Here is a 57,453-nt window from a genome sequence, read left to right on the forward strand (position 1 = left end):
GCTGGCCCCGCCGATGTTGATGGCCACGTCGTTGCCCAGCACCTGGCAGCACAGCATGGTCAGCGCCTCGCACTGCGTGGGGTTGACCTTGCCGGGCATGATGGACGAACCCGGCTCGTTCTCGGGAATGCTGATCTCGCCCAGGCCGCTGCGCGGCCCGCTGGCCAGCCAGCGCACATCGTTGGCGATCTTCATCAGGCCGGCGGCCAGCGTCTTGAGCGCACCATGGCCATGCACCAGGGCGTCGCAGCTGGCCAGGGCCTCGAACTTGTTCGGCGCGGTGACGAACGGCAGGCCGGTCAGGTCGGCCAGTTCCTGCGCCACGGCCTGCGCGTAGCCCGGCGGGGCGTTGAGCCCCGTGCCCACGGCCGTGCCCCCCAAGGCCAGTTCGCACAGGTGCGGCAGCGCGGCGCGCACATGCTGCTCGGCGTGCTGCAGCTGCGCCACCCAGCCCGAGACCTCCTGCCCCAGCGTGAGTGGCGTGGCGTCCTGCAGGTGCGTGCGGCCGATCTTCACCACGTCCGCGAACTCCTCGGCCTTGCCCGCCAACGTAGCACGCAGCGCATGCAGCGCGGGCAGCAGCCGGTGCAGAAGCACATCCACGGCCGCCACGTGCATGGCGGTGGGAAACACGTCGTTGCTCGACTGGCTCAGGTTCACCTCGTCGTTCGGGTGCACCAGGCGCGCGGCCCCGCGCTCGCCGCCCAGCAGCTCGCTGGCGCGGTTGGCCAGCACCTCGTTCATGTTCATGTTGGTCTGCGTGCCCGATCCGGTCTGCCAGACCACGAGCGGGAACTCCTCGGCCAGCCCCCCTGCGATCACCTCGTCGGCCGCGGCCACGATGGCCGTGGTCTTGGCTGCCTCCAGCAAGCCCAGGCGGTGGTTCACATAGGCGCTGGCGCGCTTGACCTGTGCCAGCGCGCGCAGCAGCTCGGGCGCCATGCGCTCGCCCGAGATGGCGAAATGCAGCAGTGAACGTTGTGTCTGCGCCCCCCACAACCGCTGGGCGGGCACGTCGATGGGGCCGAAACTGTCGCGCTCGGTGCGCACGGCGGTGGGTGATGCGTTCAAGGCGGCCATACCAACTCCTTGCGGTGGAACAAGCGCAGGATACCCCCGAAACCCCTGCCGACAGATCCGCGCAAGCCCAGGAGGGATAATTGCAGGCTTCGCGAAACCCGTTCCCCTCCCCCACGCCATGACGACCATCCGCCAAGAAGACCTGATCGAGTCCATCGCCGCCGCGCTGCAGTACATCAGCTACTACCACCCGGCCGACTACATTGAGCACCTGGCCCGCGCCTATGAGCGCGAGCAAAGCCCCGCCGCCAAGGACGCCATGGCGCAGATCCTGACCAACAGCAAGATGAGCGCCTACGGCCACCGCCCCATCTGCCAGGACACGGGCATCGTCAACGTCTTCCTCAAGGTGGGCATGAACGTGCGCTGGGAAGGCTTCACCGGCAGCCTGGAGGACGCAGTCAATGAAGGCGTTCGCCGTGGCTACAACCACCCCGACAACATGCTGCGCGCCTCCGTGGTGGCCGACCCCCTGTTCGCGCGCAAGAACACCAAGGACAACACGCCCGCCGTCATCTTCTCCGAGATCGTGGCCGGCGACAAACTGGACATCACCGTCGCGGCCAAGGGCGGCGGCTCGGAGAACAAGTCCAAGATGGTCATGATGAACCCCAGCGACAACCTGGTGGACTGGGTGCTCAAGACCGTGCCCACCATGGGCGCCGGCTGGTGCCCGCCGGGCATGCTGGGCATCGGCATCGGTGGCACCGCCGAGAAGGCCGTGCTGCTGGCCAAGGAAAGCCTGATGGACGACCTCGACATGTACGAGCTGCAGGCCAAGGCCGCTAAGGGCGAGAAGCTCACCCAGGTGGAAGAGCTGCGCCTGGAGCTGTTCGAGAAGGTCAACGCCTTGGGCATCGGCGCGCAGGGCCTGGGGGGCCTCACCACCGTGCTCGACATCAAGATCAAGATGTACCCCACGCACGCGGCCAGCAAGCCCGTGGCCATGATCCCCAACTGTGCCGCCACGCGCCACGCGCATTTTGTGATGGACGGCTCCGGCCCGGTCTACATGGACCCGCCGAGCCTGGACCTCTGGCCCAAGGTGGACTGGGCGCCCGACACCGAGACCAGCAAGCGCGTCGACCTCAACACGCTCACCAAGGAAGAGGTCGCCAGCTGGAAGCCGGGCCAGACCCTGCTGCTCAACGGCAAGATGCTCACCGGCCGCGACGCCGCGCACAAGCGCATCCAGGACATGCTGGCCAAGGGCGAGAAACTGCCCGTGGACTTCACCAACCGCGTGATCTACTACGTCGGCCCCGTCGATCCAGTGCGCGATGAAGTCGTCGGCCCCGCCGGCCCGACCACCGCCACGCGCATGGACAGCTTCACCAACATGATGCTGAGCGAAACCGGTCTGATCGCCATGGTGGGCAAGGCCGAGCGCGGACCCGGGGCCATCGAGGCCATCAAGAACCACAAGAGCGCCTACCTCATGGCCGTGGGCGGCGCGGCCTACCTCGTGTCCAAGGCCATCAAGGCCGCCCGCGTCGTCGGCTTCGAGGACCTGGGCATGGAAGCCATTTACGAATTCGACGTGGTGGACATGCCCGTCACCGTGGCCGTGGACGCCGGCGGCACCAGCGCCCACATCACCGGCCCGGCCGAATGGAGCAAGCGTATCGCCACCGGCGAGTTCAAGGGCATCGGCGTCGCCGCCGCCTGAGCACGGCCCCAGCGCCTGCCCGCCACCCGCGCGGCAGGCGCGGCCCGCATGCCCCTTCCATGACAGCAGCGCAGCAGCCCATCGGCGTCTTCGACAGCGGTGTCGGGGGCCTGAGCGTGCTGCAGGCGCTGCGCGCCGAGCTGCCGCACGAGCGCTTCGTCTACCTCGCCGACAGCGGCAACGCCCCCTACGGCGAGCGCGGCGATGCCTTCGTGCAGGCCCGCACCCACGCCATCACCGACTACTTGCTCCGCGAGCACCACATCAAGGCGCTGGTGGTGGCCTGCAACACAGCCACCGCCGCCGCCATCCATGAGGTGCGCGCGCGCCACCCGCAGCTGCCGCTGGTGGGCGTGGAACCGGCCCTCAAGCCCGCCGTGGCCGCCAGCCGGACCGGGCGCATCGGCGTCATCGGCACGCGCGGCACGCTGACCAGCGCCAAGTTCGCACGGCTGCTGGCCACGCTCGACGGCCAGGCGCAATTCGTCGTCCAACCTTGCGATGGCCTCGCCCACGCCATCGAGCGCAGCACCGCGCAGGCCCTGCCCACGGCACCGGACGCTACTGAAACAAGAGCGCTTTGCGCCCGTTACACGGGCCTCATGGGCCCGTTTGGCATCCAAAACGGACAGATCGACACCCTGGTGCTGGGCTGCACGCACTACGTGTTCGTGCAGGACGAACTGCGCGGCTTGCTCGGCCCCGAGGTCCGGCTGATTGACACCGGCGAACCCGTGGCGCGCCAGACCCGGCGCCTGCTGCAGGCCGCCAGCGCGCTGGCGCCCGAAACCGGTCCGCCAACCACGGCCATCACCCTACTGACCACGGGCGCGCTAGCCCCGCTGCAGAACGCCGCCACGCGCTGGCTGCAGTTGCCGGCGCAGTGCTGCGCCACCATCGATCTGCCCGTCGGACCTGCCTGAACCCATGGCTGCAACGCCCGTCCAGCAAGCGTCGAACGCTCCCAAAAATATAGCTATTAGCGCTTGCCTGACGCGGCTTCCAGGCCTTCAAGCTGGCTCGGCGCTCCAAAGCCGCTCTCCACCCAGCTCCACATGGGTGAGGTACAGCCGCACATCCAGCTCGTACTGGTGGTAGTGCGGCTCCATGTGCTCGCAGAGCTGGTAGAAGGCCTTGTCGTGCTGCTTCTCGCGCAAGTGCGCCAGTTCGTGCACCACGATCATGCGCAGGAACTCGTCGGGCACCTGCTTGAACATCGCCGCGACGCGGATCTCGTGCTTGGCGGTCAACCGGCTGCCCTGCACGCGAGAGATGGCTGTGTGCAGGCCGAGCGCGTGGCGCACCACATGGATCTTGCTGTCGAACACCACCTTGTTCACCGCGTCCGCGTTGCGCAGGTGGCGGTTCTTGATGTCCTGGGTGTAGTGGTAGAGCGCCTTGTCGGTGCGCACGCCATGGACGCGCGGGTATTTGCGCAGCAGCAGCGGCGCGAGCGCGCGGCGGTCGTCGCGCAGCAGGCCGAGCACCTGCTCCTGCAGGGAGGCCGGATAGGCGCCCAGGTAGGTCAGTTCTGAAGGCATGGCTGTGGATGCCCGGCGCGCCGCCGGGCCTTGGGCGCAGGCTTAGTGCAAGTGGCGCGGACGGCGACCGCCACCGCCACCATGGCCGCCGCCGGAACCGCCCGGGCCGCGCGGCGGTTTGCCGATTTCCAGCGAATTCACCAGCGCGTCGAAGCGCTGGCCAAACAGCTTGTCGATCTCGGCCACCACGCCACCGAGTTCGGAGCCGTCGAAATGGCGCTCCATCATGTTCACCACGTCCTGCACCAGCAGATCGCGCTGCACCTGCATGATGGCGGCCGGCGTCGGGCCCACGAACAGCATGACGAAATCGTCGCGCGATTCCGTGTCCTCGTCGGCCTCGTCCTCGTCAAACTCCGCATCGTAGAACGTGACCTCGATGGCGGCGCCCTGCTCGGCCAGATCGTTCAGGCTCATGCACATCTCATCGAGCGACTGGCGGAAATCCTCGTCGCCCCGCACCGTCCAGCACATCTGCAGCATGCGGCCCTTGGCGTCGAACTGGATGCCAGGCTCCTCTTCGTAGGCGCTGGCGGCGCCATCGGCCAGCGAACGGGCGCCAGCGTACTTCCAGAGGGGCTTGAGTGCTTCCTGCAACTGGTCATATCCGGCGTCGGCCCGCAACGGCACCTGGCCATGGACATGGATTTCAAAGGGAGCGTTGTAGTTTGACATGATTGAATCGTAATGGTGGTGCCCCGAGCCGGGGTCGAACCGGCACGCCCCTTTGCAGGAAGCGGCGGATTTTAAGTCCGCAGTGTCTACCAATTTCACCATCGGGGCTGCGGCCGCGCGGTGGCTGCTTGTTGATGGCAGCGTACCCCTGGCCACGCGCATGCGCAAGGCTTGCACATGCCGCGATTCCCCCTTGAACCGCAGAAATGGAAAAGGGAAGCCGAAGCTTCCCTTTCAAAACTGGAGCGGGAAAAGAGTCTCGAACTCTCGACCTCAACCTTGGCAAGGTTGCGCTCTACCAACTGAGCTATTCCCGCATTTAACCTGTTCACACCGCTGCTATTGCAGCAATGCTGGCTGGCAAGCCTTGCATTATAGTGCATTTTCAGCACTTTTTCCAGCATCCCCGGCTTTTGGCCAGCCGGCATGTTCTGGAGGCGCGGTCCGGAGTCGAACCGGACTAACCGGATTTGCAATCCGGGGCATAACCGCTTTGCTACCGCGCCAGAAAACCCCACCACTTCGACAAAAAAGGGAAGCGATTGCTTCCCTTTTCATGGAAATTGGAGCGGGAAAAGAGTCTCGAACTCTCGACCTCAACCTTGGCAAGGTTGCGCTCTACCAACTGAGCTATTCCCGCATTTACCACAGCCAATCATTCTACAACGTTTGTCTGCGATGACTGCATTGTAGCGCAATTTTCCGGCCGCGGCAGAAAAACCACTCAATGTTTCACGGATTCCGGCGCCACCACGGTGGCTGTCTTCTCCACAGCTGCCGCAGCCACGGCCGCCGCCACCTCTTCGTCGGTCAGCGGCACGGGCTTGTGCTCCAGGGCGATGTCGAGCACCTTGTCGATCCATTTGACCGGCACGATCTCCAGGCCGCTCTTGACGTTGTCGGGGATCTCTTGCAGATCCTTGACGTTCTCCTCGGGAATCAGCACCGTGCGGATGCCACCGCGCAGCGCCGCCAGAAGCTTCTCCTTGAGCCCCCCGATGGCCGTGACCTCGCCACGCAGCGTGATCTCGCCGGTCATGGCGACATCGCCACGCACCGGGATACCGGTGAGCGCCGACACGAAGGCCGTGACCATCGCCGCGCCCGCGCTCGGACCGTCCTTGGGGGTGGCGCCATCGGGCACGTGGATGTGCACATCCTTTTTCTCGAACACCTCGTCCTTGATGCCGAGCATGCGAGCGCGGCTGCGCACCACGGTGCGCGCGGCCTCGACGGACTCCTTCATCACATCACCCAGCGAACCGGTGCGCGTGATGACACCCTTGCCCGGCATGGTGACGGCCTCGATGGTCAGCAGATCGCCGCCCACCTCGGTCCAGGCCAGGCCCACGACCTGCCCCACCTGGTTTTGCTGCTCGGCGCGGCCATAGGTGTACTTGCGCACGCCCAGGTAATCGGGCAGGTTGTCGGCCGTGACGACCACCTGCGGTTCGAGCTTCTTGAGCAACAGAGCCTTGACCACCTTGCGGCAGATCTTGGAAAGCTCGCGCTCCAGCGAGCGCACGCCGGCCTCGCGCGTGTAATAGCGCACCATGTCGCGCACGGCGGCCTCGGTGATCTGCAGTTCCTCTTCCTTCACGCCATTGTTCTTGAGCTGCTTGGGCAGCAGGTACTTCATGGCGATGTTGGTTTTCTCGTCCTCGGTGTAGCCCGACAGGCGGATGACCTCCATGCGGTCGAGCAGCGCCGACGGGATGTTCATCGAGTTCGAGGTGGCCACGAACATCACATCGGACAGGTCGAAGTCGACCTCGACGTAGTGGTCGCCGAAGGTATGGTTCTGCTCGGGGTCCAGCACCTCCAACAGCGCGCTCGACGGGTCGCCCCGGAAATCGGTGCCCAGCTTGTCGATCTCGTCGAGCAGGAACAGCGGATTGCGCGTGCCGATCTTGCCCAGGCTCTGCAGCACCTTGCCCGGCATGGCGCCGATGTAGGTGCGGCGGTGGCCGCGGATCTCGGCCTCGTCGCGCATGCCACCCAGCGCCATGCGCACATACTTGCGCCCCGTGGCCTTGGCGATGGACTGGCCCAGCGAGGTCTTGCCCACGCCCGGCGGACCCACCAGACACAGGATGGGCGCCTTCACCTTGTCCACGCGCTGCTGCACGGCGAGGTATTCGAGGATGCGGTCCTTGACCTTGTCCAGGCCGTAGTGGTCTTCGTTGAGCACCACCTCGGCGTTGCCCAGGTCGTGCTTGATCTTGGTCTTCTTGCTCCAGGGCAACGACACCAGCACGTCGATGTAGTTGCGCACCACCGTGGCTTCGGCCGACATGGGCGACATGAGCTTGAGCTTCTTGAGCTCGGCCTCGGCCTTCTTGCGTGCCTCGGCGGGCATCTTGGCGGCCTTGATCTTCTTCTCGATCTCTTCGAGGTCTGCGCCCTCCTCGCCCTCGCCGAGCTCCTTCTGGATGGCCTTGACCTGTTCGTTGAGATAGAAGTCGCGCTGGTTCTTCTCCATCTGGCGCTTCACGCGGCCGCGGATCTTCTTGTCGACGTTGAGGATGTCCACCTCGCGGTCGAGTTGCTCGAACAGGTTCTCCAGGCGCTCCTTCACGTCGGACAGGTCGAGCACGGCCTGCTTGTTTTCGAGTTTGAGCGGCAGGTGCGCGGCGATGGTGTCGGCCAGGCGGCCCGGGTCGTCGATGCTGGAGATTGAGGTCAGGATCTCGGGCGGAATCTTCTTGTTCAGCTTGACGTACTGGTCGAACTGCTGCATCACGGCACGGCGCAGCGCCTCGATCTCGCTCGGGCGGTGCTCGTCGGCACCCGCCTCGACCGGCGTCACGGTCGCCGAAAAATGCGTCTCAGCGTCCTCGATGGGCCCCACCAGCGCGCGCTGCTGGCCCTCGACCAGCACCTTCACGGTGCCGTCGGGCAGCTTGAGCATCTGCAGGATGGTGGAAATGCAGCCCACGTCGAACATGTCGTCGACGGAGGGTTCGTCCTTGGCCGCGGCCTTCTGGGCCACCAGCATGATGCGGCGGTCGGCCTCCATGGCCAGTTCCAGCGCCTTGATGCTCTTGGGACGGCCCACGAACAGCGGAATCACCATGTGGGGGAAAACGACCACATCGCGCAAGGGCAGCAGCGGCAGCGTGACGGGCGTGGGAGGCAAGGGGGTATGTCCGGACATGGGAATCCTCGTGAAACTACTGGGCATATGGTCCGCAGGCCGTGATTTTCAACCCGGAGCTTCAGCCCGGGCGCCCCGCGCCGTGCGATCGCACGGACGCAGGGGGTCGAACGGCAGCGGCCACCATAGCGCCGGTGACAGGTTTTCAGGCCTTTTTCGCTGCTTCGCGGTACACCAGCAAAGGCGGCTTGCTCTCGTCGATGGTGGATTCATCCACCACCACCTTCTCCACGTTGATTGCGTTGGGCAGGTCGAACATGGTGCCGATCAGGGCCTGCTCCAGGATGGAGCGCAGGCCCCGGGCGCCCGTCTTGCGCGCCAGCGCCTTGCGGGCAATGGCTTTCAGCGCGGCCGGACGGATCTCCAACTCGGCGCCTTCCATGGCCAGAAGCTTGCTGTACTGCTTGACCAACGCGTTCTTGGGCTCGGTCAGGATCTGCACCAGCGCGTCCTCGTTCAGCTCGGCCAGCGCCGTGACCACGGGCATGCGACCCACCAGTTCGGGGATGAGGCCGAACTTGATCAAATCCTCGGGTTCGATTTCCTGGAACACCTCGGTCAGCGAACGCTGCTTCTTGCTCTTGACGGCGGCGCCAAAACCGATGCCCGAGGCCTCGGTGCGGTTCTCGATGACCTTCTCCAGCCCGGCGAACGCACCGCCGCAGATGAACAGGATGTTGGTCGTGTCGATCTGCAGGAAGTCCTGGTTCGGGTGCTTGCGCCCGCCCTGCGGCGGCACGCTGGCCATGGTGCCCTCGATGAGCTTGAGCAGCGCCTGCTGCACGCCCTCGCCCGACACGTCGCGCGTGATGCTGGGGTTGTCGGACTTGCGCGAGATTTTGTCGATCTCGTCGATGTAGACGATGCCGCGCTGGGCGCGCTCAACCTCGTAGTTGCAGCTCTGCAGCAGCTTCTGGACGATGTTCTCCACGTCTTCGCCCACGTACCCGGCCTCGGTCAGCGTGGTGGCATCGGCCATGACAAAGGGTACGTCGAGCATGCGCGCCAGCGTTTGCGCCAGCAGGGTCTTGCCCGAACCCGTGGGGCCAATGAGCAGGATGTTGCTCTTGGACAGCTCCACCTCGTCCTTGTGCGCCTTGTCCTTGTGGCGCAGGCGCTTGTAGTGGTTGTACACCGCCACCGCCAGGGTGCGCTTGGCGATCTCCTGGCCGATGACGTAGTTGTCCAGGTTGGCCTTGATCTCGGCCGGCGTGGGCAGGTCGCTGCGCGCCTCGCGGCCGGCCTCACCCGAGGGAAGTTCATCCCGGATGACTTCGTTGCACAGGTCGATGCACTCGTCGCAGATAAAGACCGACGGACCGGCGATCAGCTTCTTCACCTCGTGCTGGCTCTTGCCGCAAAACGAGCAGTAAAGGGTTTTTTCGCTGGAAGAGCCTTTTTTCTCGGCCATGGGGGGCTGTGCCTTGTTGGAAAGTTGACGGGATGATACCCAAACGAAAGTCGCGCGAAAGGGCGTTCATCCAGTGGAAAAACACCCCGTTTCCAGGCGCCGCGCCCTCAGGGGCGCTTGGCGATCACCTGGTCGATGATGCCGTAGTCCTTGGCCTCGTCGGCGGTCATGAAGTAATCGCGCTCGGTATCGGCCTTCACCTTCTCGATGGGCTGGCCCGTGCGCTCAGCCAGGATGCGGTTCATCTGGTCCTTCGTGCGCAGGATATCGCGGGCATGAATTTCGATGTCCGTGGCCTGGCCACGCGCGCCGCCCAGCACCTGGTGGATCATGATCTTGGAGTTGGGCAGCGAGAAACGCTTGCCCTTGGCGCCGGCAGCCAGCAGGAAGGCGCCCATGCTGGCGGCGAAACCGCAGCACAGCGTGGAGACATCGGGCTTGATGAACTGCATGGTGTCGTAGATCGCCATGCCGGCCGTAACGCTGCCGCCGGGAGAATTGATGTAGAACGAGATGTCCTTGTCCGGGTTCTCGCTTTCCAGGAACAGCAACTGCGCCACCACCAGGTTGGCCGTCTGGTCGTTGACCTCGCCCACCAGGAAGATCACGCGCTCCTTGAGCAGGCGTGAATAGATGTCGTAGGACCGCTCGCCGCGGCCCGACTGCTCGATGACCATGGGGATCATGCCCAGGGCCTGTGTTTCCAGTGCGCTCATGTGAGTTTCTCCATTCAGGCGGGTACTGTACCCAGAAATGAATTGGGGCTTGTGAACACAGTCACAAGCCCCCAAGGGTGCCATGCGCATGCGCGGGCCGCTCCGTGGAGCCTCCCGCGCGGGCGGAAGATCAGCCCTGGCCGCCCATCAGCTCATCGAAGGACACGGCCTTCTCGGTCACCTTGGCCTTGGACAGCACGAATTCGGCCACATTGCTCTCGATCACCACGGCCTCGACTTCGCCCAGGCGCTGGCGGTCGCTGAAGTACCAGCGGACCACGTCCTCGGGCTTCTCGTAGCTGGCAGCCAGCTCGTCGATATGGGCCTTGAGCTGCTCGGGCTTGGCCTGCAGGTTGTTGGCGCGCACCAGCTCGGCCACCACCAGGCCCAGGCGCACGCGGCGCTCGGCTTGGGGGCGGAAGATGTCGTCGGGGATCTCGGCCTTGTCGGCATCCTTGACGCCGCGCTGCTTCAGGTCGGCGCGCGCGCCTTCCTTCAGGCGCTCGATCTCGGCCTGGACGCTGGCATTGGGCAGGTCGAGTTCGGCGTGGGCCAGCAGGGCTTCCATCACGGCGGCCTTGTTGCGGGCCAGCAGGCGGAACTTGACTTCGCGCTCCAGGTTCTTCTTGATGTCAGCGCGCAGGCCGGCCACGGTGGCGTCAGCGATGCCCAGCGACTTGGCCAGGGCGTCGTTCACTTCGGGCAGGTTGGCGGCCTCGATCTTCTTCAGGGTGACCATGAAGTCGGCGGTCTTGCCGGCCACGTCCTTGCCATGGTAGTCCTCGGGGAAAGCCAGCGGGAAGGTCTTGCTCTCGCCCACCTTCATACCGCGCACGGCGTCCTCGAACTCCTTGAGCATCTGGCCTTCGCCGACCAGGAACTGGAAGTCCTCGGCCTTGCCACCGGCGAAGGTCTCGCCGTCGAGCTTGCCCTCGAAGTCCACGGTCACGCGGTCGCCGTCCTGGGCGGCGGCGTCCATGGCGCGCTGGGCGAAGGTGCGGCGCTGCTTGCGCAGGATGTCCAGGGTCTTGTCGATGGCGCCGTCATTCACCTCGGCGGACAGCTTCTCGACTTCGGCGCTGGCCAGGTCACCGATCTTGACTTCGGGGAACACTTCGAACACGGCGTCGAAGGTCACTTCGCCCTCGGGGGCGCCTTCCTTCTCGGTGATGCGGGGCTGGCCGGCCACGCGCAGGTTGGCTTCGTTGGCGGCCACGGCAAAGGCCTCGCCCACCTTGTCGTTCAGCACTTCGTACTGCACGGAATAGCCATAGCGCTGCGACACCACGTTCATGGGCACCTTGCCGGGACGGAAGCCGTCCATCTTGACGGTGCGGGCCAGGCGCTTGAGGCGCGTTTCCACCTCGCTCTGGATGGCGGACAGGGGCAGGCTCAGCGTGATCTTGCGTTCGAGCTTTTCAAGGGTTTCAACGGTAACAGCCATGGCTACTCCTAAATTTCTGGTTAAACGCGCCAACTGCGAGGCAGCGGCACCGTGTCCGGACAAGTTTCAAAGGGGTGGTGCGCGGGGGGGGACTCGAACCCCCACACCATTGCTGGCGTCAGGACCTAAACCTGGTGCGTCTACCAATTTCGCCACCCGCGCGGTCTTCAAACAGACAGGCGGCAAGTACAACCTGCCGCCTGCATGAAACTGGTTAACTCTTGATTTTAACCTGATGCGCAGGCATCAGTCGCCAGCGCTCACCTCGGGCTCGGGCCGGCGCACGCGGAACCAGGCCGCGTACATGGCCGGCAGGGCCAGCAGCGTGAGCACGGTGGCCACGATCAGCCCCCCCATGATGGCCACGGCCATGGGGCCCCAGAACACGCTGCGCGACAGCGGAATCATGGCCAGCACGGCGGCGGCCGCCGTCAGCACGATGGGGCGCGCCCGGCGCACCGCCGACTCGACGATGGCATCCCACGCCGGCACGCCGCGCGCGCGGTCCTGCTCGATCTGGTCGATCAGGATCACCGAGTTGCGCTGGATCATGCCCATGAGCGCGATCACGCCCAACAGCGCCACGAAGCCGAACGGCCGCCCCAGCAGGATCAGCGCACCGGCCACGCCGGCGATGCCCAGCGGCCCGGTCAGGAACACCAGCATGGCGCGGCTGAAGCTGTGCAGTTGCAGCATGAGCAGCGTGAAGGTGATGAACAGCATGATGGGCACGCCCGCCGCGATGGACGACGAACCCTTGGAGCTTTCCGCCACCGCGCCCGCCACGGTGATGCGGTAGGCGTTCTGCCCCGCGTCGTGCCAGGCGGCCTCGATCTTGCGCAGCTCGGGCAGAAGCTGCTGCGTAACCGTGGCGCCCTGCAGGCCCTCGACCACGTCGCCCTGCACCGTGATGGCGTACTCGCGCCCCTCGCGCCACATCACGCCGGGCTCCCAGGTGAACTGGGGCTTGGCGATCTGCGTCAGCGGGATCGAGCGCCCCGTGGCCGTGGGCAGGTAGGCGTTGGCGATGTCGGTGATGGCGCGGCGCTCGTCCTCGGGCTGGCGCAGCACGATGTCGATGAGCTTGTCGCCCTCGCGGAACTGCCCCACCTGCGTGCCCGACTGCATGACCTTGGACGCCTGCGCGATGGACTGGCTGGTCACGCCCAGCGCGCGCGCCTTGTCCTGGTCCACCTCCAGGCGCAGCACCTTGACGGACTCGTTCCAGTTGTCGTTCACGCCGCGCATGTTGGGCGAGGCGCGCAGCACCGCCTTCACCTCGTCGGCATGCGCGCGCAGCACCGCCGGATCGGGCCCCACCACGCGGAACTGCACCGGGTAGGGCACCGGCGGCCCGTTGGGCAGCAGCTTGACGCGGCCGCGCACCTCGGGGAATTCCTGCGCCAGCAGGGCCGGCAGCGCGCGCATCAGCGCCTCGCGCTTCTTCAGGTCCTGGGCCAGCACGATGAACTGCGACACGTTGCTCTGTGGGAACACCTGGTCCAGCGGCAGGTAGAAGCGCGGCACGCCCGAGCCCACCCAGCCGCTCACCGTGGCCACGCCGGGTTGCTCCATCAGGCGCTGCTCCACGCGCAGCGTGACTTCCTCGTTGCCCGCGTATGAAGTGCCCTCGGGGAACCACAGATCCACCAGGATCTCGGGACGGTTGGAATCCGGGAAGAACTGCTGCTGCACCACGCCCATGCCGGCGATGCCCAGGGCAAAGGTCAGCAGCGTGGCGCCGATGGTCGCCCAGCGGTGCTCCACGCACCAGTGCACCAGGCGGCGGAAGGCGGTGTAGAACGGGCTGTCGAACACCTCGTGCGGGTCATCGGTCACGCCGGCCGCCGCCACATGGGGCGGGCGCTTGAGCAGCAGCGTGCCCAGGTAGGGCACGAAATACACCGAGGCCAGCCAGCTCAGCACCAGCGCGATCACCGTCACGGCGAAGATGGCGAAGGTGTATTCGCCCACGGCCGACTTGGCGATGCCGATGGGCAGGAAGCCCGCCGCCGTGATGAGCGTGCCGGTCAGCATGGGCATGGCCGTCAGCTCGTAGGCGAAGGTAGCGGCGCGCATCTTGTCGTAGCCCTCTTCGAGCTTGAGCACCATCATCTCGACGGCGATGATGGCGTCGTCCACCAGCAGGCCCAGCGCGATGATGAGCGAGCCCAGCGACACCTTGTGCAACCCGATGCCCCAGTACCACATGGCCAGGAAGGTGACCGCCAGCACCAGCGGAATGGTGATGGCCACCACCAGCCCGGGGCGCGGGTCGATGTACCAGCGGCGCCACCAGCGCTGCTCGCCCGCGCGCTTGTGCAGCCCTAAGCTGATGAAGCTCACCGCCAGCACGATGGCCACGGCCTCGATCAGCACGCGCACGAACTCATTCACCGAGCTGGCGACCGACTTGGGCTGGTCCTGCACGTTCACCAGCTTCACGCCGGCGGGCAGGGTCTTGCCGATCGACTCGGTGGCCGCGTGCAGCGCCTTGCCCAGGCGGATGATGTCGCCGCCCTTGGTCATGGACACGCCCAGCGCGATCACCTCCTGCCCCTCGTGGCGCACCTTCACGGCCGTGGGCTCCACGTAGCCGCGCCGGATCTCGGCGATGTCGCCCAGGCGCAGCATGTTGCCCGAGGCGCCCCGGATGGGCATGGCGCGCAGCTCGTCGATGGCCTGGAACTGCCCCGCCACGCGCACCTGCACCTGGTCCTGCGGCGTCTGCACCACGCCCGCGCTCTCCACCGCGTTCTGCTGGCCCAGCTGCGCCAGCACCTGGTTCATGTCCAGGCCCAGCTGCGCCAGGCGCTTCTGCGAGATCTCGATGTAGAGCTTCTCGTCCTGCACGCCGAACAGCTCCACCTTGGCCACGTCGGGCACGCGCAGCAGCTGCTGGCGCACATCGTCGGCGAACTGCTTGACCTCCGCGTAGCTGAAGCCCTCGGACTCCAGTGCGTAGATCACGCCGTACACATCGCCGAAGTCGTCGTTGAAGAACGGCCCCTGCACACCCTGCGGCAGGGTGTAGCGCATGTCGCCCACCTTCTTGCGCACGGTGTACCAGATGTTGGCCACCTCGGCGGCGCGCGTGCTGTCCTTGATCTCCAGGATGATCTGCGACTCGCCGGGCTTGGAATAGCTGCGGATCTTGTCGGCGTTGGGCACCTCCTGCAGGGTGCGCTCGATCTTGTCGGTCACCTGCTCGGCCACCTGCTGCGCCGTGGCGCCGGGCCAGTAGGTGCGCACCACCATGGCGCGGAAGGTGAACGGCGGGTCCTCGTCCTGGCCGAGCTGGAAGTAGGCGGCGAAGCCCAGCACCATCAGCACCACCATCAGGTAGCGCGTGAGCGGCGCATGCTCGATGGCCCAGCGGGAGAGGTTGAAGCTCTCTTTCGACTGCACTGGCGTCATGGCGTGCTCACTGGGCGTTGGAAGCGGTGGGAACGGCGGCCGCGGCCGCGCCGTTCGCTACTGTTTTAGTAGCTGATGGCGTTTTTCCCACCTGGGCTGGAGCCGATTTTTGCTGATAGACCGCCACCTTCTGCCCCGGCGTGAGCACATGCACGCCCGTGCTCACCACCTGCATGCCCGGCGCCAGCCCGCCCACGATCACGGCCTCGTTGCCGTCGGCCGTGGCGACCTGCACCGGCTGCGAGCGCACGGTGCCCTTGTCGGCCTCGTACACCCACACGGCCGTGGCCTGGCCCTCCTGGCGCAGCGCCGTGGTCGGCAGCTTGAGGGCCGCCACGCCCGCGTGGCCCAGCGCCTCGGGCGCGACATAGGCGGTGGAGCCCAGCGGCGGCGCGCTGGCAGCGTCGATGCCCACCTTCACCGTGAAGGTGCGCGTCACCGGGTCGGCGCTGGCCGCCACCTCGCGCACGCGGCCCTGCAGCGGCTCGCCGCCAGCCCAGGAACGCACGGCCACGGCCTGGCCTTCCTTGAGGCGCGCCACCTTGTCCTCGGGCACGGCAAACACCACGTCACGCGGGCCGTCCAGGGCGATGCGCACCACCGGCGCGCCGGAAGCCACCACCTGGCCGGGCTCGGCGTCGATGCCGGTCACCACGCCCGCCCCATCGGCCACCAGCCGGGTGTAGCCGGCCTGGTTGCCCTGCGCCGAGGCCTGGGCGCGCGCCTGCTCCAGCGTGGCCCGCGCGGCCTTGAGCGAGGCCTCGCGGCGCTCCAGCTCGGCGCCGCTGATGAAGTTCTGCTCTTTCAGCGCGGCAAAGCGCTTGAATTCCGCCGCCGCCAGGTCGTGCTGCGTCTGCGCGGCCGACACCTGGGCGCGCGCCGCCGCCGCAGCGAGTTGGTAGTCCTGCGGGTCGAGCTGTGCCAGCAACTGGCCCGCCTGCACCCGCTCGCCCAGCGCGGCCGGGCGCTGCACGATCTTGCCGCCCACGCGGAAGCCCAGACGCGACTCGACGCGCGCTCGCACCTCGCCCGCGTATTCCTGCGCGGCCAGCAAAGGCTCGGCGCCCACCGTCAGCAACTTGACCGCGCGCACCGGCTCGGGCGGGGGCGCGGGCGGCGTGCAGGCGGCCAACAGGCCGGCGCCGGCCAGCAGCGCCACGGTGCGCAGCGCGGCTGCGGAAGCGAAAAAAAGCCCCTGCCGGGGCCGCGATGCGAACAGTGTGCGCATGGGATACATCCAAGTTACTGACTGACTGGTTAGTAATCTATGTGAACACTTGTCCCTTGTCAAGCGACAATGCGGGCCGTGAACACGCCCGCCCCCCTGCCCCCGCCCGTCACCCACTACGAGAATTTTCCGGTGGCGTCGCTGCTGTGCCCGCCCCGGCTGCGCGCGCCCATCGCCGCCATCTACGCCTTCGCGCGCACCGCCGACGACATCGCCGACGAAGGCCCCGCCAGCCCGGCCGAGCGCCTGCAGGACCTTGCCGCCTACCGCGCCGACCTGCACGCCATCGCCGCCGGCAAAGCGCCGTCACCGCGCTGGGCCGGCGTGTTCGCGCCGCTGGCCGGCATGCTGCATGGCCACGGCCTGCCCGTGCCGCTGCTCAACGACCTGCTCAGCGCCTTTGTCCAGGACATCGAGAAAACCCGCGACGCCGCCGGCTACACCAGCCGCGCCGAACTGCTGGACTACTGCCGCCGCTCGGCCAACCCCGTGGGCCGGCTGCTGCTGCACCTGTATGGCGTGGCGGGTGAACAGGCCCTGCGCGAGAGCGACGCGATCTGCAGCGCGCTGCAACTCATCAACTTCTGGCAGGACCTGAGCGTGGACATCCCGCGCGGGCGCTTCTACCTGCCCGACGACGCCTGCGCCACCCACGGTGTGACACGCGCCATGCTGCAGGCGCTGCAGCCCACGCCCCGGACCACCGCGCTCATCACCGAACACGCCCGCTGGGCGCGCGCCCTGATGCTGGAGGGCGCGCCGCTGGTGCACCGTCTGCCGGGGCGCATCGGCTGGGAGCTGCGGCTGGTGGTGCAAGGGGGTCTGCGCATCCTCGACAAGGTGGATGCGCTCCAGGGGTACAGCCTGTGCCGGCGGCCGCGCATCCGCGCATGGGATGTGCCGGTGATGCTGGGGCGGGCGTTGGTGATGTGAGGATCTTTCGGGTTTTGGGATGATTTTTGGCTCTGGCGCATACTGGGATTGCGTGAGCAGCTATATTTTTTGAAGGTGTGCTTTGGGTGGGGGCGGAGGCCGGGGTGTGCGCCCGGCGGCGCAGTAACTTTCTCTTGTCTCGCCAAGAGAAAGTCACCAAAGAGAAAGCGACCCTGCTGTCTGCGTCCCTTCGCTTCGCTACGGGCAACCTGCGGTGCTCGTTCGCGGGGTGCGCCCTGGAACTCGCTACGCGCTACGCGCTGCACTCGAACAACCACGGCGAGTCAGTTCACGAAACGGATGTGTCCTGCGGCACACCCGCCACCCCGCGCCCTGCGCTCCTCGGCGCATACAGAAGGGGAAGGGAAAGTCCAAACAGCCGCACGAGCCATCGCTTTCTCGGCCTGGCCTGCGGAGCGCGAGGCGCTTGCGCCCGCGAATGCAGAGCCGAGCGCAGCGATGGCCCGTGTGTCTTCAACCCCCTTGCTGGCTGCGCCTGCGGCGGGGTGCTTGCGGGGTGGCATGCGCGTCGGAGCGCGCATGGTTCGTCCACTGGCTCGCCGCGTTTGTTCGAACGGAGCTGCGCAGCAGCGCAGTGAGTTATGCGGCGCACCCCGCAAGCGCCCCGCCGCAGGTTTGCCCCTTCGCAACGCGAAGGGGTCGCAGACTGAGGGTCGCCTTTCTTTTGGGTCCTTTTCTTTGGCGAAGCAAAGAAAAGGACCTCGCCCGCCGGGGCGAGACCCGGCCTCCGCCCTCAGCAAAGCCCCGGACTACCCGGCAGCACCAACAGAAAGATTCATCCCCCACAAGCACAACTGAAGCAACACCCACAAAATTCAATCAAATCAGGCTCCAACCATTACCCATCAAGCGCAACACGCTCCTCTTTCAATAGCAAACACAGCGCACGTTCCACACCATCGCCCCGCCCCCTCAGGGATAGCGAGCTTGCCCTCCCCCACGCACACCCCTACCGTCAACACCACCGCTCCACGGCACCCCCAACGGGGTGCCTTTTTTGTTGCCATGATTTCGCGCCCGGACCCCGCGCACCCTTTTCCACCATGACCGTCAGCGTTTTCGACCTCTTCAAGATCGGCATCGGCCCGTCCAGCTCCCACACCGTGGGGCCCATGATCGCCGCGCGCCATTTCGCCCGCCAGGTGCAGCAGGCACACGGGCTGGCGGCCGTGCAGGGCGTGCGCGTGGAGCTGTTCGGCTCGCTCGCGGCCACGGGCATCGGCCACGGCACCGACCGCGCCGTGCTGCTGGGCCTGGCCGGGCACGAGCCCGACCGCATCGACCCCGACCAGATCGCCCCCGCCATCGAGGCCATACGCAGCCGCCAGCAATTGGCGCTGCTGGGTGAACACCCCGTGCGCTTCGTGGAAAAAGAACACCTGCTGTACCGCCGCAAGAGCCTGCCGCGCCACCCCAACGGCATGCGCTTCGCGGCGCTCGACGCGCAAGGCGGTGAATTGACCAGCGCCGAGTACTTCTCGGTGGGCGGCGGCTTCGTGGTGGATGCCGCCGGCGAGCGCGTGTTCAGCGGCGCGGCCGCCACCAGCACCGACGCGCCGCCGCCCTACCCGTTCACCAGCGGCGCCGAGCTGCTGGCCCAGTGCCGGGCCAGCGGCCTGGGCATCGCCCAGCTCATGCGCGCCAACGAGCAGCAGTGGCGCAGCCCCGAGGAAGTGCAGGCGCAATTGCTGGCCATCTGGCAGACCATGGCCGGCGCCGTGCGGCGCGGCTGCGGGGGCGAAGGCACCCTGCCCGGCCCGCTGCATATCCGGCGCCGCGCGGCCGAGCTGCAGCGCAGCCTCAGCAGCAACCCCGAGGCCGCGCTGCGCGACCCGCTCTCCATGCTCGACTGGGTGAACCTCTACGCCATGGCGGTGAACGAGGAAAACGCCGCTGGCGGCCGCGTGGTGACGGCGCCCACCAACGGCGCGGCCGGCGTGATTCCGGCGGTGCTGCACTACTACGTGAAGTTCGTGCCCGGCGCCAGCGAGGCGGGCATCCTCGACTTCCTGCTCACGGCGGGCGCCATCGGCGCCATCTACAAGCTCAACGCCTCGCTCTCGGGCGCCGAGGTGGGCTGCCAGGGCGAAGTGGGCGTGGCCTGCTCCATGGCGGCGGGCGCGCTGGCCGCCGTGCTGGGCGGCACGCCCGCGCAGGTGGAGAACGCCGCCGAGATCGGCATGGAGCACAACCTGGGCATGACCTGCGACCCCGTGGGCGGCCAGGTGCAGATTCCGTGCATCGAGCGCAACGCCATGGGTGCCATCAAGGCCATCAACGCCGCGCGCCTGGCGCTGCGCGGCGACGGCACGCACGTGGTGTCGCTCGACCAGGTGATCAAAACCATGGTGCAGACCGGCAAGGACATGATGTCCAAATACAAGGAAACCTCGCGCGGCGGCCTGGCGGTGAACGTGGTGGAGTGCTGAGGCAAAACACCCCCCTGAGTCGCCTTTGGCGCCTTCCCCCCGCTCTCGCTGCGCTACGCGCTGCGGGCGACGCCACCGGTGCGGCGGGGCGGCCCTTGCACGGTGGCCGCTGGCCTAGGCCGCGCCAGTTTCATGCGTCGCAGGAGCGGCGTTCGTGGAATGGATGACTGAACTCCAAAAAAAACGGACGCCAAGGGCACAAAGTCCCCGGCGCCCGCTGCTCACTGCGGGCCTGTGCGGCTTACCAGCGGTCTGAGCGCATGCGCAGCTCCCAGCTGCCGCGCCGCAACTCGTACACGCCCACGGCGGCGTAGCGCTGTTCGCCCTTGTCGTCCCAGGTCATGGTGCCCGTCACGGGGGCGTAGCCGTTGATGGCGTGCATGGCGGCGGTCACGTCCTTGGGCTTGACCGAGCGCGCCTTCTGCATGGCCGCCGAGAGCACATACATGCTGTCGTAGCTGTAGTGGCCGCCGTAGGCCGGGGGCTTCTTGAAGGCCTCCAGGTATTTTTCCAGGAACTGGCGCCCGGCCACGAACTCCTTGGCCTCCAGCACGGGCGAGGTGGCGTAGATGCCCTCGATCATGCCGCTGACCTTGATCATGTCGGTGGTCTTGACCGTGTCGCCGCCCAGCAGGCGCACGCGCGTGTAGTTGATCTTGCGCAGCGCCTCGATCAGCGCGATGACCTGGAAATCGTTCAGCGTGGACACCATCACCTCGACACCCGCCTCCTTGAGCTTGGCCGCCAGGGCGTCGAAGGCCACGGTCTTGTCGTCGAACGACTCGCGCAGCACCACCTCCCGCTTCTCGGCCTTGAGCTGCGCCGCCGCGCCCTCAGTCAGGCCCTTGCCGTAAGGCGTGCCATCGTCCAGCGCGGCATAGCGCGAGGAGCCGAACTGCGAGGCCGCGAACGAACCGATGGCGCGCGCCTGCAGGCTGTCGTTGGCCACCATGCGGAAGGTGGTGGACAGACCGAGCTGCGTGAACTTGGGGTTGGTGGAAATGGCGATCTGCGGGATCTCCTGTGCACCATAAATGGGCGCGGTCTCGATGCTCACGCCCGAATTGAGGTGCCCGATCACCGCCACCACGCCCGCATCCACGAGCTGCTGCGCCACGGCCTTGCCGGTGGCTGCGTCGGCCTTGTCGTCCACGGCCATCACTTCCAGCGTGACGCGCTTGCCGTCGATCGAATAATTGGCCTTGTTCAGCTCGGCCATCGCCAGGTTCACGCCATTGAGCAAATCCTGCCCCAGGGCGCTGAGCGGCCCGCTCAGCGGCTGCGCCACCCCGATCTTGATGGTGTCGGGAATCTTGCTGCAACCCGTCAGCAGCCCGCCCGCCGCCAGGGGAGCGAGCGCAAGCCCGGCGGAAAACTGGCGCCGGTTCAAAGGTTTCGTCATGCTGGGAACTCCGTCCGTGTAAAGAATGTGACAGCGGGTATATAAGACCCCGCCCCAAACCCCTACCGGGTAAGCCCTGCCCATTAGCAACTTTCAGGTATCGCAAGGCACTGCGATGGTGCACTAATACACCGCCACGGCGCGACCATGATGGCATGAATATTGCTTCACAACATGCCATGAATGAGGCTTTGCGCATCGTGGTGGTGGCCCCCGACCTCGCCATCACCGACCCCGACGACGAACACGCCGTGCAGCAGGCCGCGCGCTCGCGCATGCTGCGCATCGGCCTGCTGGAGGCCAACTTCAACCTCGTGGCCACGCTGCCGGCCGACGTTTTCCTGGCCGACCGGCTGGCGCAGCTGCAGCCCGACCTGATCATCGTGGACACCGAAAGCGAGGCGCGCGACGCGCTGGAGCATGTGGTGCTGGCCACGCGCGACGCGCGCCGCCCCATCGTCATGTTCACCAACGACGACGACACCACCCATGTGAAGGACGCCGTGGCCGCCGGCGTGTGCGCCTACATCGTGGCGGGGCTGGCGCCCCAGCGCATCCGGCCCATCCTCGACGTGGCCATGGCCCGCTTCGCGCACGAACAGGCCCTGCGCGCCGAACTGGCCGACGCCCGGACCGAGCTGCAGGACCGCAAGACCATCGACCGCGCCAAGGGCCTGCTCATGCAGCGCCAAGGCCTGAGCGAACAAGCCGCCTACGAGAAGCTGCGCAAGACCGCCATGGACAAGGGCTTGAAGCTGGGCGAGGTGGCGCGGCGCATGCTGGACATGGCGGACCTGCTGGGATAGCGCAGCTCAGCCCCGCTGCGGCCCCGGCGTGCGCGCCACGTTCATCACCCAGCACACCATCGCGAAATACCCTGCCAGCGTGAGCAGCTCGACCAGCCCGGCCTCGCCCCACTGCGCCTGCGCCTGGGCATAGGTGGCCTCGCCGATTCGGTGCGCGGCCAGCAGCTCGCGCGCCACCCGTGCCGCCAGCGCCAGCGCCGGGTCCAGATCCGGTGGCAGCGCGGAGCGCGTGGCCAGGGCCTCCAGCGCGGCCACGGGCACCCCGGCGCGCACGGCCAGGGGGTGGTGCATCTCCCACTCGAAGACGTTCTCCGTCTCCCGCGCGACGACGCAGATCGTCCACTCGCGCAGCGCGGCGTCCAGCGTGCCCTCGTAGCGCAGTGTCTCACCCAGCTTCGCCGCCGCGCGCAGCAGCGGCGGGCGGTGCAGCAACGGGCGGAAAGGCCCGTACACCCCGCCACGCGGGCCGTTGATCAATTCATCGGCGGCGGCCTGCTGGTCCGCATCCAGCACGGGCGGCGGCGCCAGGCGTTCGGCCTGCCCCGCCTCGGGGAAGGCCAATGCGCGGGCCGATGAGAAATCCAAAGGCATGGAAGGGTTCACGGCGCGCTCCATCACGGTTGCCCTCCAATGGCAGCCGCCTGCCGCGCCAGGCATTGCGCAGCCTCGTCCGCCATGCGCTCGACGATCACGGCGGCCGGCTCGATGGCGTGGATGACGCCCGCCGCCTCGCCAAACCAGACCCCCGTGTACTCCGCGTCGCCGGCGGCGAAGGCCTGGCGGTAGCGCGGCCCCTCCACCGCCACGGCGCGCTCCAGGTCGGCCTCGTGGCCATGCCAGCGGTCGGTGAAGGCGTTGCGCCGGATGCGCGCCGTGAAGCCCCGGGGCCAGGCGATCTGGCGCGCGATGTCGGCCACGGTGGTGCGCAGCGTGCCGTCGCCATCGGTCTCCAGGATGGCCTGGTGGTGGCCCGGCTGCACCAGCGCCTCGGTGGAGGCCCACAACCGCGTGCCCAGCAGCACGCCATCGGCGCCCAGCGCCAGCGAAGCAGCCAGCCCCCGCCCATCGCCAATGCCGCCGGCGGCCAGCAGCAGCGTGCCCGGCGCGTGCGTGGCCAGGTAGTCGGCCGCCTCGGGCACGAAGCTCAGCGTGCCGCGCGCGGCGCCGTGCCCGCCGGCCTCGGCCCCCTGCGCCACCACGATGTCGGCCTGCACCTCCACCGCGTCCATCACATGGCCCAAGTCCTGGCACTGGCAAATCACGCGGGCCCCGGCGGCGCGGATCTCGTCCACGAACGGCCGTGGGTCGCCGAACGACAGCATCACCGCCGCCGGGCGGTGCCGGAGCACATCGGTCAGCAGCGACGGCGACTTGCGCAGCGACCAGGTGATGAAGCCTACGCCCACGCGCGCCCCGGCGGCGGCCTCGAACTGCGCCTCCAGCCAGGCCGGGTCGCCATAGCCGCCACCGATCAACCCCAGGCCGCCAGCGCGGCTCACGGCCGCCGCGAGGGCACCGCCCCCCGCGAAGGCCATGGGTGCGGACACCACCGGGTGTCGCAAATCCAGCATCCGGGTCAGCCGGGTCGTGAGCGTTGCCATGGGTTTTCTCCTGTTGTTCCGTGCATTGGACCGGCATTCATGGTTCTTTTCAAATGAATTTTTCTGAACTACATTTCTTTAAATGAGAAGTATCGACCTCGATTCGCTGGAGATCTTCCGCGCCGTGGTGCGCGAGGGCGGCATCGTGCGCGCCGCCGCGCGCCTGCACCGCGTGCAGAGCAACATCACCACGCGCATCAAGCAGCTGGAGCAGCGGCTGGGCGTGCCCCTCTTCCAGCGGCAGGGGCGGGCGCTAGCGCTCACCGCGCCGGGCCAGGCCCTGCTGGTGCATGCCGAACAACTGCTGCGCATGGCCGACGAGGCCGAGGCCGCCGTGCGCGCCATGCCGGTGCGCGGCCCGTTGCGCCTGGGGTCGATGGAGAGCACGGCGGGCAGCCGCCTGCCCCAGCTGCTGGCCCGCTTCCACCAGCGCCAGCCCGACATCGGCATCGAGCTACAAACCGGCACCACCGCCCTGCTGCTGCGCAAGCTGGCCGACCATGCGCTGGACGCCGCCTTCGTGGGCGAGCCCTTCGCCATGGGCGAGCTGCAGTCGCGCATCGTTTTCGAGGAAGAACTGGTGCTCGTCACCGCCAAGCAGCACGCGCCCGTGCGGCGCGCCACCGACCTCGACGCCAGCACCATCCTGGCCTTCGCGCAGGGCTGCTCGTACCGCAAGCGCCTGGAGGAATGGTTCGCGCTCGACGGCACCCGGCCCGAGCGCGTGATGGAGCTGGCCAGCTACCAGGCCATCATCGCCTGCGCGGCCGCTGGCACCGGCTGCGGCATCGTGCCCGCCTCGCTGCTGGGCGCCCTGCACGCCGCGAAAGACATCCGCCAGCACCCGCTGCCCGAGCCGCTGCGCCAGAACCGCACGCACCTCGTCTGGAGCGGCGACCCCAGCCCGGCGCTGCGGCAATTCCTCGACGCGATCTGACGGCGACGAGGCCTGGCCGTTGGCGGGCGCCCTTCACGCGCCGCCGGGCCCAGTGCCCTCCATGGCCCGCTGCACCCAATCGGCCATCGCGGCGGAGGCCTCGCGCTGCTCCGCCCGCAAGCCCGCCACCGTGCCCCGCCGGTCCTCCAGGGCCTCGTCCTGGCTGGCCTTGCACTTGGCCTCCAGCCGGTCGATGGGGATCTCGATGCCCACGATGGCCCGCAACTGCTTGTCGATGTAGTCCGCCGGGGCATCGCCCACCTGCCAGGGCCGTGGGCGCCCGGCCTCGTGGGCCTGGGTCAGGCGGTTGAGCAGGCCCAGCAGCCAGGCCGGGTCGTCCACCACCCGCGCCGTGCCATGCGCGTTCACGGCCAGGTAGTTCCAGGTGGGCACCACCTTGCCGTGCTCCGCCTTGCCCGGGTACCAGCCCGGCGTGATGTAGGCCTGCGGCCCGCGAAACATCACCACCGACGGCACGCCCGCGCCCAATGCGCGCCACACAGGATTGGCGCGCGACACATGGCACATCAGCGTGCCGTGCTCGCCCCGGCTGCGGTCCAGCACGAAGGGCACATGGTTGGCGATGAGCCCGCCCTCCGCCTGGCACACCCAGGCCCCCAGCGCATGCGCCTCGATCAGCGCAAAGACCTCTTCGCGGTCCGTCCACTGGTGTTGTTTTCTAACGTACATGAACACCCCTCACATTGCCAAAAATGCATGCCGCACCAACAGCCCGGCCAGCACAAACATCGTGGCCCCAATCAGCGCGTCGAGCACCTGCCACGCCCGGGGCCGCGCGAACCACGGCGCCAGCCAGCGCGCCCCGAAACCCAGCAGGCCAAACCACAGCAGGCTGGCACAACTCGCCCCCGCCACGAACCAGCCGCGCAGCGCCTGCGGCTGCTGAGCACCAATGCTGCCCATGAGCAGCACGGTATCCAGATAGACATGCGGGTTGAGCAGCGTGAACGCCGCCGCCTGCGCCAGGGCCGCGCCCCGGCCCAGCCCCGCGCCACTGGCCACTGCCTGCAACGCCCCCGCATGCCGCGCCCGGCGCAGCGCGCGCCAGCCGTACACGGCCAGGAACGCGGCCCCGGCCAGCGCCAGCGCGCGCGCCATGCCGGGCCGCTCGCCCAGCGCCTGCGCCATGCCCAGCACGCCCGCCGTGATGAACACCGCATCCGCCAGCGCGCAGAACAGCACCACGCTGCCCACATGCTCGCGGCGCAGGCCCTGGCGCAGCACGAAGGCGTTCTGCGCCCCAATGGCCACGATGAGCCCCAAACACAAAACCAGGCCCTGTATGAACACAGGGGGAGCGAGGGCAGCGGTATCAAGCCAGTTCATGCCGCGCAGCTTGCCAGCCGCAATCAATAAAGACAAACTGTCTTTGCTTCATCCGCATTAACAAAACTAAATACATGCTGGACTATTCCGCGCTCTCTGCCTTGGCTGCTGTCATCCGCGAAGGGAGTTTCGAGCGCGCCGCGCGCACGCTCAATGTGACGCCCTCGGCCATCTCGCAGCGTATCCGCCTGCTGGAAGAGCGCGTGGGCTGCGCCCTGGTGGTGCGCGGCCAGCCCTGCCGCGCCACCGACACGGGCCGGCGCCTCTGCCAGCACACCGACCGCGTGCGCCTGTTGGAGCAGGAACTGCAAGGCGCCCTGCCCGCGCTGGCCCCGGAAGGCATCGCCCGCGTGCCGCTGCCCGTGGCGGTGAACGCCGACAGCCTGGCCACCTGGTTCGCCCCCGCCGTCGCCACCTTCGCGGCCCAGGCGCCCGTGCTGATGGAAGTGGCCGTGGACGACGAAACCCACACCGCCGAATGGCTGCGCAGCGGTGCCGTGCTCGCCGCCGTCACCGCCACCGCCCGCCCCGCCACCGGCTGCAACAGCCAGCCCCTGGGCGCCATGCGCTACCGCGCCGCCGCCAGCCCCGCCTTCATGGCGCGCCATTTTGGGGAGGGCGTGACCGCCGGCACCCTGGCCCGCGCGCCCAGCCTGGTGTTCAGCCCCAAGGACGAACTCCAGGCCCGCTGGGCCCGGCGCCTGTGCCACCGGCATGTGGAACTGCCCCGGCACACGCTACCTTCGCCCCAAGCCTTTGCCACCGCCGCGCTGGCGGGCATGGGCTGGGGCATGCAGCTGGAGGTGCTGGTGGCGCAGCATTTGAAGGACGGCACGCTGGTCGAACTGGTGCCGGATACGCCGCTGGATGTGCCGCTGTATTGGCAGCAGGCGCGGGCGGCTTCGGGGGTGCTGGAGGGGTTAAGCCGGGTGGTAGCGGAGGCGGCGCGCGGGGTGCTACGGACGGTTTAAAAACCACCAAAAGGGAATGCCGAAATCAGGCTGGTTGCTGTCTTCGGTCCGAGTCCTGTGATCGGTGGTCAGGTGTCGCATAACGGACGTTCAACACCACGAAGGGGCTTTGGGCTTGCCCCGTTCAGCCTGAGCCCTGCAGGTTCAACCCAGCCCATCACCTCAAGCTCACACCGAGTTGGTGTCACGAATTCCAAGCGCAGGGCGGAATGCCGGATTCATCACGTACACGGCATCACTTTTAGCACGAGCTGCACGAACCTGTAGAACCTTCAAATCGTAGTTCACGTTGAAGATGTAGTGAATGTGCTCTGCAGAATCCTGAATACCAAGAATTCCATAATACAAAAGAAAATCAATCACGCGCTGCACATCACTAGATTCAATGCCAGCGCTTGCAATCAATTCCGTTAGAACGGCTTCTGTTAACTGAGGCGGTGCATCTATGAAGTGATAGAGCAAGTCGCGAGAATCAGGAAATACATCTGTCAATTCATGATCGAGCTCGACTAGTAGATCCTGGGAGTAGGCACGAATTCCTTTTTCAAGATCGCTCTCTTGAATTTTCTGATGAGCAAGATTCGCCGCAAAACCTTTTGCATGAGCAAACATTTTGATCACATTTCGCGGACGCATTAGCGAGCGCTCAATAATGTAGGCTGAAGTTTCCTCACCTTTGTAGTGTGAAATACAAAGTTGAGGCCAGATCTGATCAAACCCCACATTCACTGAACTAGCAGGCAGCCCGGACATCAAACGCAGTCGCAGCAACTCACGCAACATATCCGGGTCAGTCCAATCCAAAGCCACCCTCATCTCTTTGCCGTAGTCAGCGCTCTGACGCATCAGATGCTCATACACATCGTTACGAATGAAGGCGATGCAATGGACAATATGACCATCCTTGCGCATGTCGCGCTCAACCTTTCGCCCTGCATCAATAAGGCAGCGTAAGACCATCGCGTCGACAGCATCAACGCCTTGAGTGCTCCAACCTTTATCTAGGTTGTCAAACAGAACCCAAACGCTTTGCTTATGCTCAAGATATGCGGATACTTGCCGCCGCAGATGCCGCACGTCATGAGAGTAAACAAGCTGCGTGACCTGATCTGTCGACAGCTTCGTCCCATCAGTGTCCCCGAATCTTTGTGCATAATCCTGGGCAATACGCTGCGAAAGAGCCAAAAGTCTCTCTGAAAAGTCGCCCTCAACGGAGTAGCCTTCAGTTTTATAAGTCTGCTCAAGCTCTAGATACAAATCGCGAATTTCATGATCGAATTTGTGTGCACTGTGATCCTTCTCGAGGAGCTTGTAAGTAATCTCTAGCAGGATTAAATATTCCCAGAAAGCAGTCACCAAGTGATGGCTGGCGCCCTGCGTCAGATGGGCAAGAATATCCTCTTTCAACTTGAGCAGCTGGTAGCCCTCAGGCTTTAGGTCAAGAACGACGTTTCGTTTGTCAGAGCGAGTCTTATCGCGGACTTGAATAAATAAAGCTGTCTTGCCAGCACCTTTTCGACCCACTACGAGGTTTACCTCTCCTCGCACTGCCTTACTATATTGATCGGTGCGTAAGAAGTAGCTACCCAAGGTCGTCATCTCATTTTCGGCCGTTGGATCTCCGATCTGCAACGACTGGAGTGGCGTTAGATCTTTGAGCGGTGTCGGATCTGCCTGCTGCAGATGCTCCGTAATTTCGAGGGAAAAGGCCGCTATGTGATCGATTATGTCTTCAGATCGGCCGAAGCGCTTGACTACATCACGAACATCCAAAGGTATATCTGCAGAGCCATGCGCCAGAATAAGGGTCGGCTTACCCATCCCATGGGCCAGACCAGCAACAAACAGTGTCCGAGTGTCGTGAATGAAGTTTGTTTCCTGACTCCCATCCAAGAAGTAGAGCAATATGCCAGCTGAACTTGCAACTTGCCTTATTGCATCTGCAGCGGATAGACGAGCATCTTCAGCTGGATTGAAGCTTCTGTACTTGTATCTTGCCTTCTTAAGGCGTGATGTCATCACTGTGGTGACGCCCCCTTTTGTAGGCGGCTCTACGACATATACCGGCGCAAGCCTGTCAAGCGCCGTCGAAAACGCCAGTGGCTTTGGGTCGACATATGCAGTAAGTGATCCAGCAAGCCCGTCCGAGTCGTCATATATATCGTAGCCAAGGGTGTCGAATATTCCAACTTCCCTAGCGACTCGTTTGTCACCTTCGGTATGCGAGTGCCTTATGAGGAAACAACGGCGGGATCTCCCAATCGCGAAACCAATTTCATATACCACATTTGGATTCAGGTAGGTAATGTCCGCGACAACAAATTTCGATGACTCTATCCCTTCCAAGATTGGAGAGATGAGTGGGTTTCCCGCAACGTCGTTAAACTCCCAGGGTGTGTAGCGCAGGCGCTTGCCTGACATACGATTTGCTTTGGCTACGCCTTCAGCAATGATTCCGGCCAACGACGAATCTCTAGACGGATACGCAACGAATGCTTTGTCAACTCCCCCTATAGTAGCTTCCATCGTCATCCTTAAAGTTCTCATGAATTTGGGAGATATTAAGCGACTACGTGGTGCGTAGCCATGGTCAGTTCTAAGGAGCGGTAGTTGACACCTATGACAACACTGTGGCAAACCCGCTCTGTCTAATCCGACGTCCGACCAGCAGCTACTGCAAAGCGATCCCTTGATCAGTGCGGCCACGCTGCTTCTCAGTGCGAGGCCGGTGCCCAGCCGATCAACGCACTACCTCACTCCCGCGCTCCCATGGTGCGCCGCACAACCCCGGTGCGCCTTTGCACGCATCGCTTCAAGCCCAATCGGCCCCCAACGCCCTGAAATAGAGCGCCTCCAGCTCCCCCTTTCATAGCACCCCTAGCTCCGCAAAGCTGGCACAAGCCTTGCATTGATGGTTTCACCCCCCTCGGGGGTCACCACGGCGGCGCCACCCAACGGCGGGGGGTTGCCACCAGAAACCGGACAAAGGCGTCCCCACCCTGCGCATGCGCTGCCCCTAGCGGCACGTGCGCAGCGTGAGGACGCCTTTTTTACTTTCACGATGCAAGGGGAGCCCCATGACCGATCTTCTGAAAACCAGCCTCAACCGCCGTACCGTGCTGCAGGCCGCCACCGTGGGCGCGGTGGGCGTGAGCCCCGCGCTGCGGGCGCTCGTGCATGCCCAGGGCTCGGACGCGCCCGAGAAGAAGGAGGTGAAGATCGGCTTCATTCCGCTGACCGACTGCGCCAGCGTGGTGATGGCCTCGGTGCTGGGCTTCGACAAGAAGTACGGCGTGACCATCGTCCCCACCAAGGAGGCGAGCTGGGCCGGCGTGCGCGACAAGCTGGTGAACGGCGAGCTGGACTTCGCCCACGTGCTCTACGGCCTGGTGTACGGCGTGCACCTGGGCACGGCAGGCCCCAAGAAGGACATGGCGGTGCTGATGAGCATCAACAACAACGGCCAGGCGATCACGCTATCGAAGGCGCTGGCCGACAAGGGCGCGGTGGACGGCCCCTCGCTCGCGGCGCTGATGGCCAAGGAGAAGCGCGAATACACCTTCGCGGGCACCTTCCCCACGGGCACGCACGCGATGTGGATGCACTACTGGCTGGCGGCGGCGGGCATCAACCCGCTGTCGGGCGCCAAGCTGATCACCGTGCCGCCGCCACAGATGGTGGCCAACATGCGCGTGGGCAACATGGACGGCTTCTGCGTGGGCGAGCCCTGGAACCACCGCGCCATCATGGACGGCATCGGCGTCACGGCCAACACCACGCAGGACATCTGGAAGGACCACCCCGAGAAGGTGCTGGGCACCACGGCCGAGTTCGTGAAGAAGTACCCCAACACCACGCGCGCCGTGATGATGGCGGTGCTGGAAGCCAGCCAGTGGATCGACGCGAGCCTGTCGAACAAGATGAAGATGGCCGAGACGATTGCCGGCAAGGCCTATGTGAACACCAGCGTGGACGCGATCAACCAGCGCATCCTGGGCCGCTACCAGAACGGCATGGGCAAGACCTGGGACGACGCCAACCACATGAAGTTCTTCAACGATGGCGTGGTGAACTTCCCCTACCTGTCGGACGGCATGTGGTTCCTCACGCAGCACAAGCGCTGGGGCCTGCTCAAGAGCCACCCCGACTACCTGGCCGTGGCCAAGCAGGTGAACCAGGTGGAGCTGTACAAGTCGGTGGCCAGCGCCATGAAGATCAGCGTGCCCAAGGATGTGATGCGCACGAGCAAGCTGATCGACGGCGTGGTGTGGGACGGCAAGGACCCCGCCAAGTACGCCGATGGTTTCAAGATCAAAGCCTGAGCAACCGGAGGTCACCATGGTCAGTGCCGTTTTTCATGCACCGCTGGACCCCACGCCAGCCGACGCGCCAGACGCTCACAAAAGCATAGCTGGTAGCGCCCTATCCACGGTCTCAACGGCCAAAAACACTGCAAAAGCACCCGAGGTTCCCGCCCCGCGCGATAGTGGCGCGCTGTCGCGCGCCTTCTGGCAGAACGTGCTGCCGCCCGTGCTGGGCCTGGGGCTGCTGGTGGGGCTGTGGGCGCTGGTGTCGGCCAGCACGGGCCGCAGCATTCCCAGCCCCTACGAGACCTGGCTGCAGGCGGTGGAGGTGTTCAGCAACCCCTTCTACCGCAACGGCCCCAACGACCAGGGCGTGGGCTGGAACGTGCTGGCCTCGCTGCAGCGCGTGGCCATCGGCTTCGGGCTGGCGGCGCTGGTGGGCATTCCGGCGGGGTTTGCCATCGGACGTTTCGCCTTCCTTTCGCGCATGTTCAACCCGCTCATCAGCCTGCTGCGCCCGGTGTCGCCGCTGGCCTGGCTGCCCATCGGGCTGCTGGTGTTCAAGGGTGCCAACCCGGCGGCGATCTGGACCATCTTCATCTGCTCGATCTGGCCCATGGTCATCAACACCGCCGTGGGCGTGCAGCGCGTGCCGCAGGACTACCTGAACGTGGCCCGCGTGCTGAACCTGAGCGAGTGGAAGGTGCTCACCAAGATCCTGTTCCCCTCGGTGCTGCCCTACATGCTGACCGGCGTGCGCCTGGCCGTGGGCACGGCGTGGCTGGTGATCGTGGCGGCCGAGATGCTGACGGGCGGCGTGGGCATCGGCTTCTGGGTGTGGGACGAGTGGAACAACCTCAACGTCAAGAACATCATCATCGCCATCTTCGTGATTGGCATCGTCGGGCTGCTGCTCGAAGCGGCCCTGGTCAAGCTGGCCACGGCCTTCACGTTCGAAGAGGTGAGGACTTGACCCACCCCTGAGCCGCGCCTGCGGCGCGTCACCCCCTCCAGGGGGCGCCACCAGTGGCCCGGCAAAGCCGGTTCCACGGTGGCCTCGGAAAAACCAGGAGAACCTCATGCATACATCCCTCACCACCAAGTTCATCGAAGTCCAGGGCGTCGAGCAGACTTTCAAGACGGCCAAGGGCCTGTTCCCGGCGCTCAAGGGCATCAACCTCACCATCGCCAAGGGCGAGTTCGTGGCGCTCATCGGGCACTCGGGCTGCGGCAAGTCCACGCTCTTGAACCTGATCGCCGGGCTGACCACGCCCACCAATGGTGCGCTGCTGTGCGCCAACAAGGAGATCAAGGGCCCGGGGCCCGAGCGCTCGGTGGTGTTCCAGAACCACTCGCTGCTGCCCTGGCTCACCTGCTTCGACAACGTGTACCTGGCCGTGGAGCGCGTGTTCGGCGCCCGCGAGAGCAAGGCGCAACTGAAGGCCCGCACCGACGCCGCGCTGGCCCTGGTGGGCCTGACGCACGCGGGCCAGAAGCGCCCCGGCGAGATCTCGGGCGGCATGAAGCAGCGCGTGGGCATCGCCCGGGCGCTGTCGATGGAACCCCAGGTGCTGCTGATGGACGAGCCCTTCGGCGCGCTCGACGCGCTCACCCGCGCCAAGCTGCAGGACGAGCTGCTGGAGATCGTGGCGCGCACGCAAAGCACCGTGGTGATGGTGACGCACGACGTGGACGAGGCCGTGCTGCTGTCCGACAAGATCGTGATGATGACCAACGGCCCGGCCGCCACCATCGGCGAAGTGCTGCATGTGGATTTGCCCCGCCCACGCTCGCGCGTGGAACTGGCCGAGGACGCGCGCTACGTGAACTACCGCAAGGCGGTGATCGACTTCCTGTACACCCGACAGGGCCACGTCGAGAAAGCGGCCTGACCCGGTGCCCGCATCAAAGGCCTTGGCTGCACGCAGCCAGGGCCTTTTGCATTTCAGGCGCCACACCGCCCCCACTGCCCATGAAACCGTCACGGCCCAGGCCAGGGCCGCCGCGCAAGGGCCGCCCCGCCGCGCTGAGCAAAGTCCCCCTTCCCGAATTGCGCAGCAATTCGAGAGAAGGGGGAAGCGGCGCAGCCGCTCAGGGGGTTGTTCCCTGCCTCATCTGCCACCACCAGTGATGTAGTGCTCCAGCTGCTCGATGATGAATTTCTGCTCGGAGATGATGTCCTTCACCAGGTCGCCGATGGAGATCATGCCCACGAGCTTGCCGTTGTCGAGCACCGGCAGGTGGCGCAGGCGCCTTCCGGTCATGAGCTGCATGCATTCCTCGCTGCTTTGCGGGGGATGGACGCACAGCACGGAGGACGTCATCACGTCGCGCACCAGCGTCTCCATCGAGGTGCGCCCCATGAGCGCGATCTTGCGGGCGTAGTCGCGCTCGGTGATGATGCCCACGATGGCATCGCCCTCCTTCACGAGCAGCGCCCCGATACTCTTGTCGGCCATGAGGCGCAAGGCCTCGTAGACCGTCGCCGTCGGCGCGATGGAATGCACCGTGCTGTCGGCCTTGGATTTGAGGATTTCTGCGACTGTGGTCATGGAACACCTCCCTGTGATTACGCAACTGCGGTAAGCCATTTCAGCCCATCCGGGGCTGCCGCGCAACTGGGCGTAGTCCGAATGCACACGGCGAAGGCGGGCTTGGGTGCGCGCGCGCCGAAATCAAGTCTCTGATTGTTCCTAATACTGGAACAGTCAATTCGCGACTGAGTAGTTTTTAAATGACTCCGGGGTGCGTACAGTTCAACCCATCGATGAGACGAACACACCAAGGCGACTCACCGAAACCGCCCCGCAGGACTCGATGGCTCCTGCGGCCAGCGGCCCCTCAGAGTACGTTTCGAAAGGACACCATCATGAAGACCGCACGCATTCTCTCCATCGCCGCCGTTGCCGCTTTCGCCTCGATCGGCGCCCAGGCCGCCGAACTCAATGGCGACCTGTACGGCACCGACTTCGAATCGCGCGTCCAATCCGTCCTCAGCCGCACCGATGTGCGCGCCGAAGGCCAGAAGGCTCTGCCCGAGTTCGCCAAGGGCCCGATCGCCGACCGCGCCGCGCTGGCCAAGAGCACCCAGGCTCGCCCCACCGTCCGCGCAGAAGCCGTGACCGCTGCCCGCGCCCACCTGATCGCCACCGGCGAACGCAGCTAAGCCCTGCCGGGCGACGCCCTCGCGGCGCTCTCCCCTCCAGCCCGCGCCGTGCGAACGGCGCGGGCTTTTTTCATGGTGCGCGACCATGGCGCGGGTTCATGCCGCAACGCACCAGCCGCTGGCACGGCGCCCCCCCACCATGGTGCATGCCCTGGCACTGGCGCACCAAGGCATTCCATGGCGCACGGAGATCACCCGCGCCATGCCCTGGCACGGTGATTGCATTACCCCTTGCGCGGCCACTGCAGGCCGCACGCGGGGCGGTGCAACGGCGCACGGCCCCCACCAGACGAAGGCGTCTGCATGCAGCTCCCGCTGCGTGCTGGCGCCTTTTTTGTTTTTGGCGAACTGCCTTGGGGGGCACGATGAAAAAATCCAGGCTGGTGATGGTGGGCAACGGCATGGCCGGTGTGCGCACACTCGAAGAATTGCTCAAGATCGCGCCCGATCTGTACGACATCACGGTCTTCGGTGCCGAGCCGCACCCGAACTACAACCGCATCCTGCTCTCGCCCGTGCTCGCGGGCGAACAGACGGTGGACGAGATCATCCTCAACGACTGGTCCTGGTACCAGGACAACGGCATCCGGCTGCACACGGGCTTCACGGTGACCGACGTGGACCGCGTGCACCGCGTGGTCCATGCCACGAACGCGGCGGGCGAGCAGATCAGCGCCGAATACGACCGGCTCATCATGGCCACGGGTTCCAACCCGTTCATCCTGCCCTTGCCGGGCAAGGACCTCGACGGCGTGCTGGCCTACCGCGACATCGCCGACACCCAGGCCATGATCGACGCCGCCGCCACGTACAAGAGCGCCGTGGTCATCGGCGGCGGCCTGCTGGGCCTGGAGGCCGCCAATGGCCTGATGAAGCGCGGCATGCAGGTCACCGTGGTGCACGCGGCCGAGTGGCTGATGGAGCGCCAGCTCGACAGCGTGGCCGGCAAGATGCTGCAGAAGTCGCTGCAGGAGCGCGGCATGCAGTTCCTGATGCAGGGGCAGACCGCCGCGTTGCTCGGTAACGACAGCGGCCGCGTGCGCGCCGTGCAGTTCAAGGACGGCACCGAGGTGCCCGCCGACCTGGTGGTGATGGCCGTGGGCATCCGCCCCAACACCGCGCTGGCCGAGAAGATGCGCCTGCACGTGAACCGGGGCATCGTCGTCAGCGACACGCTGCAGACCACCACCGACGCGCGCATCTACGCCGTGGGCGAGTGCGCCGCGCACCGGGGCATTGCCTACGGCCTGGTGGCGCCGCTGTTCGAGCAGGGCAAGGTGCTGGCCAACCATCTGGCGGAGTTCGGCATCGGCCGCTACCAGGGTTCGCTCACCTCCACCAAGCTCAAGGTGACGGGCATCGATTTGTTCAGCGCGGGTGACTTCCAGGGCGGCGACGGCACCGAGGAGATCGTGATGAGCGACCCGAGCGGCGGTGTCTACAAGAAGCTGGTGCTCAAGGATGACAAGCTGGTGGGCGCCTGCCTGTACGGCGACACGGTGGACGGCAGCTGGTATTTCAAGCTGCTGCGCGACGCGCGCCCCGTGGCCGACATCCGCGACAAGCTGATGTTCGGCGAGTCGAACATGGGCGACGCCGGCCACCAGGGCCAGAACAAGGCCGCCGCCATGGCGGACAGCGACGAGGTGTGCGGCTGCAATGGCGTGACCAAGGGCCAGATCTGCAAGGCCATCAAGGAGAAGGGCCTGTTCACGCTCGACGAGGTGCGCAAGCACACCAAGGCCAGTGCCAGCTGCGGCTCGTGCACCGGCCTGGTGGAGCAGATCCTCATGGCCACCGCCGGTGGCGACTATTCCGCCACGCCCAAGACCAAGCCCCTGTGCGGCTGCACCGAGCACGGCCACCAGGCGGTGCGCGATGCGATCCGCGCCAACAAGCTGCTGACCACTGGCGCGGTGTTCCGTTTCATGGACTGGAAGACGCCCAACGGCTGTCCCACCTGCCGCCCGGCCGTCAACTACTACCTGCTCAGCACCTGGCCCAAGGAGGCGCAGGACGACCCGCAGAGCCGCGCCATCAACGAGCGCAGCCACGCCAACATCCAGAAGGACGGCACGTATTCCGTGGTGCCGCGCATGTGGGGCGGCGAGACCTCGGCCGACGAGCTGCGCCGCATCGCCGACGTGGTGGACAAGTACCAGATCCCCACCGTGAAGGTGACGGGCGGCCAGCGCATCGACCTGCTGGGCGTGAAGAAGGAAGACCTGCAGGCCGTGTGGCGCGACATCGGCATGCCCAGCGGCCACGCCTACGCCAAGGCGCTGCGCACGGTGAAGACCTGCGTGGGCAGCGAGTGGTGCCGCATGGGCACGCAGGACAGCACCAAGATGGGCAAGGACCTGGAGCGTGCCATGTGGCGCATGAACGCTCCGCACAAGGTGAAGTTCGCCGTCAGCGGCTGCCCGCGCAACTGCGCAGAGAGCGGCATCAAGGACGTCGGCATCATCGGCGTGGACAGCGGCTGGGAGATGTACGTCGCCGGCAACGGCGGCATCAAGACCGAGGTGGCGCAGTTCTTCACCAAGCTCAAGACCGCCGAGGAGGTGCTGGAGTACACGGGCGCCTTCATGCAGCTCTACCGCGAGGAAGGCTGGTACCTGGAGCGCACCGTGCACTACGTGGCGCGCGTGGGCCTGGACCATGTGAAGAAGAAGATCCTCGACGACCACGAGGGCCGCAAGGCGCTGTGGGCACGCCTGCAGTGGGCGCTCGAAGGCGAGCCCGACCCGTGGTTCGAGTTCGACAAGGCGCGCGTGGACCAGCGCCAGTTCATCCCGATCCAGGTCGAGGGAGCGCCGGCATGAAACGCCGTGGCCTGATCGTGCTCGCCGCCGCCTCCGGCCTGGGCGTGGGCGCGCGGGCCCAGGTGAGCGACCTCAACGACGCCATCAACAAAGCCGGCCGCCAGCGCATGCTCTCGCAGCGCATGGCCAAGGCCTGGCTGGCCCTGGTGCACCGCGCGGAGAGCAGCGCGGCCCAGCCCATCCTGGACCGCTCGATGGCCCTGTTCGACCGCCAGCTCGTCGAGCTCAAGGCCTACGCCCCCAGCGCCGACATCCGCAAGACCTACGGCGAACTCGAAAGCGCCTGGAGCGAATACAAGGGCCTGCTCGTGGGCACCCGCCCCAACCGCGACAGCGCCGCCCGGCTGCTGCGCACCGACGCGCGCGTGCTGGCCCTGGCCCACCAGGGCACGGTGCAGTACGAGGCCGCGTCGGGCAAGCCGGTGGGCAAGCTGGTCAACGTGGCGGGCCGCCAGCGCATGCTTTCGCAGCGCATGGCCAAGTTCTTCTACGCCGCCACGCTGAAGGTGGACACCGCGCAGGCCAGCGCCGAGATCGCCCGCGCGCGCGAGGAGTTCCTGGCCGCCATGGACCTGCTGCGCAACGCCCCGGAGGCCACCCACGGCATCCGCCTGCAGCTGGAGCTGGCCGACCACCAATGGCTGTTCTTCGACATGGCCCTCAAGGAGGTCCACGCCGCCAGCCCCAAGGCGCTGTCCGACATGTTCATCACGAGCGAGAACCTGCTCGCCGTCATGGACCGCATCACCGGCCTCTATGCCGAACTGAAAACCTGAAACGACGAGGAGCACCCACATGAATACATGGAAACCGATCTGCCGCGTGGACGACATCCCCGTGCTGGGCGCGCGCCGCGTGCAGCGCGCCCAGGGCCTGGAGGTGGCCGTGTTCCGCACCGAGGCCAATGAGTTCTTCGCCCTGCTCGACCGCTGCCCGCACAAGGGCGGCCCGCTGTCGCAAGGCATCGTGTTCGGCAACAACGTGGCTTGCCCGCTGCACAACTGGACCATCGGCCTGGCCGACGGCCAGGCCCAGGCGCCCGACGAGGGCTGCACGCCGAAATTCCGGGTGAAGGTGGAAGACGGCCAGGTCTTCCTCGACGCCGACGAGCTGGCGAGCCACGCCACCACCGAGACACGCCCGCTGGCGGGCCCCTGCCAGCGCGCCGCCGCCACGGCCTGACCCGCCCCCGGGGCCGGCGCGCGCCGGCCCCACGCTGACCGATCCCAGAAGAAAGAAAACCATGGCCTATCTCGTTCCTTCCGAATTCGTCACCAAGATGGTGGACGCCGGCGAATCCAAGATCTACATGTCCACGCGCGACGCGCTGATCCGCGCCTACATGGCGGGCGCCATCCTGTCGTTGGCGGCTGTGTTCGCCGTGACCGCCTCGGTCATGACCGGATCGGCGCTGGTGGGCGCCATCCTGTTTCCGGTGGGTTTTTGCATGCTCTACCTGCTGGGCTTCGACCTGTTGACGGGCGTGTTCGTGCTCACGCCGCTGGCCTGGCTGGACAAGCGCCCGGGCGTCACCGTCAAGGCCATCCTGAAGAACTGGGGCGTGGTGTTCACGGGCAATTTCCTGGGCGCGCTCACGGTGGCGTTCATGATGGCCTTCATCTTCACCTACGGCTTCTCGGTGCCGCCCAACGAGGTGGGCCAGAAGATCGGCCACATCGGCGAGGCGCGCACGCTGGGCTACGCCCAATATGGCCTGATGGGCTGGCTCACCATCTTCATCCGCGGCATGCTGTGCAACTGGATGGTGTCCACGGGCGTGGTCGGCGCCATGATCTCCACCACCGTCAGCGGCAAGGTGATCGCGATGTGGATGCCCATCATGCTGTTCTTCGCCATGACCTTCGAGCACTCGGTGGTGAACATGTTCCTGTTCCCCTCGGGCCTGATGATGGGCGGCAATTTCTCCATCCTGGACTACTTCCTCTGGAACGAGATCCCCGTGGTGCTGGGCAACCTGGTGGGCGGGCTGGCCTTCACGGGCCTCACGCTCTACGCCACCCACATCAAGACCGCTCCCAAGCGCACGCTGGTCTGATTTTCTGGACGAGCGGACCATGGAAGGCGCACTGCGGGTCCGCATCGGGCAGCACACCGATCCCGGCCCGAAAGAGGTCAACCAGGACTTCCATGGCGCCCGCGTCCCCGAGGGGCCGGCGCTGGCCGCCAAGGGCGTGGCGGTGGCGCTGGCCGACGGCATCAGCAGCAGCGATGTGAGCCACATCGCCAGCGCGGCGGCGGTGCGCGCCCTGATGGACGATTACTACTGCACCTCCGACGCCTGGAGCGTGCAGCGCTCGGTGCAGTGCGTGCTGGCGGCCACCAACTCGTGGCTGCACGCGCAGACGCAGCGCGGCCCGCACCGTTTCGACCACGACCGGGGCCATGTGTGCACGCTCAGCGCGTTGGTCGTCAAGTCGTCCACGGCGCACCTGTTCCATGTGGGCGACGCGCGCATCCACCGCGTGCAGGGCAAGGCGCTGGAGCAGCTCACCGAAGACCACCGCCTGCACCTGCCCGGCGGCCAAAGCCACCTGGCGCGCGCGCTGGGCCTGCAGCCCCAGCTCGACATCGACTACCAGGCCCTGCCCGTCGAGCCCGGCGACACCTTCGTGCTCACGACCGACGGCGTGCACGAGCACGCCAGCGCGGCCTTCATGGCGCAGGCCATCGCGGCCCATGGCGACGACCTGGACCAGGCGGCGCGCGCCATCGTCGCCGAGGCGCTGCGCCGTGGCAGCCGCGACAACCTGACGGCGCAGATCCTGCGCATCGACGCGCTGCCCGCCCAGGACAGCGGCGAGCTGCAGCGCCAGCGCGCCGCACTGCGCCTGCCCCCTTTGCTGGAGCCGCGCGACCGGCTCGACGGCTACGAGATCGTGCGCGAGCTGCACGCCAGCCACCGCAGCCACATCTATCTGGCCATCGACCCCGACAGCGGCGCCAAGGTGGTGCTCAAGATGCCCTCCATCGACCTGCGCGGCGACCCGGCCTACCTCGACCGCTTCCTGCTCGAAGAGTGGATCGCGCGGCGCGTGCGCAGCCCCCATGTGCTGCGGCCCAGCACCCATCCTCGACCGCGCCAGCACCTCTACGTGGCGATGGAGTACGTGCCGGGCCAGACGCTGGCGCAGTGGATGATCGACCACCCCCGGCCCGCCCTGCCCGTGGTGCGCGACATCGTCGCGCAGATCGCGCGCGGCTTGCAGGCCTTCCACCGCATGGAGATGCTGCACCAGGACCTGCGGCCCGAGAACATCCTGATCGACGACGCCACGGGCACGGTGAAGATCATCGATTTCGGCGCGGTGCGCGTGGCGGGCCTGGCCGAGAACGCGCCGCCGGGCGCGGCCGGCGACATCCTGGGCACGGTGCAGTACACCGCGCCCGAATGCTTCCTGGGCGAGGCCGCCACGCCGCGCTCGGACCTGTTCTCGCTCGGCGTCATCACCTACCAGATGCTCACCGGCCGCCTGCCCTACGGCACGCAGGTGGCGGGCCTGCGCACGCGCGCCGCGCTGGTGCGGCTGCGCTACGCCAGCGCGCTGGACGCGCAGCGCCCCATCCCCACCTGGATCGACGCCGTGCTGGAGCGCGCCGTGCACCCCGATCCGCTCAAGCGCCAGGAGGCGCTGTCCGAATTCGTGCACGACCTGCGCCAGCCCGGCCCCGCCTACCTTGCCCGTACCCGCGCGCCGCTGTCCCAGCGCAATCCCTTGATGTTCTGGCGCGGCATCGCGCTGGTGCTCGCCATCACCGTCGTGGCGCTGCTCGGCGTGATCCACGCCCAGCGCTGAAGCCTCCACACAGGCACAAGGCTTGCATACCGCACCGCATGCCCCCCGCAACCGGAAACCACGCCATGCTCCACCCGACACCTTTTCCGCACGACGTTCCCGTCCGGGAAACCCGCTCCACCTGCCCCTATTGCGGCGTGGGTTGCGGCGTGGTCATCGAAACCGTGGGCGACGCGATCACCGGCGTGCGCGGCGATCCGGACCACCCCGCCAACTTCGGGCGCCTGTGCACCAAGGGCGCCAACCTGCACCACACGGCCAGCCATGCCGTGACCCTGCAGACGCGCCTGTTGCAGCCCCTGCAGCGCGCCGCGCGCAACGCGGCGCCACGGCCCATCGGCTGGGACGCCGCGCTGGACCTGGCCACCGAGCGCTTCGCCGACACCATCGCCGCGCACGGGCCGGACGCCGTGGGCTTCTACATCTCGGGCCAGCTGCTCACCGAGGACTACTACGCCTTCAACAAGCTCGCCAAGGGCCTGATCGGCACCAACAACATCGACACCAACTCGCGCCTGTGCATGAGCAGCGCCGTGGCCGGCTACAAGCAGACGCTGGGTGCCGACGCGCCGCCCGCCTGCTACGACGACTTGGCGCACGCGCAGTGCCTGTTCATCATCGGCAGCAACACAGCCTGGGCGCACCCGGTGCTGTTCCGCCGCATCGAGGACGCCAAGCGCGCCAACCCGCAACTGAAGATCATCGTGGCCGACCCGCGCCGCACCGACACCGCCGAGATCGCCGACCTGTACCTGCCCCTGCAGCCCGGCACCGACGTGCGCCTGCTTGGCGGCATGCTGCACCTGATGCAGCGCGAGGGCTGGCTCGATGCGGCCTACATCGCCGCGCACACCAGCGGCTTCGAGGCGCTGCAGCCGCACATCGCCGAATGCACGCCCGAGCGCGTGGCGCTCGAATGCGGCATCGCCGTGGACGACCTGCGCACCGCCACGCGCTGGTTCGCCGGGCTCGACGGCGGCGCGGGCCGCCCGCGCGCGCCCACGCTGAGCCTGTACTGCCAGGGCCTGAACCAGAGCAGCAGCGGCACGGCCAAGAATGCCGCGCTGGTGCACCTGCACCTGGCCACGGGCCAGATCGGCAAGCCCGGCGCGGGGCCGCTCTCCCTTACCGGCCAGTCCAACGCCATGGGCGGGCGCGAGGTCGGCGGCATGGCCAACCTGCTGTCGGCCCACCGCGACCTGGCCAACCCCGCGCACCGCGCCGAGGTGGCCGCGCTGTGGGGATTGAGCGACGTGCCCGCTCGGCCCGGCCGCACGGCCGTGGAGATGTTCCAGGCCGCCGCCGACGGCGAGATCAAGGCGCTGTGGATCGCCTGCACCAATCCGGCGCAGAGCCTGCCCGACCAGGCCACCGTGCGCCGCGCCCTGCAGCGCGCCGAGTTCGTGGTGGTGCAGGAGGCCTTCGCCACCACTGCCACCTGTGAGTACGCCGACCTGCTGCTGCCCGCCAGCACCTGGGGCGAGAAGACCGGCACCGTGACCAACAGCGAGCGCCGCATCTCGCGCGTGCGCAGCGCCGTGCCCGCGCCCGGCGAGGCGCGGCACGACTGGCAGATCGCGGTGCAGTTCGCGCACCGGCTCGAAGCACGGCTGCGCCCGGGCCGGCCCACGCTGTTCTCCTACCCCACCGCGCAGGCCGACGCGGGCGCAGAGGCCCTCTGGAACGAGCACCGCGAAAGCACGCGCGGGCGCGACCTGGACATCACCGGCCTGAGCTACGCGCTGATCGACCAGCAGGGGCCGCAGCAGTGGCCCTGGCCGGAGGCGGCCAGCACTGGCAAGGCACGGCTCTACGAGGACGGCCAGTTCCCCACCCCCGATGGCCGCGCGCGCTTCGTGCCCCTGGAGTGCAAGGGCGTGGCCGAGCCGCGCAGCACGCGCCGCCCCTTCAGCCTGACCACGGGCCGCCTGCGCGACCAGTGGCACGGCATGAGCCGCACCGGCACGCTGGGCCATCTCTTCGGCCACGCGCCCGAGCCCGCACTGCAGATGCACGCGCAGGACATGGCCAGGCAAGGCCTGCGGGATGGCGATCTGGCCTACGTGACCAGCGCGCGCGGCACCATCGTGGTGCCCGTGCAGGCCAGCGCGGAAATGGCGCCCGAGCAGGTGTTCCTGGCCATGCACTGGGGCGGCGAATACCTGGGCGGGCACTCGTCCACGGGCCAGCGGCTGGCGGGGGTGAACGCGCTCACCACGCCCGCGTACTGCCCCACCTCGAAGCAGCCCGAACTCAAGCACGCGGCCGTGAAGGTGCTCAAGGCCGAACTGCCCTGGCGCCTCGTGGCGCGCGCCTGGCTGCCCGCCGGCCAGGCCCTGGCCGCGCGCCAGGCCCTGGCCGCGCTGATGGACGCGTTTCCGTTCGCGCTGTGCGTGCCCTTTGCCGACCCCGCGCCGCCCGGCGCGGCGGCCGCGCCACGTGCCGGCGTGCTGCTGCGCGCGGGCGCCCACGACGCGCCCCCCGAGGCGCTGCTCGAACGCATCGAGGCCTTGCTGGGCCTGGACAGCCAGGACGCCCTGCGCTACCAGGACCGCCGCCATGGCCAACGCCGCAGCGTGCGGCTGGAGCGCGGCACAGGCCCGGCCACGCTGGCCGGCATGCTGCTGGCCGGCGACACCCAGGCAGACGCCTGGATCGCCGCCCTGCTGCTGCAGGGTCTGCCCGCCGAAGCCTATGGCCGCCAGCTGCTGGCCCCCGGCGCGCAGGCCCCAGCGGCCCTGCGCGGCGCCAGCCCGGCGCAGGGCCGGCAGGTGTGCGGCTGCTTCGGCGTGAGCGAGGCCGCCATCGCCGCCGCGCTGGAAGACTGCGAGGGCAGCGACAGCGAGCGCCTGGCCGCCTTGCAGGGCCGGTTACGCTGCGGCACCAACTGCGGCTCATGCCTGCCCGAGCTCAAGCGCATGGTGCGCACCCTGCCGGCGGGCGCGTGAAACGGCTGCGACCGTGCACTGAACCCGACCTGCGCGCTCGCCCTCTGCGCGGGCCTGCCCGGCCCGGCCGCCTTGCTGCATGACAATGCCCTTTCCGCAGCAACCAATCTCCAGACCCATGGGCATCAGCCAATACCTCAAAGTGATCGGACGCGGCAAAGTAGGCGCGCGCGATCTGCCGCGCGACCAGGCCGCCGACCTGATGGGCCAGGTGCTCGACGGCGTGGCGGGCGACCTCGAAGTGGGCGCCTTCTGCATCGCCATGCGCGTCAAGGGCGAAACGCCCGAAGAAATGGCGGGCTTCCTCGACGCGGTGCACGAGCGCCTGGAGATGCTGCCCGCCAGCGGCCACCCGCTGGTGGTGCTGCCCAGCTACAACGGCGCCCGCAAGCTCCCCGTGCTCACCCCTCTGCTGGCCCTGCTGCTGGCGCGCGAGGGCGTGCCCGTGCTGGTGCACGGCACGGCCACGGAAGACCGCCGCGTCTCCAGCCAGGACGTGCTGGCCGCGCTCGGCATCGAGGCGCTGCAGGAACTCGACGAGATCGACAACGGCCAGGTGGCCTTCGCCCCCACGGCGCTGCTACTGCCCGGCCTGGAGCGCCTGCTGGAAGTGCGCCGCGCGCTCGGCCTGCGCAACAGCGCGCACAGCCTCGTCAAGCTCATGGACCCACTCTCGCCCGTGGCGGGCGACAGCCTCATCGTGGGCAGCTACACGCACCCGGAATACGCCGAATCCATGGCCGCCACCATCGCCCTCACCGGGGCCGACGCCCTGCTGCTGCGCGGCACCGAGGGCGAACCCGTGGCCGACCCGCGCCGCACGCCGCAGATGGACGGCTTCCTCTCCGGACGCCCGCTGCGCCTGCAGGAGGCCCAGGGCGGCTCGCTGGCCGTGCTGCCCACGCTGCCCAAGACCACCGATGTGGCCAGCACCGCGCAATACACCCGCGCCGTGCTCGACGGCGAACTGCCCGTGCCCGAGCCCATCGCGCGGCAGGTGGAACACATCTTGCATTTGGTGAGGAAAATCGCTTCCTGACCCTGCCATGACCACCACCCCGCGCCCCACCGAATGCAACGGCCTGCAAGGCACCTGCACCCTGGTGGGGGCAGGGCCCGGCGACCCAGAACTGCTCACGCTGCGGGCCGTGCGGGCCATCGAGGCGGCCACGGTGCTGCTGGTGGACGACCTGGTGAGCGAGGCCATCGTGGCACTGGCCCCGCGCCGCGCGCGCGTGGTGCGCGTGGGCAAGCGCGGCGGCTGCCAAAGCACGCCGCAGGCCTTCATCGAGAAACTCATGCTCATGGCCGTGCAGGAGGGCGAGACCGTGGTGCGCCTCAAGGGCGGCGACCCATTCATCTTCGGGCGCGGCGGCGAAGAGGCCGAACACCTGCGCGCCGCCGGTATCGCGGTGGAGGTGGTCAACGGCATCACGGCCGGCCTGGCGGGCCCCACGGCGCTGGGCATTCCGCTCACGCACCGCGACCACGCGCACGGCGTGCTGCTCGTCACCGGTCACACCAAGCCGGGCGACCCCGGCCCCGACTGGCGGCAACTGGCCGCCACCGCCCATGCCGCCCGGCTCACGCTGGTGATCTACATGGGCATGGCCGGCGCGGCACAGATCCAGCGCGAACTGCTCACAGGCCTGCACGCCAGCACGCCGGTGGCCATCATCCAGCATGCCAGCGGGTCCGGGCAGCGCCACGCCATCACCACGCTGGACCAACTGGCCGACACCATCCAGTGCGAGGGGTTGGGCAGCCCGTCGGTCATCGTGGTGGGCGACGTGGTGCAAGGCGCGTCCGCCATGGCGGACAACGTGCCCGCCGCCCTGCGCCACGCCGGCTGAAGGACACACCAGGACCCTGCCATTGGTCCGGGTATTGCTACACACACGGTGTGAATGCAACCCGAGCAAGGAAATCCATGGCTGCCCACCCCGTTCCCGCCCACTCCGGCATTCCAGGCGCGTCCGCCCACCCCACGAGGGCGCCCGCGGCCGTGCTTCCAGCGGCCACCACGCACAAGACCGGTGCCGGCCAGGCCGAGGAAATGTCCATCGTCAACATCGCGGCACGCCAGCGCATGCTCTCGCAGCGCATGGTGCTGCAGACCGTGCTGGCCGCGCGCGGCAGCGCCCTGCACCTGCAGGCGGCGCGCGCCTCGCTGGCCCTGTTCAGCGCCAGCCAGACCCGTCTGCTGGACACGCCGCGCCACCTTGATGAAGCAGGCGCCAGCCTTATCCGCCGCACCTACGAGGCACCCGGCGGCGTGGGCGCCACCATCGACGCCTTCGCGCGGCAGGTGGGCACGGCGCTGGACCTGGCCGAACGCCAGAGCCCGCGCACCGAAGAGGCCCTGGCCCGGCTGGTGGACGGCACCGACGCGGTGCTCGACGCCCTCAACCGCGCCACCACGGCCTTCGACCAGCTGGCACGCACGCAGTCCGACGCGATGATGAAGGAGCTGGCGGGCATCGTCGCCTCGATCCAGACCGTGGCCCGAGAAGCCAAGGTGGTGAGCTTCAACGCCCAGGTGATGGCCGCCCGCGCCGGCACCCACGGCCGCGAGTTCGCCGTGGTGGCCAATGTGCTCTCGGGCATCACGAACGAGATCGACGGGCTGTCGTTGCAGGCCGTGGCGCTGGCGGGGCGGCACCGTTGAGTAGGAACCTACAGGAGCGGCGTACCGTTCGGTGACCCCTAGTCGGGCAACACCAGTTTCAGCACGCTGTTTTCGCTTCCCACATACAGGCTGCGACGGTCGGGCCCCGGGGCCAAAAACTTCACGAGATTCAACCCTGCAGGCAGCGGTCCGAGGACCACACCACCGGGCGTTGGCTCGTCCTGGCCCGCCATCAGCTCCAGCCCCTTGGCCTGCGTCCATCGGTGCACGCCACAGGCACTGGAGAGAAACACCTCTCCAGGCCGATCGGGCAGTACGCAGATCTGCTTGAAAGGTTCGTCATAAACCCGCGACATGGTGTTCGTCGAGGGTAGCGCAAACGCCTGTCTTCCAGTGGCGTCGATTCGCAGCAGTTCGGGATGAAAACGCACGAAGTTACCAGTATCGTCCAACACTACGCGGTTGCACAGCACCCATGAAACCTGCGCGCTGCCGCCCTCGAAAGCCATATCGGCAATGTCCATATACCAAGGCCGCTGCGATAGCGGGGGATAGGTCTGGGGCGTGTATACGGCCTGCGGATCTCCCGCGACAATCCGCACCTGCCCAGCAGCATCGATGGTTCCAACGATGGAATTCCCGTTGAACGGGCCGAAACCAATGAATGGCAACGGCCAGTAGCGTTTGGCAAACCACAGCAAGCCTGTCGTATCGGTGCGCAGCACGTTCACACCCAAATTTCCCAGCCCAGAGGAAGCGAAGTAGTTGGAACTTATCCATGGTTGCCAGGACGATTTGCCATCCTGCGTCGCTCGAACCAAAGCGTTGCCTGCTGGCTCGAACGCGACCAGATTCCCATAGGCGATGGCCAAGCGGCTCCCGCGCGGCTCTAACGCCCAGGTACTCACCTGGCCCGATGCACTGATCGACCTGAGGGCGGAGGAAGTCGTGGGTCGCGGATTGGCTCGCTGATACTCCAATACGATCAACCCCCCGGCGCCATCCGCCAAAGCCTCGCACCCACGCACGAAGCTGAACCGTGCCTGGTTCTGGTCATTTGCCTCGCCCCGGTTTGCAGACAGTCCCAGCCACCGGTAAACAACCGTGGTGGGAAGTTCGAGACTGCACTGCACGATTTCCAATCCATCCTCGGCCTCGACGGATTCCCCGCCCGCTCCGCAGGCCACGAACAAGGTGGTCGCGTTCACCTTCGACCGGTCCACCGCAGCCGCAAAAAACGGCCCCGGTAGCTTCCACCCCACGGCCAGCCAACGCCCCGACAAATCAACCTGAGCAAGGCTGCGGTTTCCCCCGTCCACGGACACCGCCCAGTACACATCCTGGGTCCCGTGGACCTTCATCAGCGGCATGACCTGCTCAAAGGGCCACTGATTGGAAAGGGGCTGCCACGTGTAGGCATCGCCGTCCCGCACCAGGTCCGCCCATTCCGTCAAGGCTGCGGGGTACAGCGCTCTGGTGTAACGCCGCACGCCACCCGTGGGAGATTCCATCAGTCGGCTTCCATTGGGAATCTGCAGCAGTGTTTTCACAGCCCCATCAAGCCCCAAGGTACGCAACACCACCCGGCTCGTGCTAGGGTCGATATCAACGAAATACACCAGCCCATCCTTGGCCAGCAGTGGTTCCATGAACTGCGAGATGTAAGCGCTTGTCCCGACCCCGTCACGCAGCGCCGTGCTGGACGCACCTCCCGCCAGAGGAATGGGCGTGTCCCCCTGCAAATAGGCGACTTGCAAGCCATTTTCCGCAGGAGCAAGAGACGTCACAAGGTAGCGATCCAAGGCGTCAAATAACCCGCCAATGAATCCTTGCCCAGGAATTGCGGAAAACGATGAGACCCCCTGCTTGCTTCTACGCCCCAGGCGATAGTCGTGTTGATACCTGCCGACAAACTGCAGGTCACCCAGGCTGTTGAATGCCAACCCGTACAGAGCCATGGGCAGCCGCGTGATTACGCCTTGTTGCAAGGCGAACCCGGCGCCACCCAAAGCGCCAGCCACCATCTCCAGAGCCCCAGCTTTGGCAGGCGGCTCCACTATGGGCGCCTCATCTCCGCCTCCACAACCGGCAACACCTGTCGCAGCCATCACCAAGCCCCACTGACCAAACTGACGGCGCGTGATCGATGACACGCCGCTATCGAAAGCAGACTTCATTTCGAGGTTCTCCTTGAGCGAGCGTGCATTATTGGTGCGCCGCACACATGAAAGAGAGCATGGGAGCCAAGCGTTACCAAGAGAAACATGCTCAGCAACCTAAGGTATCCCTGCGGTCACCCCTCATCGGGCGCCGCGCCTGTGTGCACGCCCTGCACGCCTACAGCCATCATTGAGCACGCCGGCACACACGGCCGCGAGTTCGCCGCGGTGGCCAACGTGCTCTTGGGCATCACGAACAAGATCGACGGCCTGTCGCTGCAGGCGGTGGCGCTGGCGGGGCGGCACCGCTGGGCGGGAAAACAAGGGACGGGCTGGCCTTGCCCGCAGAAATCGAGTGCAGGCGACAGGTTTGCGCACCGTTTCCGCAGCGCACGGTGCGCACTGTCAGAGCTTGGCGAGTTCGTCTTCCAGCACCTTTAGTTGCCTGCGCAACTCCTCGGTGCGCACATTGCATGCCGCTTTGCTGCTGGCATCGGACGCGGCCCGGTCCTGCGCGAACATGGAGCCAGACGGCAGGGTGCTGCGCCGCAGTGGCCCTGCGTTGGTGATCACCTCCTCGGGTTGCGCCACGCATTCCTGCTGGTTGCGCTCGATGGCAGCGCGCGCCTGGGGAATGGCCTGTGTCTGCAGGTGGTGCTTGCGCTGCCAGGACGGCCCGAACGCGCCCTCCTTCGCAGTGGAACGCGGGGGCTGGATGGGGGTGGCGCCTTCGATGGCCGGACGCACCTCGATCTGCTCGCCCTGGCCCGTACAGGGCGCGTCCTGGAAGGACACCTTGCCTGCGGCGTCCGTACATTTGTTGATAGCCCAGGCAGGGCCCAGAAAGCCCAACATCAGCGCGCAGCCGGCGTAGCGGAGAAGGGTCATGGGGCAGCTCCTCACGGATGGAAGGCACATGCTACCGCGTCACAAACCCGGGCCGCCCTCTACCATCCGGCGCGCCGATGACCATCTCTTTTTTGACACAGATCACCATCGGCGCCGCACAAGCATTTCGTGGGGCAGAACCCGCAGTTCTTTTGCTCGGCGCTCTCGCGCTACACGCCGGCCGACTTCATCGCGCAGGAGCAAAAATGACCTGATCTGAGCCAACCGGCCCGAATGCATGCGGCACCAAGGCACCGACTAAGACTTCGGCGGCAGCCTGTACCACTCACCGACTGTGAGCGCGACCACTGAGAGGGCGCTGCCAACCCGCAGGCTTCATCGTCCACGCTGGCATGAAATGCGGGCGCTCTTGGCCCGGCCAATGCAATCAACCGCCAGGCCTAATCCAGCAACACCAGCCGCAGCACGCTGTTCTCGCTGCCCACGTACAGACTGCGATGGTCAGGCCCCGGCGCCAGGAACTTCACCAGGTTCAATCCGCCCGGCAACGGGCCAGTGAAGACGCCTCCGGGCGTGGGCTCGTTCTGGCCCGCCAGCAACTCCAGCCCCTTGGCCTGCGTCCATCGGTGCACGCCGCAGGCGCTGGAGAGAAACACCTCGCCGGGCCGCCCAGGCAGAACGCAGATCTGCTTGAAGGGCTCCTTATAGAACTCCGGCAGCTTTGGGTCTACCTCGAAAGACAGCGCAAATCGCTGGATGCCCTGGGCATCGATGCGCACCAGTTCCGGGTGGAAGCGCACAAAGTAGGTGGCGCCATCCAACTCCACGCGGTTGCACAGCACCCACGATACCTGGGCGGCACCGCCCTCGAAAGCCATGTCCGCAATGTCCATGTACCACGGGCGCTGTGCCAGAGAGGGATAGGTCTGCGGCGTGTAAACGGCCTGCGGATCCCCCGCAACAATCTGTACTTGCCCATTGGCGTCGATCGTGCCCACGAGCGAGTTTCCCTTGGCCCTGCCGAAAAACTCATCGCCAGTGCCGGGCTGCGGCGAATATCGCTTGGCAAACCACAGCCGCCCCGTCGTATCGGTGCGCAGAAACACATCTTCACCCCGGTTGCGAGCGACATGGCTGGAACTTGTCCATGCCTGCCAGGCAGACTTGCCATCCATGGGCGTTCGAACCAAGGTATTTTGGGTTCCGCCCTCATGGCCGACCAGATGCCCATAGGCGATGGCCAACCGGGACCCGCGCGGCGCGGCGGCCCATGTGCTCACTCGGCCCAGGGCACTGACCGATCGGAGGGCAGGCACAGGTGCAGCAGACGACGAACTGCCGCGCTGGTACTCCAGCGCCACCAAACCACCGGCCCCATCGGGCAATGCCTCAGCGCCTTGCATGAAGTCGAAACGCGCCTGCAGGCCCTGGCCGTCTGCCTCGCCCCTGTGGGCCCGCAGGCCCAACCACCGTTGCACCACGGCACCTGTGGACTCCAGCCTGCACTCCACAACCTCCGATCCATCCTGCCACAACCCACTGCAAGCCACGAACAGGGAGGCCGAGTTTGCATGCGACGGCCCCTGGGAGACGACCGCCACCGCGGTGCCCCGCACCATCCACCCTGTGGCCAGCGAGCGCCCCGACAAATCGATTTGCGCAATGCTGAATTCCGGCCCTCCTTCCGCTCCGGCATGCGCCCAATACACGTCCGTGGATCCTTGGACCTTTTGCAGCGGCGTCCACTGGTCAAACGCCCACTGGTTGGGCAGAACCTGCCATTGGTAGGCATTGCCCTCCCACACCAGATCCGCCCACTCCTTCTCCTCTGACGCATACGGTGAATGGGTGTAACGCCGCACACCGCCGGAGGGAGACTCCAGCAGCTGGCTCCCATGGGGTATCGGCAACAGTGTCTTTACCGTTCCGTCCGTCGCCAGGGTGCGCAACACCGGTTGAAAGCCCCTCTGGGGATCTTCATCAATGAAGTACACGAGCCCGTTCTTGGCCAGCAGCAGAGATTGGGGGGAAAAGAGACGTGCGCCCATTCCCACACCATCGATCAACCCCGTACCGGAAGCGCCTCCCGCCAGGCGCACGAGTGTTTCGCCCTGCAAGCAATCAATTCTTCCCCCGCCCCCCGTCACGAGGTAGCGGTCCAAGGCATCAAACAACAGTCCATGGAGAGCCGAGGGGATCGGAGAAAACGACGACACCCCCTGCCTGCTTCTGCGCCCCACGCGACAGTCATAGGTCCCGCTCACAAACTGAAAGTCGCCCTGGGTGTTGAACGCAGGTCCGCTCAGTTCCCCGGGCAGTCGCACTATGGAGCCTTGCTGCAGAGCGAACCCACCGCCACCCAGAGCACCAGCCACTAGCTCCAGTGCGCCGGCTTTGGCTGGCGGCTCCACTGCGGGCGCCTCGCTCCCACCGCCACAACCGGTAATACCGGAGGCTGCGGCCACCAGGCCCCACTGACCAAAGCGGCGGCGCGTGATGGCCTGTGCGTTGATATCGAATGCAGACGTCATTTCCAGGTTCTCCTTGAGCCAAGCGCGTCATTATTGGTGCGCTGCACTCATAGAACACCGCTGCCACCCGGACGTTACCAACAGAAACACTGTTTTGCGGAGCGCGGCAGCGGCTCTTGTTGGCACAACCCTTGCTGTCTGTAGAGGCGGCACAATCAGCGCCTTTGCCTCAACGCTTCCAACCGCCGTGCCGACGCTTCCATTTTTTGATACCGTGATCATCGGCGCCGGCGCCGCCGGCCTTTTTTGCGCCGGCCAGGCAGGCCAGCGCGGCCTGAAGGTGCTGCTCGTCGACCATGCCGAGGCCGTGGCCGAGAAGATCCGCATCTCGGGCGGCGGGCGCTGCAACTTCACCAACCGCGACCTCGACCCGCAGGCGCCGCACAAGCACTTCGTGGGGCAGAACCCGCAGTTCTGCCGCTCGGCGCTCTCGCGCTACACGCCCGCCGACTTCATCGCGCTGGTACAAAAGTACGGCATTCCCTTCCACGAGAAGCACAAGGGCCAGATGTTCTGCGACCGCTCGGCCGAGGACCTCATCGCCATGCTGCTGGCCGAATGCGCGGCCGGTGGCGTGACCCACTGGCAGCCCTGCGGCGTCAAGAAAATAGTGTTTTCGGCCTCTGAGGCCGATGTAGAGAGCGCCGGCAGCTATCAAATCGATACCGCTCGCGGGCCCGTGCAGGCGCGCAGCCTGGTGGTGGCCACGGGAGGGCTGTCCATCCCCAAGATCGGCGCCACCGATTTTGGCTACCGGATCGCGCAGCAGTTCGGCGTCCCGCTCGTCGAGCGCCGCCCGGGCCTGGTGCCGCTCACCTTCGACGGCGAAGCCTGGGCGCCGTGGGCACAGCTTGCCGGCCTGGCCCTGCCCGTGCAGATCAGCACGGGCAGCAAGAAGGCACGCATGGCCTTCGACGAAGACCTGCTGTTCACCCACCGGGGCCTGTCGGGCCCGGCGGTGCTGCAGATCTCCAGCTACTGGCAGGAGGGCACGCCGCTGTCCATCGACCTCGCTCCCGGCACGGACCTCACCGCCGCGCTGGCGCAGGCCAAGGCCCGCTCGCGCAAGCTCATCGCCAACGAACTGGCCCAACTCGTGCCCAGCCGCCTGGCCGATGCCTGGGCCGGGCGCGATGCCGACTGGCAGCGCCCCATCAACGAAGCCTCCGACAAGGCCCTGGCACGGCTGGCCGGGCACATGGCCCGCTGGGAACTGGTGCCCACCGGCACCGAGGGGTACAAAAAGGCCGAAGTCACGCTCGGCGGCATCGACACGCGCGCCCTCTCGCAGCAGACCATGGAATGCAAGGCCCAGCCGGGGCTGTACTTCATTGGCGAGGTGGTGGACGTGACCGGCTGGCTGGGCGGCTACAACTTCCAGTGGGCCTGGGCCAGCGCATTCGCCTGTGCACAGGCGCTGCCGGCTTGATGTTTGCCAGACAAGGGCTATAATCTTCGGCTTTGCTGGCATTGCCCCGTCGGCCAAATACTAGTTACAGACGGGGAACCCGCCGCGCAAGGTCTTGAGGCCCGATCTCCCCAAGACCCTCTGCGGGCACATTTTGGAAAACATTAGCTAATGACCACCATCCGTGTAAAAGAGAACGAACCCTTTGACGTTGCCCTGCGCCGCTTCAAGCGCACCATCGAAAAGCTGGGCCTGCTGACCGACCTGCGCGCCCGCGAGTTCTACGAAAAGCCCACCGCCGAGCGCAAGCGCAAGAAGGCAGCCGCCGTCAAGCGCCACTACAAGCGCGTGCGCAGCATGCAGCTGCCAAAGAAGCTGTACTAAGCACAGCCTGGCGTTCTCATTGACGCCCACAAACCCGCGCTAGGGACGCCAAGCGCGGGTTTCGTCTTTTTTGCCTCCATTTTTCCATTCGCAAGGACCTGCCATGAGCCTCAAGGACCAGATCACCGAAGACATGAAGACCGCCATGCGCGCCAAGGACAGCGAGCGCCTGGGCACCATCCGCCTGCTGCAGGCCGCGATGAAGCAGAAGGAAGTGGACGAGCGCGTCACGCTCGACGACGTGGCCGTGGTCGCCATCGTGGACAAGCTCATCAAGCAGCGCAAGGACAGCATCACCGCGTTCGAGGGCGCGGGCCGCCAGGACCTGGCCGACAAGGAAAAGGCCGAGATGGCCGTGCTGCAGGCCTACCTGCCCGCGCGCATGTCGGAAGCCGAGGTGACCGCCGCCGTCCAAGCCATCGTGGCCGAGGTCGGTGCCAAGGGCCCGGGCGACATGGGCAAGGTGATGGGCGTGGTCAAGACGCGCCTGGCCGGCAAGGCCGACATGGGCCAGGTCTCCAGCGCCGTGAAGGCCGCGCTGGCGGGCTGACAAGCCTCCGGCGGGCCGCACGCACGGGCATGGCGGCCCACCCTCCGATCTGCGTATCATGCGGGACGCATCCCGCGCCCATGACATGACCACGCACGCGCCGCCCACCGATCTTTGCCAGTTGTTCTACATCAGCCGCTCGCTCTCCACCCCTCTGGACGTGGAGGCGATCCTGGTCAGCTCACGCCGCCAGAACCTGCGGCGCGGCGTCACTGGCATCCTGCTGTTTTCCGGCGGGCACTTCGCCCAGCTGCTGGAAGGCTCGGCGCAAGCGCTGCGCGAGACCATGGCGGCCATTGATGCCGACCCGCGCCACGAAGCGGTCACGCGGCTGATGGAAGGGCCCCTCGCACAGCGCCGCTTCGCCAACTGGAGCATGGCCTTTTTCGAGGCCCCGGGCGCGGACGATCTCATCCAGCAACTCCTGGCCGGCCCGCCGGTCTCTCCCGAGCGCGCGCAGCGCGTGGTGGAACGGATGCTGGCCCCCTGCCTGCACCTGGGCGCCAGCGACTGAACAGGCCTTACGCCAGCACCAGCGGCGCCCGGAACTCGTAGCCCACCTTGGAGACGCTGTGCACCGGCACCAGCGCCTGCCCCGCCTGCTCGATGCGCTTGCGCAGCCGGTACAGCGTCACGTGCAAGGCGTTGTCCATGGACTCCTTGCCGTCACCCCATAGGCTTTCAATCAAGGCTCGGCGTGCCACCCGGCCGCCTTCGGCGAGCGCGAAGCAGCGCATGACCGCGAGATCGCTCTGCCCCAGGGCGATGCGCGTGCCATCCGGGGCCTGCAGCACGGCATCCGCCTCCAGCAGGCGCCATGGCGCCTGGGACACCGACTGCACAGTCGTACCCGAGCGCCGCGCGACGGCCTGGATGGCCGCGCGCAAGTGGTCGCCAGGCACCCCTTGGCGCAACACCATGTCGGCCCCGGCATCCAGGGCGGCCACAAAACCCTCGTCCCGCGGGTTGCTGATCGCCAGGACGCCCACGCTGCTGCGCCGGCGGATCAGACGGATCAGGTCCAGACCCGGCACGCCCTGCTGCTCCAGGCACACCACATAGCAAGGGAAGTCGAACGCCTGGGGCGACAACAGGAAATCATCACTGTCATCAAACCACGCGATATTCGTGCCCTGCCCCCCGGGCCGCTCAGGCGCGCGGCCAATCCATGCCAGCGCGGCAGGCTGATTGCGGAGGGATGGTTCCAGGAAGGAGTTCACCGGTGAGGCCCAGGGGCGATGACGGACAAGAAAAGGGTGCCACGGGTCCGTTCCGCCCAACCGGCCGGCGCAGCCCATGGGACGGGATTCTATCCACATTTTGCCCACGAAAGTAATATCTTATTAATTGCTGTAAGATATTACCAAAGCAGCACTCATCCCCTCCGCTCTCCAAGGCCCAAGATGCGAAACAACCAGCCCGTCACCCAACGCGAGTACCAGTTCCCGGACGCGGAAACCCTGCTCTCCACCACCGACCCCAGCAGCCGCATCACCTATGCCAACGCGGCCTTCATCCGCACCAGCGGATTCGAGCTGGATGAGTTGATGGGCCAGCCGCACAACCAGGTGCGCCATCCCGACATGCCGCCAGAGGCCTTCGCCGACATGTGGCACAGCCTCAAGGAAGGCCAGTCCTGGACGGCCCTGGTCAAGAACCGCCGCAAGAATGGCGACCACTACTGGGTGCGCGCCAATGCCACCCCCATGCGGCGCAACGGCCAGCTCGTGGGCTACCTCTCGGTGCGCACCAAGCCGTCGCGCGCCGAGGTCCAGGACGCCGAGGCGCTCTACCAGCGCTTCCGCGAGGGGCGGGCCAGCGGCCTGGCCTTCCATCGGGGACTGATCGTGCGTACCGGCCTGATGCGCTGGACCAGCGCCCTGCAATTGCTGCCCACCGCCTGGCGCGTGCGCCTGCCGTTGCTGGCCGTGGGCGTGGTGCTTGGCACGGCGCTGGCGCTCTCGGGCCTGGGTGGCATGGCACTGGCGGGCGTGGGCACGCTCCTGGCCGCCAGCCTGCTGTTGTGCGGGCTGTTCATCGAGGCGCAGGTCACCACCCCGTTGAAGAACATCCTGGGCACGGCCCAGATGGTGGCCAGCGGCGAGGCGTGCGCCAGCCTGGGCCTGGACCGCTGCGATGAAATCGGCCTCATCGCCCGGGCCATCCACCAATCCGGGCTGAACCTGCAATCCCTGGTGGCCGACGTGCACGAGCAGGTCTCCGGCGTGCAACTGGCGAGCCGCGAGATCGCCACCGCCAACAACGACCTGTCCAGCCGCACGGAGCAGACCGCGTCCAGCCTGGAGCAAACCGCCGCCGCGATGGAGCAGCAGACCGCCACCGTGCGGCAGAACTCGGACTCCGCGCAGCAGGCCAGCCAGCTCGCCCAAAGCGCCACCCAGGTGGCGGCCAAGGGCGGGGAAGAAGTTTCGAACGTGGTGGCCACCATGGCCCTCATTTCGGATTCGAGCCGCCGCATCGCCGACATCATCGGCGTGATCGACGGCATCGCCTTCCAGACCAACATCCTGGCCTTGAACGCCGCCGTGGAAGCGGCGCGCGCGGGCGAGCAGGGCCGGGGCTTCGCCGTGGTGGCCTCCGAGGTGCGCAGCCTGGCCGGGCGCAGCGCCGAGGCCGCCAAGGAGATCAAGGAGCTGATCGCCGCTTCGGTGGACAAGGTCGAGGACGGCTCGCGCCTCGTGGCCAGCGCCGGGCAGACCATGACGGAGGTGGTCGGCCAGGTCCGCCGCGTCAACGACCTGATCGCCGAGATCACCGCCGCCACCAAGGAGCAGAGCATCGGCATCGCGCAGGTCGGCCAGGCCGTGTCCCAGCTCGACGAGATGACGCAGCAGAACGCCGCCATGGTCGAGCAAAGCAGCGCCGCCGCCAGCAGCATGAGCGAACAGGCACGCCGCCTGCTCGACGCCATCAAGGTGTTCTCCACCTGACCGCCCGCAACCGATCGGCAGTAGGCCGGAGTGCGGGCCGTCAGCGCATGCCCTGCCCGGCCCAGTGCGCGCGGAAGTGCTCCTGCAGAAACTCCACGCACACGCGCACCTTGGCCGAGCGCTCCAGCCGCGTGGGGTACACGGCCCAG

At 66.7% G+C, this 57,453-nt stretch carries 47 protein-coding genes and 5 tRNA genes (2 of these 52 only partly in view); 26 read left to right on the forward strand and 26 right to left on the reverse strand.

The window, feature by feature from the left end; all coding sequences use genetic code 11:
• A protein-coding gene (fumC, locus tag D8S75_RS09205) for a class II fumarate hydratase (RefSeq protein WP_119966042.1) crosses the window boundary here: on the reverse strand, positions 1-1,080 show its 5' portion. Its footprint begins 324 nt before the window's first position; only the first 1,080 of its 1,404 coding nucleotides appear in the window; its start codon is at positions 1,078-1,080; its stop codon lies off the left edge, out of view.
• Positions 1,081-1,198: 118 nt separating this feature from the next.
• On the opposite strand from fumC, the gene D8S75_RS09210 reads away from it, so the two are divergent.
• Together D8S75_RS09210 and murI are read left to right on the forward strand one after the other, a co-directional pair.
• A complete protein-coding gene (locus tag D8S75_RS09210; RefSeq protein WP_119966043.1) occupies positions 1,199-2,749 on the forward strand; it encodes a fumarate hydratase in 1,551 nt (516 codons plus the stop codon).
• Between the two features lie 59 nt (positions 2,750-2,808).
• Positions 2,809-3,672, forward strand: coding sequence for a glutamate racemase (murI, locus tag D8S75_RS09215; protein ID WP_119966044.1), 864 nt, complete (start codon positions 2,809-2,811; stop codon positions 3,670-3,672).
• 87 nt (positions 3,673-3,759) lie between these two features.
• Here murI and D8S75_RS09220 read toward each other — a convergent pair whose 3' ends face one another.
• The 13 genes from D8S75_RS09220 to D8S75_RS09280 form a co-directional block, all read right to left on the reverse strand.
• Entirely contained in the window at positions 3,760-4,290 is a 531-nt protein-coding gene (locus D8S75_RS09220) for a M48 metallopeptidase family protein (RefSeq protein ID WP_119966045.1), read from the reverse strand.
• 42 nt (positions 4,291-4,332) lie between these two features.
• Positions 4,333-4,965, reverse strand: coding sequence for a DUF6806 family protein (locus D8S75_RS09225; protein WP_119966046.1), 633 nt, complete (start codon positions 4,963-4,965; stop codon positions 4,333-4,335).
• A gap of 16 nt (positions 4,966-4,981) precedes the next feature.
• Positions 4,982-5,073, reverse strand: a tRNA-Leu gene (locus D8S75_RS09230).
• A 133-nt stretch (positions 5,074-5,206) separates the two neighbouring features.
• Positions 5,207-5,282: transfer RNA gene (locus D8S75_RS09235), tRNA-Gly, on the reverse strand.
• A 115-nt stretch (positions 5,283-5,397) separates the two neighbouring features.
• Positions 5,398-5,471, reverse strand: a tRNA-Cys gene (locus D8S75_RS09240).
• A gap of 58 nt (positions 5,472-5,529) precedes the next feature.
• Positions 5,530-5,605: transfer RNA gene (locus D8S75_RS09245), tRNA-Gly, on the reverse strand.
• 84 nt (positions 5,606-5,689) lie between these two features.
• Positions 5,690-8,122 (reverse strand): endopeptidase La, encoded by a 2,433-nt coding sequence (gene lon, locus D8S75_RS09250; RefSeq protein ID WP_119966047.1) that lies wholly within the window; start codon positions 8,120-8,122, stop codon positions 5,690-5,692.
• Positions 8,123-8,267: 145 nt separating this feature from the next.
• Positions 8,268-9,533, reverse strand: a complete 1,266-nt coding sequence (gene clpX, locus D8S75_RS09255; RefSeq protein WP_119966048.1) for an ATP-dependent Clp protease ATP-binding subunit ClpX — start codon at positions 9,531-9,533, stop codon at positions 8,268-8,270.
• A 107-nt stretch (positions 9,534-9,640) separates the two neighbouring features.
• Positions 9,641-10,249 (reverse strand): ATP-dependent Clp endopeptidase proteolytic subunit ClpP, encoded by a 609-nt coding sequence (clpP, locus tag D8S75_RS09260; RefSeq protein ID WP_119966049.1) that lies wholly within the window; start codon positions 10,247-10,249, stop codon positions 9,641-9,643.
• 130 nt (positions 10,250-10,379) lie between these two features.
• A complete protein-coding gene (gene tig, locus D8S75_RS09265) occupies positions 10,380-11,693 on the reverse strand; it encodes a trigger factor (protein WP_119966050.1) in 1,314 nt (437 codons plus the stop codon).
• Between the two features lie 75 nt (positions 11,694-11,768).
• Positions 11,769-11,855 (reverse strand) — tRNA-Leu (locus tag D8S75_RS09270).
• A gap of 84 nt (positions 11,856-11,939) precedes the next feature.
• Positions 11,940-15,110, reverse strand: coding sequence for an efflux RND transporter permease subunit (locus tag D8S75_RS09275; RefSeq protein ID WP_119966051.1), 3,171 nt, complete (start codon positions 15,108-15,110; stop codon positions 11,940-11,942).
• Positions 15,111-15,117: 7 nt separating this feature from the next.
• Positions 15,118-16,338 carry an efflux RND transporter periplasmic adaptor subunit gene (locus D8S75_RS09280; RefSeq protein ID WP_119966115.1) on the reverse strand — a complete coding sequence of 407 codons (1,221 nt, stop codon included), beginning with the start codon at positions 16,336-16,338 and terminating at the stop codon, positions 15,118-15,120.
• Positions 16,339-16,407: 69 nt separating this feature from the next.
• On the opposite strand from D8S75_RS09280, the gene hpnC reads away from it, so the two are divergent.
• Entirely contained in the window at positions 16,408-17,271 is an 864-nt protein-coding gene (gene hpnC / locus D8S75_RS09285; protein ID WP_119966052.1) for a squalene synthase HpnC, read from the forward strand.
• A gap of 1,064 nt (positions 17,272-18,335) precedes the next feature.
• On the forward strand, positions 18,336-19,721 hold the full coding sequence (locus tag D8S75_RS09295; protein WP_119966054.1) for an L-serine ammonia-lyase: 1,386 nt from the start codon (positions 18,336-18,338) through the stop codon (positions 19,719-19,721).
• 241 nt (positions 19,722-19,962) lie between these two features.
• Here D8S75_RS09295 and D8S75_RS09300 read toward each other — a convergent pair whose 3' ends face one another.
• Positions 19,963-21,123 (reverse strand): branched-chain amino acid ABC transporter substrate-binding protein, encoded by a 1,161-nt coding sequence (locus tag D8S75_RS09300; protein ID WP_119966055.1) that lies wholly within the window; start codon positions 21,121-21,123, stop codon positions 19,963-19,965.
• A gap of 179 nt (positions 21,124-21,302) precedes the next feature.
• Here D8S75_RS09300 and D8S75_RS09305 point away from each other — a divergent pair, with 179 nt between their 5' ends.
• Positions 21,303-21,929: an ANTAR domain-containing response regulator gene (locus D8S75_RS09305; protein WP_119966056.1), complete on the forward strand. Its 627-nt coding sequence runs from the start codon at positions 21,303-21,305 to the stop codon at positions 21,927-21,929.
• A gap of 6 nt (positions 21,930-21,935) precedes the next feature.
• Here D8S75_RS09305 and D8S75_RS09310 read toward each other — a convergent pair whose 3' ends face one another.
• Entirely contained in the window at positions 21,936-22,532 is a 597-nt protein-coding gene (locus D8S75_RS09310) for a carboxymuconolactone decarboxylase family protein (protein ID WP_157982621.1), read from the reverse strand.
• Positions 22,533-22,543: 11 nt separating this feature from the next.
• The gene (locus D8S75_RS09315; protein WP_119966058.1) at positions 22,544-23,530 is read right to left on the reverse strand and encodes an NAD(P)H-dependent flavin oxidoreductase; all 987 of its coding nucleotides are present in this window, start codon (positions 23,528-23,530) and stop codon (positions 22,544-22,546) included.
• Positions 23,531-23,612: 82 nt separating this feature from the next.
• On the opposite strand from D8S75_RS09315, the gene D8S75_RS09320 reads away from it, so the two are divergent.
• Positions 23,613-24,467 (forward strand): LysR family transcriptional regulator, encoded by an 855-nt coding sequence (locus D8S75_RS09320; protein ID WP_119966059.1) that lies wholly within the window; start codon positions 23,613-23,615, stop codon positions 24,465-24,467.
• 33 nt (positions 24,468-24,500) lie between these two features.
• Here the strand turns inward: D8S75_RS09320 and D8S75_RS09325 are convergent, their stop codons facing one another.
• The gene (locus D8S75_RS09325) at positions 24,501-25,157 is read right to left on the reverse strand and encodes an FMN-binding negative transcriptional regulator (RefSeq protein WP_119966060.1); all 657 of its coding nucleotides are present in this window, start codon (positions 25,155-25,157) and stop codon (positions 24,501-24,503) included.
• Between the two features lie 9 nt (positions 25,158-25,166).
• The gene (locus tag D8S75_RS09330) at positions 25,167-25,814 is read right to left on the reverse strand and encodes a LysE/ArgO family amino acid transporter (RefSeq protein WP_119966116.1); all 648 of its coding nucleotides are present in this window, start codon (positions 25,812-25,814) and stop codon (positions 25,167-25,169) included.
• 74 nt (positions 25,815-25,888) lie between these two features.
• On the opposite strand from D8S75_RS09330, the gene D8S75_RS09335 reads away from it, so the two are divergent.
• On the forward strand, positions 25,889-26,785 hold the full coding sequence (locus D8S75_RS09335) for a LysR family transcriptional regulator ArgP (RefSeq protein WP_119966061.1): 897 nt from the start codon (positions 25,889-25,891) through the stop codon (positions 26,783-26,785).
• Between the two features lie 168 nt (positions 26,786-26,953).
• Here D8S75_RS09335 and D8S75_RS09340 read toward each other — a convergent pair whose 3' ends face one another.
• A complete protein-coding gene (locus D8S75_RS09340; RefSeq protein WP_157982622.1) occupies positions 26,954-29,317 on the reverse strand; it encodes a P-loop ATPase, Sll1717 family in 2,364 nt (787 codons plus the stop codon).
• A gap of 545 nt (positions 29,318-29,862) precedes the next feature.
• Between D8S75_RS09340 and D8S75_RS09345 the strand changes: the two genes are divergently transcribed.
• From D8S75_RS09345 to D8S75_RS09355, 3 genes are all read left to right on the forward strand, one after another.
• Positions 29,863-31,107, forward strand: coding sequence for a CmpA/NrtA family ABC transporter substrate-binding protein (locus tag D8S75_RS09345; protein ID WP_119966063.1), 1,245 nt, complete (start codon positions 29,863-29,865; stop codon positions 31,105-31,107).
• Positions 31,108-31,123: 16 nt separating this feature from the next.
• Positions 31,124-32,062, forward strand: coding sequence for a nitrate ABC transporter permease (gene ntrB, locus D8S75_RS09350; protein WP_119966064.1), 939 nt, complete (start codon positions 31,124-31,126; stop codon positions 32,060-32,062).
• A gap of 106 nt (positions 32,063-32,168) precedes the next feature.
• Positions 32,169-32,981, forward strand: a complete 813-nt coding sequence (locus tag D8S75_RS09355) for an ABC transporter ATP-binding protein (protein WP_119966065.1) — start codon at positions 32,169-32,171, stop codon at positions 32,979-32,981.
• Positions 32,982-33,200: 219 nt separating this feature from the next.
• Here the strand turns inward: D8S75_RS09355 and D8S75_RS09360 are convergent, their stop codons facing one another.
• Positions 33,201-33,641 (reverse strand): CBS domain-containing protein, encoded by a 441-nt coding sequence (locus tag D8S75_RS09360; RefSeq protein WP_119966066.1) that lies wholly within the window; start codon positions 33,639-33,641, stop codon positions 33,201-33,203.
• A gap of 317 nt (positions 33,642-33,958) precedes the next feature.
• Between D8S75_RS09360 and D8S75_RS09365 the strand changes: the two genes are divergently transcribed.
• From D8S75_RS09365 to D8S75_RS09410, 10 genes are all read left to right on the forward strand, one after another.
• Complete coding sequence (locus tag D8S75_RS09365) at positions 33,959-34,255, forward strand: DUF4148 domain-containing protein (protein WP_119966067.1); 297 nt, start codon at positions 33,959-33,961, stop codon at positions 34,253-34,255.
• A gap of 365 nt (positions 34,256-34,620) precedes the next feature.
• Positions 34,621-37,080 (forward strand): nitrite reductase large subunit NirB, encoded by a 2,460-nt coding sequence (gene nirB / locus D8S75_RS09370; protein WP_119966068.1) that lies wholly within the window; start codon positions 34,621-34,623, stop codon positions 37,078-37,080.
• Positions 37,077-37,856, forward strand: coding sequence for a type IV pili methyl-accepting chemotaxis transducer N-terminal domain-containing protein (locus D8S75_RS09375; RefSeq protein ID WP_119966069.1), 780 nt, complete (start codon positions 37,077-37,079; stop codon positions 37,854-37,856). Before nirB ends, D8S75_RS09375 begins: the two co-directional genes overlap by 4 nt.
• Before the next feature lie 19 nt (positions 37,857-37,875).
• Positions 37,876-38,262, forward strand: coding sequence for a nitrite reductase small subunit NirD (gene nirD / locus D8S75_RS09380; RefSeq protein ID WP_119966070.1), 387 nt, complete (start codon positions 37,876-37,878; stop codon positions 38,260-38,262).
• Positions 38,263-38,323: 61 nt separating this feature from the next.
• Positions 38,324-39,136, forward strand: coding sequence for a formate/nitrite transporter family protein (locus D8S75_RS09385; protein ID WP_119966071.1), 813 nt, complete (start codon positions 38,324-38,326; stop codon positions 39,134-39,136).
• Between the two features lie 19 nt (positions 39,137-39,155).
• Positions 39,156-40,895 (forward strand): bifunctional protein-serine/threonine kinase/phosphatase, encoded by a 1,740-nt coding sequence (locus D8S75_RS09390; protein WP_119966072.1) that lies wholly within the window; start codon positions 39,156-39,158, stop codon positions 40,893-40,895.
• Between the two features lie 65 nt (positions 40,896-40,960).
• On the forward strand, positions 40,961-43,843 hold the full coding sequence (locus tag D8S75_RS09395) for a nitrate reductase (RefSeq protein WP_119966073.1): 2,883 nt from the start codon (positions 40,961-40,963) through the stop codon (positions 43,841-43,843).
• Positions 43,844-43,961: 118 nt separating this feature from the next.
• Positions 43,962-44,882, forward strand: a complete 921-nt coding sequence (ybiB, locus tag D8S75_RS09400; RefSeq protein ID WP_119966074.1) for a DNA-binding protein YbiB — start codon at positions 43,962-43,964, stop codon at positions 44,880-44,882.
• A gap of 7 nt (positions 44,883-44,889) precedes the next feature.
• Positions 44,890-45,696, forward strand: a complete 807-nt coding sequence (cobA, locus tag D8S75_RS09405) for a uroporphyrinogen-III C-methyltransferase (RefSeq protein WP_119966075.1) — start codon at positions 44,890-44,892, stop codon at positions 45,694-45,696.
• Between the two features lie 77 nt (positions 45,697-45,773).
• The gene (locus D8S75_RS09410; RefSeq protein ID WP_119966076.1) at positions 45,774-46,511 is read left to right on the forward strand and encodes a methyl-accepting chemotaxis protein; all 738 of its coding nucleotides are present in this window, start codon (positions 45,774-45,776) and stop codon (positions 46,509-46,511) included.
• A gap of 38 nt (positions 46,512-46,549) precedes the next feature.
• Here the strand turns inward: D8S75_RS09410 and D8S75_RS09415 are convergent, their stop codons facing one another.
• A complete protein-coding gene (locus tag D8S75_RS09415; RefSeq protein ID WP_119966077.1) occupies positions 46,550-48,649 on the reverse strand; it encodes a hypothetical protein in 2,100 nt (699 codons plus the stop codon).
• 87 nt (positions 48,650-48,736) lie between these two features.
• Here D8S75_RS09415 and D8S75_RS17955 point away from each other — a divergent pair, with 87 nt between their 5' ends.
• Positions 48,737-49,072 (forward strand): hypothetical protein, encoded by a 336-nt coding sequence (locus tag D8S75_RS17955; RefSeq protein WP_370807532.1) that lies wholly within the window; start codon positions 48,737-48,739, stop codon positions 49,070-49,072.
• On the opposite strand, the gene D8S75_RS09425 is transcribed toward D8S75_RS17955, so the two are convergent.
• Together D8S75_RS09425 and D8S75_RS09430 are read right to left on the reverse strand one after the other, a co-directional pair.
• Positions 49,037-49,519, reverse strand: a complete 483-nt coding sequence (locus D8S75_RS09425) for a DUF4124 domain-containing protein (RefSeq protein ID WP_119966078.1) — start codon at positions 49,517-49,519, stop codon at positions 49,037-49,039. The two genes, D8S75_RS17955 and D8S75_RS09425, sit on opposite strands and share 36 nt — an antisense overlap.
• Before the next feature lie 401 nt (positions 49,520-49,920).
• Positions 49,921-52,011, reverse strand: coding sequence for a hypothetical protein (locus tag D8S75_RS09430; protein WP_119966079.1), 2,091 nt, complete (start codon positions 52,009-52,011; stop codon positions 49,921-49,923).
• 187 nt (positions 52,012-52,198) lie between these two features.
• Between D8S75_RS09430 and D8S75_RS09435 the strand changes: the two genes are divergently transcribed.
• The 4 genes from D8S75_RS09435 to D8S75_RS09450 all read left to right on the forward strand — a co-directional run bounded on the left by D8S75_RS09435 (position 52,199) and on the right by D8S75_RS09450 (position 54,867).
• A complete protein-coding gene (locus tag D8S75_RS09435) occupies positions 52,199-53,440 on the forward strand; it encodes a BaiN/RdsA family NAD(P)/FAD-dependent oxidoreductase (RefSeq protein WP_119966080.1) in 1,242 nt (413 codons plus the stop codon).
• A gap of 150 nt (positions 53,441-53,590) precedes the next feature.
• Positions 53,591-53,803 (forward strand): 30S ribosomal protein S21, encoded by a 213-nt coding sequence (gene rpsU, locus D8S75_RS09440; RefSeq protein WP_007833691.1) that lies wholly within the window; start codon positions 53,591-53,593, stop codon positions 53,801-53,803.
• Between the two features lie 103 nt (positions 53,804-53,906).
• The gene (locus tag D8S75_RS09445; RefSeq protein ID WP_119966081.1) at positions 53,907-54,353 is read left to right on the forward strand and encodes a GatB/YqeY domain-containing protein; all 447 of its coding nucleotides are present in this window, start codon (positions 53,907-53,909) and stop codon (positions 54,351-54,353) included.
• 58 nt (positions 54,354-54,411) lie between these two features.
• Positions 54,412-54,867 carry a BLUF domain-containing protein gene (locus D8S75_RS09450; protein ID WP_119966082.1) on the forward strand — a complete coding sequence of 152 codons (456 nt, stop codon included), beginning with the start codon at positions 54,412-54,414 and terminating at the stop codon, positions 54,865-54,867.
• A 7-nt stretch (positions 54,868-54,874) separates the two neighbouring features.
• Here D8S75_RS09450 and D8S75_RS09455 read toward each other — a convergent pair whose 3' ends face one another.
• The gene (locus tag D8S75_RS09455; RefSeq protein WP_157982623.1) at positions 54,875-55,444 is read right to left on the reverse strand and encodes a response regulator transcription factor; all 570 of its coding nucleotides are present in this window, start codon (positions 55,442-55,444) and stop codon (positions 54,875-54,877) included.
• A 312-nt stretch (positions 55,445-55,756) separates the two neighbouring features.
• Here D8S75_RS09455 and D8S75_RS09460 point away from each other — a divergent pair, with 312 nt between their 5' ends.
• Positions 55,757-57,304 carry a methyl-accepting chemotaxis protein gene (locus tag D8S75_RS09460; protein ID WP_157982624.1) on the forward strand — a complete coding sequence of 516 codons (1,548 nt, stop codon included), beginning with the start codon at positions 55,757-55,759 and terminating at the stop codon, positions 57,302-57,304.
• A 40-nt stretch (positions 57,305-57,344) separates the two neighbouring features.
• Here D8S75_RS09460 and D8S75_RS09465 read toward each other — a convergent pair whose 3' ends face one another.
• Positions 57,345-57,453, reverse strand: the 3' end of a protein-coding gene (locus D8S75_RS09465) for a LysR substrate-binding domain-containing protein (RefSeq protein WP_232828992.1). The gene runs 809 nt beyond the window's last position; 109 of the gene's 918 nt are visible here — the last part of the coding sequence; the start codon falls outside the window, past its right edge; it ends in the stop codon at positions 57,345-57,347.

It is taken from the genome of Simplicispira lacusdiani, from assembly GCF_003604195.1.
In the GTDB taxonomy this organism is placed as follows: domain Bacteria; phylum Pseudomonadota; class Gammaproteobacteria; order Burkholderiales; family Burkholderiaceae_C; genus Simplicispira; species Simplicispira lacusdiani.

Bases quoted from the DNA above. Each gene is read 5' to 3' on its own strand.
- nirB (WP_119966068.1), top strand. From the start codon at position 34,621: ATGAAAAAATCCAGGCTGGTGATGGTGGGCAACGGCATGGCCGGTGTG.
- rpsU (WP_007833691.1), top strand. From the start codon at position 53,591: ATGACCACCATCCGTGTAAAAGAGAACGAACCCTTTGACGTTGCCCTG.
- D8S75_RS09210 (WP_119966043.1), top strand. From the start codon at position 1,199: ATGACGACCATCCGCCAAGAAGACCTGATCGAGTCCATCGCCGCCGCG.
- D8S75_RS09360 (WP_119966066.1), bottom strand. From the start codon at position 33,641: ATGACCACAGTCGCAGAAATCCTCAAATCCAAGGCCGACAGCACGGTG.
- D8S75_RS09315 (WP_119966058.1), bottom strand. From the start codon at position 23,530: ATGGCAACGCTCACGACCCGGCTGACCCGGATGCTGGATTTGCGACAC.
- D8S75_RS09375 (WP_119966069.1), top strand. From the start codon at position 37,077: ATGAAACGCCGTGGCCTGATCGTGCTCGCCGCCGCCTCCGGCCTGGGC.
- D8S75_RS09430 (WP_119966079.1), bottom strand. From the start codon at position 52,011: ATGACGTCTGCATTCGATATCAACGCACAGGCCATCACGCGCCGCCGC.
- D8S75_RS09415 (WP_119966077.1), bottom strand. From the start codon at position 48,649: ATGAAGTCTGCTTTCGATAGCGGCGTGTCATCGATCACGCGCCGTCAG.
- D8S75_RS09395 (WP_119966073.1), top strand. From the start codon at position 40,961: ATGCTCCACCCGACACCTTTTCCGCACGACGTTCCCGTCCGGGAAACC.
- clpX (WP_119966048.1), bottom strand. From the start codon at position 9,533: ATGGCCGAGAAAAAAGGCTCTTCCAGCGAAAAAACCCTTTACTGCTCG.
- clpP (WP_119966049.1), bottom strand. From the start codon at position 10,249: ATGAGCGCACTGGAAACACAGGCCCTGGGCATGATCCCCATGGTCATC.
- lon (WP_119966047.1), bottom strand. From the start codon at position 8,122: ATGTCCGGACATACCCCCTTGCCTCCCACGCCCGTCACGCTGCCGCTG.
- hpnC (WP_119966052.1), top strand. From the start codon at position 16,408: ATGCGGGCCGTGAACACGCCCGCCCCCCTGCCCCCGCCCGTCACCCAC.
- D8S75_RS09445 (WP_119966081.1), top strand. From the start codon at position 53,907: ATGAGCCTCAAGGACCAGATCACCGAAGACATGAAGACCGCCATGCGC.
- D8S75_RS09340 (WP_157982622.1), bottom strand. From the start codon at position 29,317: ATGACGATGGAAGCTACTATAGGGGGAGTTGACAAAGCATTCGTTGCG.
- D8S75_RS09390 (WP_119966072.1), top strand. From the start codon at position 39,156: ATGGAAGGCGCACTGCGGGTCCGCATCGGGCAGCACACCGATCCCGGC.
- D8S75_RS09325 (WP_119966060.1), bottom strand. From the start codon at position 25,157: ATGTACGTTAGAAAACAACACCAGTGGACGGACCGCGAAGAGGTCTTT.
- D8S75_RS09410 (WP_119966076.1), top strand. From the start codon at position 45,774: ATGGCTGCCCACCCCGTTCCCGCCCACTCCGGCATTCCAGGCGCGTCC.
- ntrB (WP_119966064.1), top strand. From the start codon at position 31,124: ATGGTCAGTGCCGTTTTTCATGCACCGCTGGACCCCACGCCAGCCGAC.
- D8S75_RS17955 (WP_370807532.1), top strand. From the start codon at position 48,737: ATGCTCAGCAACCTAAGGTATCCCTGCGGTCACCCCTCATCGGGCGCC.
- D8S75_RS09295 (WP_119966054.1), top strand. From the start codon at position 18,336: ATGACCGTCAGCGTTTTCGACCTCTTCAAGATCGGCATCGGCCCGTCC.
- D8S75_RS09220 (WP_119966045.1), bottom strand. From the start codon at position 4,290: ATGCCTTCAGAACTGACCTACCTGGGCGCCTATCCGGCCTCCCTGCAG.
- D8S75_RS09280 (WP_119966115.1), bottom strand. From the start codon at position 16,338: ATGCGCACACTGTTCGCATCGCGGCCCCGGCAGGGGCTTTTTTTCGCT.
- cobA (WP_119966075.1), top strand. From the start codon at position 44,890: ATGACCACCACCCCGCGCCCCACCGAATGCAACGGCCTGCAAGGCACC.
- D8S75_RS09355 (WP_119966065.1), top strand. From the start codon at position 32,169: ATGCATACATCCCTCACCACCAAGTTCATCGAAGTCCAGGGCGTCGAG.
- D8S75_RS09425 (WP_119966078.1), bottom strand. From the start codon at position 49,519: ATGACCCTTCTCCGCTACGCCGGCTGCGCGCTGATGTTGGGCTTTCTG.
- D8S75_RS09330 (WP_119966116.1), bottom strand. From the start codon at position 25,814: ATGAACTGGCTTGATACCGCTGCCCTCGCTCCCCCTGTGTTCATACAG.
- D8S75_RS09385 (WP_119966071.1), top strand. From the start codon at position 38,324: ATGGCCTATCTCGTTCCTTCCGAATTCGTCACCAAGATGGTGGACGCC.
- D8S75_RS09450 (WP_119966082.1), top strand. From the start codon at position 54,412: ATGCGGGACGCATCCCGCGCCCATGACATGACCACGCACGCGCCGCCC.
- D8S75_RS09365 (WP_119966067.1), top strand. From the start codon at position 33,959: ATGAAGACCGCACGCATTCTCTCCATCGCCGCCGTTGCCGCTTTCGCC.
- D8S75_RS09275 (WP_119966051.1), bottom strand. From the start codon at position 15,110: ATGACGCCAGTGCAGTCGAAAGAGAGCTTCAACCTCTCCCGCTGGGCC.
- D8S75_RS09345 (WP_119966063.1), top strand. From the start codon at position 29,863: ATGACCGATCTTCTGAAAACCAGCCTCAACCGCCGTACCGTGCTGCAG.
- D8S75_RS09320 (WP_119966059.1), top strand. From the start codon at position 23,613: ATGAGAAGTATCGACCTCGATTCGCTGGAGATCTTCCGCGCCGTGGTG.
- murI (WP_119966044.1), top strand. From the start codon at position 2,809: ATGACAGCAGCGCAGCAGCCCATCGGCGTCTTCGACAGCGGTGTCGGG.
- D8S75_RS09335 (WP_119966061.1), top strand. From the start codon at position 25,889: ATGCTGGACTATTCCGCGCTCTCTGCCTTGGCTGCTGTCATCCGCGAA.
- D8S75_RS09305 (WP_119966056.1), top strand. From the start codon at position 21,303: ATGAATGAGGCTTTGCGCATCGTGGTGGTGGCCCCCGACCTCGCCATC.
- tig (WP_119966050.1), bottom strand. From the start codon at position 11,693: ATGGCTGTTACCGTTGAAACCCTTGAAAAGCTCGAACGCAAGATCACG.
- D8S75_RS09460 (WP_157982624.1), top strand. From the start codon at position 55,757: ATGCGAAACAACCAGCCCGTCACCCAACGCGAGTACCAGTTCCCGGAC.
- ybiB (WP_119966074.1), top strand. From the start codon at position 43,962: ATGGGCATCAGCCAATACCTCAAAGTGATCGGACGCGGCAAAGTAGGC.
- nirD (WP_119966070.1), top strand. From the start codon at position 37,876: ATGAATACATGGAAACCGATCTGCCGCGTGGACGACATCCCCGTGCTG.
- D8S75_RS09225 (WP_119966046.1), bottom strand. From the start codon at position 4,965: ATGTCAAACTACAACGCTCCCTTTGAAATCCATGTCCATGGCCAGGTG.
- D8S75_RS09300 (WP_119966055.1), bottom strand. From the start codon at position 21,123: ATGACGAAACCTTTGAACCGGCGCCAGTTTTCCGCCGGGCTTGCGCTC.